This window comes from Christiangramia flava JLT2011 (assembly GCF_001951155.1).
In the GTDB taxonomy this organism is placed as follows: domain Bacteria; phylum Bacteroidota; class Bacteroidia; order Flavobacteriales; family Flavobacteriaceae; genus Christiangramia; species Christiangramia flava.
The window spans coordinates 2,697,132-2,754,802 of the sequence record NZ_CP016359.1 but is presented as its reverse complement, the minus strand read 5'-3'; the positions used below and the strand labels follow the sequence as shown (position 1 = coordinate 2,754,802).

General features: G+C 39.3%; 55 protein-coding genes and 1 tRNA gene (1 of these 56 only partly in view). 10 read left to right on the top strand and 46 right to left on the bottom strand.

Annotation, left to right across the window (positions count from 1 at the left end):
• Window positions 1–5 precede the first annotated feature (5 nt).
• The 13 genes from GRFL_RS12010 to GRFL_RS11950 form a co-directional block, all read right to left on the bottom strand.
• Window positions 6–79: transfer RNA gene (locus GRFL_RS12010), tRNA-Thr, on the bottom strand.
• 102 nt (window positions 80–181) lie between these two features.
• Window positions 182–484, bottom strand: coding sequence for a ribosome hibernation-promoting factor, HPF/YfiA family (hpf, locus tag GRFL_RS12005; protein WP_083644854.1), 303 nt, complete (start codon window positions 482–484; stop codon window positions 182–184).
• A 32-nt stretch (window positions 485–516) separates the two neighbouring features.
• Complete coding sequence (locus GRFL_RS12000; protein ID WP_083644853.1) at window positions 517–1,407, bottom strand: tyrosine-type recombinase/integrase; 891 nt, start codon at window positions 1,405–1,407, stop codon at window positions 517–519.
• 65 nt (window positions 1,408–1,472) lie between these two features.
• Window positions 1,473–2,849 carry an alpha-amylase gene (locus GRFL_RS11995; RefSeq protein WP_083644852.1) on the bottom strand — a complete coding sequence of 459 codons (1,377 nt, stop codon included), beginning with the start codon at window positions 2,847–2,849 and terminating at the stop codon, window positions 1,473–1,475.
• Window positions 2,850–3,024: 175 nt separating this feature from the next.
• Window positions 3,025–3,219: a 30S ribosomal protein S21 gene (gene rpsU, locus GRFL_RS11990; protein WP_083644851.1), complete on the bottom strand. Its 195-nt coding sequence runs from the start codon at window positions 3,217–3,219 to the stop codon at window positions 3,025–3,027.
• A gap of 420 nt (window positions 3,220–3,639) precedes the next feature.
• The gene (locus GRFL_RS11985) at window positions 3,640–4,806 is read right to left on the bottom strand and encodes an acyl-CoA dehydrogenase family protein (RefSeq protein WP_083644850.1); all 1,167 of its coding nucleotides are present in this window, start codon (window positions 4,804–4,806) and stop codon (window positions 3,640–3,642) included.
• Window positions 4,807–4,879: 73 nt separating this feature from the next.
• Entirely contained in the window at window positions 4,880–5,761 is an 882-nt protein-coding gene (locus tag GRFL_RS11980; protein WP_083644849.1) for a ComEA family DNA-binding protein, read from the bottom strand.
• A gap of 12 nt (window positions 5,762–5,773) precedes the next feature.
• Window positions 5,774–7,420, bottom strand: coding sequence for an alanine/glycine:cation symporter family protein (locus tag GRFL_RS11975; protein ID WP_083644848.1), 1,647 nt, complete (start codon window positions 7,418–7,420; stop codon window positions 5,774–5,776).
• A 171-nt stretch (window positions 7,421–7,591) separates the two neighbouring features.
• Window positions 7,592–7,822, bottom strand: coding sequence for a PspC family transcriptional regulator (locus tag GRFL_RS11970; protein WP_083644847.1), 231 nt, complete (start codon window positions 7,820–7,822; stop codon window positions 7,592–7,594).
• Window positions 7,823–7,831: 9 nt separating this feature from the next.
• Complete coding sequence (locus tag GRFL_RS11965; RefSeq protein ID WP_083644846.1) at window positions 7,832–9,118, bottom strand: DUF2851 family protein; 1,287 nt, start codon at window positions 9,116–9,118, stop codon at window positions 7,832–7,834.
• Between the two features lie 48 nt (window positions 9,119–9,166).
• A complete protein-coding gene (locus tag GRFL_RS11960; protein WP_083644845.1) occupies window positions 9,167–9,865 on the bottom strand; it encodes an SGNH/GDSL hydrolase family protein in 699 nt (232 codons plus the stop codon).
• A gap of 85 nt (window positions 9,866–9,950) precedes the next feature.
• Window positions 9,951–10,931: a PLP-dependent cysteine synthase family protein gene (locus GRFL_RS11955; RefSeq protein WP_083644844.1), complete on the bottom strand. Its 981-nt coding sequence runs from the start codon at window positions 10,929–10,931 to the stop codon at window positions 9,951–9,953.
• 67 nt (window positions 10,932–10,998) lie between these two features.
• The gene (locus tag GRFL_RS11950) at window positions 10,999–12,231 is read right to left on the bottom strand and encodes an ABC transporter permease (RefSeq protein ID WP_083644843.1); all 1,233 of its coding nucleotides are present in this window, start codon (window positions 12,229–12,231) and stop codon (window positions 10,999–11,001) included.
• A 6-nt stretch (window positions 12,232–12,237) separates the two neighbouring features.
• Here GRFL_RS11950 and GRFL_RS11945 point away from each other — a divergent pair, with 6 nt between their 5' ends.
• Window positions 12,238–13,467, top strand: coding sequence for an exo-beta-N-acetylmuramidase NamZ family protein (locus GRFL_RS11945; protein ID WP_083644842.1), 1,230 nt, complete (start codon window positions 12,238–12,240; stop codon window positions 13,465–13,467).
• A 161-nt stretch (window positions 13,468–13,628) separates the two neighbouring features.
• Here GRFL_RS11945 and GRFL_RS11940 read toward each other — a convergent pair whose 3' ends face one another.
• Window positions 13,629–14,120, bottom strand: coding sequence for a YkgJ family cysteine cluster protein (locus GRFL_RS11940; RefSeq protein ID WP_083644841.1), 492 nt, complete (start codon window positions 14,118–14,120; stop codon window positions 13,629–13,631).
• On the opposite strand from GRFL_RS11940, the gene GRFL_RS11935 reads away from it, so the two are divergent.
• Window positions 14,120–14,818 (top strand): class I SAM-dependent methyltransferase, encoded by a 699-nt coding sequence (locus tag GRFL_RS11935; RefSeq protein ID WP_083644840.1) that lies wholly within the window; start codon window positions 14,120–14,122, stop codon window positions 14,816–14,818. The genes GRFL_RS11940 and GRFL_RS11935 overlap by 1 nt on opposite strands.
• 43 nt (window positions 14,819–14,861) lie before the next feature.
• Window positions 14,862–15,650 carry a hypothetical protein gene (locus tag GRFL_RS11930; RefSeq protein WP_083644839.1) on the top strand — a complete coding sequence of 263 codons (789 nt, stop codon included), beginning with the start codon at window positions 14,862–14,864 and terminating at the stop codon, window positions 15,648–15,650.
• Here the strand turns inward: GRFL_RS11930 and recQ are convergent.
• Entirely contained in the window at window positions 15,647–17,842 is a 2,196-nt protein-coding gene (gene recQ / locus GRFL_RS11925; RefSeq protein ID WP_083644838.1) for a DNA helicase RecQ, read from the bottom strand. The two genes, GRFL_RS11930 and recQ, sit on opposite strands and share 4 nt — an antisense overlap.
• Window positions 17,843–17,926: 84 nt before the next feature.
• Here recQ and GRFL_RS11920 point away from each other — a divergent pair, with 84 nt between their 5' ends.
• Genes GRFL_RS11920 through GRFL_RS11900 form a run of 5 tightly spaced genes read left to right on the top strand, consistent with a single transcriptional unit; the run spans window position 17,927 to window position 22,710 of the window.
• Window positions 17,927–18,892 carry a KpsF/GutQ family sugar-phosphate isomerase gene (locus GRFL_RS11920; RefSeq protein WP_083644837.1) on the top strand — a complete coding sequence of 322 codons (966 nt, stop codon included), beginning with the start codon at window positions 17,927–17,929 and terminating at the stop codon, window positions 18,890–18,892.
• Window positions 18,892–19,722 (top strand): twin-arginine translocase subunit TatC, encoded by an 831-nt coding sequence (gene tatC, locus GRFL_RS11915; protein WP_083644836.1) that lies wholly within the window; start codon window positions 18,892–18,894, stop codon window positions 19,720–19,722. The genes GRFL_RS11920 and tatC overlap by 1 nt, the downstream gene beginning before the upstream one ends.
• Window positions 19,723–19,732: 10 nt before the next feature.
• Window positions 19,733–20,086, top strand: a complete 354-nt coding sequence (locus GRFL_RS11910) for a carboxymuconolactone decarboxylase family protein (protein ID WP_083644835.1) — start codon at window positions 19,733–19,735, stop codon at window positions 20,084–20,086.
• A 4-nt stretch (window positions 20,087–20,090) separates the two neighbouring features.
• On the top strand, window positions 20,091–20,831 hold the full coding sequence (lptB, locus tag GRFL_RS11905) for an LPS export ABC transporter ATP-binding protein (protein ID WP_083644834.1): 741 nt from the start codon (window positions 20,091–20,093) through the stop codon (window positions 20,829–20,831).
• Between the two features lie 4 nt (window positions 20,832–20,835).
• The gene (locus GRFL_RS11900) at window positions 20,836–22,710 is read left to right on the top strand and encodes an asparagine synthetase B family protein (RefSeq protein ID WP_083644833.1); all 1,875 of its coding nucleotides are present in this window, start codon (window positions 20,836–20,838) and stop codon (window positions 22,708–22,710) included.
• Here GRFL_RS11900 and GRFL_RS11895 read toward each other — a convergent pair.
• The gene (locus tag GRFL_RS11895; RefSeq protein WP_083644832.1) at window positions 22,675–23,415 is read right to left on the bottom strand and encodes a CDP-alcohol phosphatidyltransferase family protein; all 741 of its coding nucleotides are present in this window, start codon (window positions 23,413–23,415) and stop codon (window positions 22,675–22,677) included. The genes GRFL_RS11900 and GRFL_RS11895 overlap by 36 nt on opposite strands.
• A gap of 133 nt (window positions 23,416–23,548) precedes the next feature.
• Here GRFL_RS11895 and lnt point away from each other — a divergent pair, with 133 nt between their 5' ends.
• Complete coding sequence (lnt, locus tag GRFL_RS11890) at window positions 23,549–25,147, top strand: apolipoprotein N-acyltransferase (RefSeq protein WP_083644831.1); 1,599 nt, start codon at window positions 23,549–23,551, stop codon at window positions 25,145–25,147.
• A gap of 1 nt (window position 25,148) precedes the next feature.
• Here the strand turns inward: lnt and GRFL_RS11885 are convergent, their stop codons facing one another.
• From GRFL_RS11885 to GRFL_RS11790, 20 genes are all read right to left on the bottom strand, one after another.
• Window positions 25,149–26,543 (bottom strand): exopolysaccharide biosynthesis polyprenyl glycosylphosphotransferase, encoded by a 1,395-nt coding sequence (locus GRFL_RS11885; protein WP_083644830.1) that lies wholly within the window; start codon window positions 26,541–26,543, stop codon window positions 25,149–25,151.
• Window positions 26,544–26,585: 42 nt separating this feature from the next.
• On the bottom strand, window positions 26,586–27,596 hold the full coding sequence (locus GRFL_RS11880) for a glycosyltransferase family 4 protein (RefSeq protein ID WP_158091632.1): 1,011 nt from the start codon (window positions 27,594–27,596) through the stop codon (window positions 26,586–26,588).
• The gene (locus tag GRFL_RS11875; protein WP_083644828.1) at window positions 27,593–28,609 is read right to left on the bottom strand and encodes a glycosyltransferase family 4 protein; all 1,017 of its coding nucleotides are present in this window, start codon (window positions 28,607–28,609) and stop codon (window positions 27,593–27,595) included. Before GRFL_RS11875 ends, GRFL_RS11880 begins: the two co-directional genes overlap by 4 nt.
• Window positions 28,563–29,930: an O-antigen ligase family protein gene (locus tag GRFL_RS11870; RefSeq protein WP_083644827.1), complete on the bottom strand. Its 1,368-nt coding sequence runs from the start codon at window positions 29,928–29,930 to the stop codon at window positions 28,563–28,565. The genes GRFL_RS11875 and GRFL_RS11870 overlap by 47 nt, the downstream gene beginning before the upstream one ends.
• Complete coding sequence (locus tag GRFL_RS11865; protein WP_083644826.1) at window positions 29,927–30,979, bottom strand: glycosyltransferase; 1,053 nt, start codon at window positions 30,977–30,979, stop codon at window positions 29,927–29,929. The genes GRFL_RS11870 and GRFL_RS11865 overlap by 4 nt, the downstream gene beginning before the upstream one ends.
• Window positions 30,976–32,112, bottom strand: a complete 1,137-nt coding sequence (locus GRFL_RS11860) for a glycosyltransferase family 4 protein (protein WP_083646112.1) — start codon at window positions 32,110–32,112, stop codon at window positions 30,976–30,978. Before GRFL_RS11860 ends, GRFL_RS11865 begins: the two co-directional genes overlap by 4 nt.
• On the bottom strand, window positions 32,109–32,918 hold the full coding sequence (locus GRFL_RS11855; protein WP_083644825.1) for a class I SAM-dependent methyltransferase: 810 nt from the start codon (window positions 32,916–32,918) through the stop codon (window positions 32,109–32,111). The genes GRFL_RS11860 and GRFL_RS11855 overlap by 4 nt, the downstream gene beginning before the upstream one ends.
• Window positions 32,918–33,829, bottom strand: coding sequence for an FkbM family methyltransferase (locus GRFL_RS11850; RefSeq protein WP_083644824.1), 912 nt, complete (start codon window positions 33,827–33,829; stop codon window positions 32,918–32,920). The genes GRFL_RS11855 and GRFL_RS11850 overlap by 1 nt, the downstream gene beginning before the upstream one ends.
• Entirely contained in the window at window positions 33,822–34,883 is a 1,062-nt protein-coding gene (locus GRFL_RS11845) for a glycosyltransferase family 4 protein (RefSeq protein ID WP_083644823.1), read from the bottom strand. Before GRFL_RS11845 ends, GRFL_RS11850 begins: the two co-directional genes overlap by 8 nt.
• 4 nt (window positions 34,884–34,887) lie before the next feature.
• On the bottom strand, window positions 34,888–35,871 hold the full coding sequence (locus GRFL_RS11840; RefSeq protein WP_083644822.1) for a glycosyltransferase family 2 protein: 984 nt from the start codon (window positions 35,869–35,871) through the stop codon (window positions 34,888–34,890).
• A complete protein-coding gene (locus tag GRFL_RS11835) occupies window positions 35,871–37,403 on the bottom strand; it encodes a glycosyltransferase family 2 protein (protein WP_083644821.1) in 1,533 nt (510 codons plus the stop codon). Before GRFL_RS11835 ends, GRFL_RS11840 begins: the two co-directional genes overlap by 1 nt.
• A 211-nt stretch (window positions 37,404–37,614) precedes the next feature.
• Window positions 37,615–38,787 carry a glycosyltransferase family 4 protein gene (locus GRFL_RS11830; protein WP_083644820.1) on the bottom strand — a complete coding sequence of 391 codons (1,173 nt, stop codon included), beginning with the start codon at window positions 38,785–38,787 and terminating at the stop codon, window positions 37,615–37,617.
• Window positions 38,788–38,790: 3 nt separating this feature from the next.
• Entirely contained in the window at window positions 38,791–39,600 is an 810-nt protein-coding gene (locus tag GRFL_RS11825; protein ID WP_083644819.1) for a sulfotransferase, read from the bottom strand.
• A complete protein-coding gene (locus GRFL_RS11820; RefSeq protein ID WP_083644818.1) occupies window positions 39,597–40,985 on the bottom strand; it encodes a UDP-glycosyltransferase in 1,389 nt (462 codons plus the stop codon). The genes GRFL_RS11825 and GRFL_RS11820 overlap by 4 nt, the downstream gene beginning before the upstream one ends.
• 472 nt (window positions 40,986–41,457) lie before the next feature.
• Window positions 41,458–43,167, bottom strand: a complete 1,710-nt coding sequence (asnB, locus tag GRFL_RS11815) for an asparagine synthase (glutamine-hydrolyzing) (RefSeq protein WP_083644817.1) — start codon at window positions 43,165–43,167, stop codon at window positions 41,458–41,460.
• Window positions 43,168–43,169: 2 nt separating this feature from the next.
• Window positions 43,170–43,853 carry an acylneuraminate cytidylyltransferase family protein gene (locus GRFL_RS11810; protein WP_083644816.1) on the bottom strand — a complete coding sequence of 228 codons (684 nt, stop codon included), beginning with the start codon at window positions 43,851–43,853 and terminating at the stop codon, window positions 43,170–43,172.
• Window positions 43,850–44,647 (bottom strand): formyltransferase family protein, encoded by a 798-nt coding sequence (locus GRFL_RS11805; protein WP_158091633.1) that lies wholly within the window; start codon window positions 44,645–44,647, stop codon window positions 43,850–43,852. The genes GRFL_RS11810 and GRFL_RS11805 overlap by 4 nt, the downstream gene beginning before the upstream one ends.
• Entirely contained in the window at window positions 44,619–45,596 is a 978-nt protein-coding gene (locus GRFL_RS11800; RefSeq protein WP_083644814.1) for a polysaccharide deacetylase family protein, read from the bottom strand. The genes GRFL_RS11805 and GRFL_RS11800 overlap by 29 nt, the downstream gene beginning before the upstream one ends.
• A gap of 1 nt (window position 45,597) precedes the next feature.
• The gene (gene neuC, locus GRFL_RS11795; RefSeq protein ID WP_083644813.1) at window positions 45,598–46,758 is read right to left on the bottom strand and encodes a UDP-N-acetylglucosamine 2-epimerase; all 1,161 of its coding nucleotides are present in this window, start codon (window positions 46,756–46,758) and stop codon (window positions 45,598–45,600) included.
• A complete protein-coding gene (locus GRFL_RS11790; protein ID WP_083644812.1) occupies window positions 46,758–47,393 on the bottom strand; it encodes a class I SAM-dependent methyltransferase in 636 nt (211 codons plus the stop codon). Before GRFL_RS11790 ends, neuC begins: the two co-directional genes overlap by 1 nt.
• Window positions 47,394–47,425: 32 nt before the next feature.
• Here GRFL_RS11790 and GRFL_RS11785 point away from each other — a divergent pair, with 32 nt between their 5' ends.
• Window positions 47,426–48,907 carry a hypothetical protein gene (locus tag GRFL_RS11785; protein ID WP_083644811.1) on the top strand — a complete coding sequence of 494 codons (1,482 nt, stop codon included), beginning with the start codon at window positions 47,426–47,428 and terminating at the stop codon, window positions 48,905–48,907.
• On the opposite strand, the gene GRFL_RS11780 is transcribed toward GRFL_RS11785, so the two are convergent.
• The 10 genes from GRFL_RS11780 to GRFL_RS11730 all read right to left on the bottom strand — a co-directional run.
• Window positions 48,908–49,903 carry an N-acetylneuraminate synthase family protein gene (locus tag GRFL_RS11780; RefSeq protein ID WP_083644810.1) on the bottom strand — a complete coding sequence of 332 codons (996 nt, stop codon included), beginning with the start codon at window positions 49,901–49,903 and terminating at the stop codon, window positions 48,908–48,910.
• A 136-nt stretch (window positions 49,904–50,039) separates the two neighbouring features.
• On the bottom strand, window positions 50,040–51,125 hold the full coding sequence (locus GRFL_RS11775) for a glycosyltransferase family 2 protein (RefSeq protein WP_083644809.1): 1,086 nt from the start codon (window positions 51,123–51,125) through the stop codon (window positions 50,040–50,042).
• Window positions 51,126–51,983, bottom strand: a complete 858-nt coding sequence (locus tag GRFL_RS11770; RefSeq protein ID WP_341475750.1) for a glycosyltransferase — start codon at window positions 51,981–51,983, stop codon at window positions 51,126–51,128.
• A 299-nt stretch (window positions 51,984–52,282) separates the two neighbouring features.
• A complete protein-coding gene (locus GRFL_RS11765; RefSeq protein ID WP_083644808.1) occupies window positions 52,283–53,509 on the bottom strand; it encodes a glycosyltransferase family protein in 1,227 nt (408 codons plus the stop codon).
• Between the two features lie 3 nt (window positions 53,510–53,512).
• A complete protein-coding gene (wecB, locus tag GRFL_RS11760; RefSeq protein ID WP_083644807.1) occupies window positions 53,513–54,622 on the bottom strand; it encodes a non-hydrolyzing UDP-N-acetylglucosamine 2-epimerase in 1,110 nt (369 codons plus the stop codon).
• Complete coding sequence (locus GRFL_RS11755; RefSeq protein ID WP_083644806.1) at window positions 54,616–55,545, bottom strand: glycosyltransferase family 2 protein; 930 nt, start codon at window positions 55,543–55,545, stop codon at window positions 54,616–54,618. The genes wecB and GRFL_RS11755 overlap by 7 nt, the downstream gene beginning before the upstream one ends.
• A gap of 13 nt (window positions 55,546–55,558) precedes the next feature.
• Window positions 55,559–56,407, bottom strand: a complete 849-nt coding sequence (locus tag GRFL_RS11750) for a glycosyltransferase family 2 protein (RefSeq protein ID WP_083644805.1) — start codon at window positions 56,405–56,407, stop codon at window positions 55,559–55,561.
• Complete coding sequence (locus GRFL_RS11745) at window positions 56,373–56,690, bottom strand: hypothetical protein (protein ID WP_083644804.1); 318 nt, start codon at window positions 56,688–56,690, stop codon at window positions 56,373–56,375. Before GRFL_RS11745 ends, GRFL_RS11750 begins: the two co-directional genes overlap by 35 nt.
• 47 nt (window positions 56,691–56,737) lie before the next feature.
• The gene (locus tag GRFL_RS11740) at window positions 56,738–57,043 is read right to left on the bottom strand and encodes a hypothetical protein (RefSeq protein WP_139839241.1); all 306 of its coding nucleotides are present in this window, start codon (window positions 57,041–57,043) and stop codon (window positions 56,738–56,740) included.
• Window positions 57,044–57,467: 424 nt separating this feature from the next.
• Window positions 57,468–57,671, bottom strand: the 3' end of a protein-coding gene (locus GRFL_RS11730; RefSeq protein ID WP_083644801.1) for a hypothetical protein. 840 nt of this gene lie beyond the right edge of the window; 204 of the gene's 1,044 nt are visible here — the last part of the coding sequence; the start codon falls outside the window, past its right edge — the gene reads right to left on this strand; its stop codon occupies window positions 57,468–57,470.

Sequence of the window (57,671 nt, the reverse complement as noted above, 5' to 3'; positions counted from 1 at the left end):
TCAAGAGCCGATGGAGGGACTCGAACCCACGACCTGCTGATTACAAATCAGCTGCTCTAGCCAGCTGAGCTACATCGGCTTTTTACGCTACTTTTTCAGCATAAAAAAGTCCGCTATTTCTAACGGACTGCAAATGTATATAAATTATTTCTTTATCGAAAAATAATTCTTAAAAAATTTATCAGGCATGCGTACTCAATTTTTCCTTTCGTTTGATGAGCTGTCGCTGCAGGGAGTTAACACACTCATCCACGCACTCTTCAAACTTTTTACAGGTTTTCTTTACCATCAGATCCCCGCCAGGAATGCTCAGTAGGATTTCAGTAATCTTGTTCTCTTTGGCACTGGTATTTTGAACTTTGAGATAAACATCAGCAAAAATAACCTTGTCGTAGAAATGCTCCAGTTTATCGAGTTTCTTTTGTGTAAAGTCAATCAGTTTTTGGTCAGCATTGAAATTTACAGATTGCACGTTCACTTTCATGTCCAGTAGAATTAAATTAAACATTAGGTTTGTTAGTTCTTATTGTTCCTGGGATGCGCAGCTTCATGAATTTTGCTCAACTCGGCGATGCTGTTGTGAGTGTAGATTTGAGTCGCCGCCAGGCTGGAATGACCCAGCAGCTCTTTCACCGCGTTGAGATTGGCTCCCTGGTTCAATAAATGCGTGGCAAATGAATGCCGCAGGATATGCGGACTCTTCTTCAGTTTACCAGACACCTTACTAAAATAACTATTAATAATTCTATAAACAAGGCTTTCGTATATTTTCGCGCCCTTTTCCGTTAAAAAAAGGTAGCCGTCACTCTGGCTATTTTCAACCTCTTTGCGGGCATCCAAGTATTTCTGTGCGCTTGGCGTGAGGGATTTCAGCAGCGGTATATAGCGTTCTTTATTTCGCTTTCCAAGCACTTTAATAGTTTCAGCTGTCAGGTCCAGATTGGCCAGTTTCAAATTGATAAGTTCTGCACGACGCATTCCTGTTGAATACAATAGCTCAATTAGAAAACGGTCACGAAGCCCACTGAAACTGTCCTCCTCCAACAATTCCATCACCTCTACCACTTCATCCTGCGAGAAAGGAACCTGAATTTTTCGCGAAGTTTTAAGAGCTTTGTGTTTCGCCATCGGAGAATACTCTAAATTCCCTGTTTTCAACTGGAATTTATAAAAAGCCTTCAAAGATGATAGCTTCCTGTTGATGCTTCGGTTTGAAATGTTTCTTTCTGAAAGGGAAACGATCCAGCTGCGAATCTGCGGATAACTTACCTGTAACAGTTCTTCCTGTTCATATTCTGAAATAATGAATTGCTGAAATTCTTCCAGGTCCCTGGAATAGGCCTGAATGGTATGCCGGGAATAATTCTTTTCTACAGAAAGGTAATCGATGAATTCAGAAAAAAGCATAAAGAAACTGTTGTCACCCAAAGTTAATAAACTTTGAGTAGCAACAGTCCTTTGATGTCATCTGATTACTTAGTTGACCAGATAGTATAGGATTTCGCCGGGACTTCCAGCTTAACCCAACCATCTCCTTGTGTGATTGGTTCCCAGCCAGAATTACCTGTATAATCCTTAATTACCTGCCCATACCAATTTGTTGAAACCCAACGTTCCTGCCTTGAGCTACTATTATTAATATATACGATTAAACCTGGTGCTCCATTCCTTTTAGCAATATACTCATCATTATCGGCATGCAAGATACTGGTAGAGCCACCAGCTTTATTATTATGAATCCAGATCAGGTTATTTAATTTGTCTTTATCAAGCCATTCCTCATAATCTTGATAAAAAACGGTTGGATATCCTTCGTGGGTCATAATATAGGCATATGCCAGCATTTTTCCATTATAGATCTCGTCTGTATCATGATTTGCCACAAAGGTTACAGCCCGCATAGGACTTCTCTTCCACAGCATGTCTTCCTGAAGCTTTGTAAGATCGTTTCCTTCAAAAGCATCTCTCATTCTATAATAACAGGCGAAATCAAAAGCGGAAGCCCCAGAGTTATTAACCCACCATTCTAAGGTGGCAGCATTTCCGTCCCAGTATTCTCCAACAGCGAAGCCACCTACTTCCGATATCCAGGAATTAACCACCCACGGTGAAAACCCTTTGACATAATCAAAGCGCCAGCCATCAAATCCCATAGTATTCTTATAATATTTGGCTACGGAATTTGACTTATTCCACAGCCAGTCCTGAACGTAGGTTTTATCATGACACAAATCGGGAAATCCGCCAAATGCTCCTGAATCATTGCTGTGATAGTCATTTGGATGAAAATCAGTAGCAGAGCGATAGAACATACCGGAAGCCGGATCATAATCGGTATACGTGCTTCCGCCGGTGTAAGGATTATTTTCAGAAGCTCCTCCACTATTATGATTGATCACAATATCTGCAATCACACTTAGGTTATTAGCATGAGCAATGCTTATAAGCGATTGTAGCTCCGATTTGGATCCAAACCGGGTCTCCGTTGAACCCATTTGATTATAATTTCCAAAATCGAAATAATCAAAAGGATCATACCCCATAGAGAAAGCACCATTTTGTGCCTTTGAAGCAGGAGGCAGCCAGATCGCATCAATACCGGCACTACTCCAGGCAGGTAATTTGGCCTTTACAGTGTTCCACCAGTTCCCACCGGCAGGAACATCCCAGTAAAAGGCCTGCATCATCACTTTTGATCCAACCGCGGCTTTCCCAGGCTGGCTTTTTGAAACTTTGGACTCGGGCAAATTGGCGAGTTCAGACTCAGAAGGTGTTTTTAATTCTTCCTTTTGGCAAGCACTAAGCAGTACAATAAACAAAAGGATTAAAAGGTGTTTAGGTTTATTCATAATAATTTGATTTGGTTTCCCATCAAATTATGAATATTTCGTAATTCTAGCAGTACAAATTTAAGAATAAGATAAACGAAAACGATTTCGTGTTTATAACTTTTAGAAATATTAAAAATAGAGCATAAAAAAAGCCATCAAAAATTGATGGCTTATAATTCATAACTTACAGCTACTAGATATCTTCCTGATCTCTAAGATGCTGAATATATTGCGCTTTTTGAATCTGAGATCTTCTCTCTACAGATGGTTTTGTAAAATGCTGACGATCTCTAAGCTGACGCATAGTTCCGGTTTTATCGAACTTACGCTTGAAACGCTTTAGCGCTCTATCTATATTTTCTCCGTCTTTAACTGGTATAATTAACATAGTGTCATCACCTCCTTTCTTTTGGAATCGGCTGCAAAGATAATTCAAATCTTACCTTTGGCAAGAAAAAGAATTCTTTTTTTTTAGCTTTTCTTCTTTTTAGGCGTTTTTCAGATTATACAGCAAATTATTTAGCAGCGGGCTTGTACTCCTTTTTATCAATTACCATTTTGGCGAATGGAAAACCATTTTCGCCAAAATTATTTTGCAGCGGGCTTGTACTCCTTTTTTATCAATTACCATTTTGGCGAATGGAAAACCATTTTCGCCAAAATTATTTTGCAGCGGGCTTATACTCCTTTTTATCTATCACCATTTTGGCGAATGAAAAACCATTTTCGCCAAAATTATTTCGCAGCGGGCTTATACTCCTTTTTATCAATTACCATTTTGGCGAATGGAAAACCATTTTCGCCAAAATTATTTCGCAGCGGGCTTATACTCCTTTTTATCTATCACCATTTTGGCGATAATTTCTTTCAAAATTTCAGAAGTACCGCCTCCAATTGGCCCGAGCCTGCTATCCCTGAACATTCTTGCCATCGGGTAATCTTCCATATATCCGTAACCCCCAAGCAGCTGCAAACATTTGTAGATCACTTCATCAGCAATCTTGGTTGCCAAAAGTTTGGACATGCTGGCCTCTTTTACAACATATTCACCGTCATTTAATCGCTGTACGATCGAATAATTAAATTCCTTTACCATTTCGATCTCACTAGCCATCTCGGCAACGCTATGTCTCAAAGCCTGAAACTTGTCCAGACTTTTTCCGAAGGCCTCGCGTTCCTTCATATATCCCAGGGCGTACTCTAAAGCATATTCTGCTCTGGCATGAGCATTTACTCCCATGATTAGGCGCTCTAGGGCAAAATGCTGCATGATATAATTAAAACCTTTCCCTTCTTCTCCCATCAGGTATGCTGCAGGCACTTTTACGTTATCAAAGGCAAGTTCCGCAGTATCAGAAGCCCTCCATCCAAGCTTATTTAATTTATTTGCTGAAATTCCACCAAATTCCTTATCAACCAGAAAAATGCTCATTCCTTTATTACCTTTTTCAGGATCTGTCTTGGCAGCCACAACATAGAAATCGGCATACACGCCATTGGTAATAAAAGTTTTGGAACCGTTCAAAATATAATGATCTCCATCTTTGATAGCGGTGGTTTTCATCCCGGCCACATCAGACCCGCCAAAGGGCTCAGAAATACATAAACAGCCAATTTTAGACCCTTCAATTGCCGGACTAAGATATTTCTCCTTCAAATCATCGCTGGCTTCAGCTTTCAGGTGAGTCATGGCAAGGTAAGCATGTGCCCACATTGCCGCTGCAAATCCGCCGGAGTTGATCTTTTGTAATTCTTCCAGAAAAATGGTGGTATAGAAAAGATCAAGATCCATCCCTCCAAATTTCTCTGGCTGGTACAGGCCAAAATAGCCCATTTCTCCAAATTTCTCCCAGATGAATCGCTCAATGGTTCCCTCATTTTCCCATTTTTCAATATGCGGAACCACTTCTTTTTGTAAAAAATCTTTAAAACTCTTCCGGAAAAGCTCGTGCTCTTCAGTAAAATATCTGCTCATCAATGTTTTGTTTGCTAATTAAAACAGAATTCGTCCTGTATTATTCTGAATAATGACCAAATTCTAACAGAAATTAGTCTTTGGCCAAATATAATTTAATTCTGTCGATTTTTTCGGAAGGAAAGCCCGGGATTTTTGTCAGTTCTTCAATACTGGAGATACCTTCGTGCAGTTTGCGGTAATTGATGATCTCTCGAGCCAGTTTCTCATCAATATAAGGTATACTGAGTAGATCGTCCAAACCGGCCGTATCCAGATCTACCAGTTCAAATGCCGGCATCGTCTTCACCTGAAACCGGGAAGTGATCTTCTGAACGACTTCCGGCTGAAGGCCGTAGACATCATTTAGCTGGATAGCTGAACGAAAACCACCTATACGGTACCGGTATTTGACAATTCTTTCAGAAAGCACCTTCCCTATTCCCTGCACCACCTGTAGATCTTCCGCGGTAGCCGAATTCAGGTCCACAAGTTCCACTGTCGAGGCCGCACTTTTTTCAGAAGCTGAAGCTGAAAACTTTCGAGAGGTTTTAGTTGTAACCCAATCAGGAAAACGCAAATAAGGCCTGATCTTTTGAAAACTGGAATCTTCCAGCCCGGCTACCTGTTGAAATTCTTCTGCGGAATTGATCCATTTCCCGGTTTGGCGAAAGGTTTTTACCCGATCGATTTCCTCCAGGCTCATGCCCAGCTCATAACCTTTAAAATCAGTAAGGTAATTGGGATTAAAAGGAAAGATGGTATCCTTCCGGAAATTCTGCCTGGCCTCTTTGAGAGAGTCAAGCTTTTGCTGGTAAGCAATAATTTCGGGAGTTTCTGTAGGAATTTCTTCCGAAGACCAGGGAAAAAAACTAAAGAAAAGAATCGCTACCTGCAGCAAAACGATCAATCCGACTAAAATGAAAATCCCATTTCGCTGACCTTTAGTGAGAGCAAAATGGGATCTCCAATTCATATTTTGAGTAGTTTACAACTTATTATAGTCGGTCGCTCCCTCTTCGAGCGCCTCCTCTTTCTTGTTGATCGCATTCATATATTTTCTCAGCTCCTTCTTAATAACCGGAGTTAGTAAGATCACCCCTATGATATTAGGAACCACCATCGCGAAGATCATCGCATCGGAGAAGTTGATTACTGAACCCAGGCTGATAGACGCACCAACCACTACGAAAATCAGGAACAAGATTTTATAAACAAGATCAGTCACTTTTCCTTTTCCGAAAAGGTATTTCCAACCCTGCATTCCATAGTAAGACCAGGAGATCATGGTTGAAAAGGCAAATAGGATCACCGCGATTGTCAAAACGATAGAGAAATGAGGAATTACCGTATCAAAAGCAGTGGCGGTAAGCTCCACCCCTTCGGTAATCTCATTTCCGTATTCCAGAAATCCTTCATGGAAGTTGGTAATAACAATAACCAGCGCAGTCATGGTACAAATCACAACAGTGTCAACAAATGGCTCTAATAGCGCAACGATCCCTTCACTCGCAGGATATTTTGTACGTACCGCGGAGTGGGCAATTGCAGCAGATCCAACTCCAGCTTCGTTAGAGAAGGCACCTCTACGAATACCCTGAATCATTACACCCACAAGACCACCGGCAATTCCAAGGCCTGAGAAAGCACCTTCGAAAATCAAACCGAAAGCATCATCAATATACATCCAGTTGGCACCAAGAATGATCAAGGCAGCCAGTACGTAGATCCCTGCCATGAAAGGAACGATCTTTTCTGTAACTGAAGCAATTCTTTTAATCCCACCAATGATCACAACAGCAACAAGAATTGCCATCACGATACCGAAGTAAAAACCGGCATTTCCGCCTTCAAGGTTTAGTAATTGGGTAAACTGTGCAGCAGCCTGATTGGCCTGGAACATATTTCCACCACCAAATGAACCACCAATCACGAAAATAGAGAAAACTACAGCCAGTACTTTACCAAGACCTGCCATATTCTTTTCACCAAGACCTTTTTTAAGGTAATACATTGGGCCACCGTATACAGTTCCGTCAGGACCTACATCGCGATATTTTACACCCAGCGTACATTCAGCAAATTTTGACGCCATTCCAAGTAGGCCGGCAACCACCATCCAGAACGTAGCCCCTGGACCACCAATAGATAATGCTACTGCCACACCGGCAATGTTACCCAAACCTACCGTAGCAGAAAGGGCCGCTGTTAATGCCTGAAAGTGAGAAACCTCACCATCGGCACTATCATCACGAATGGTTTCTATAATATTTTCTCCTTCATTGGGAGTAGGATCGGCGTAAAGCGTATCAGCGCCGTGTTTTTCGATATCTTCATATTTACCCTGCACTACTTTTATAGCCGTCCAGAATCCGGTAAAATTGATCAGTTTAAAATAAATCGTGAAGTATAATGCGCCTCCTACTAAAACAATAAGCACCCATGGGATCTGGAAAGATTCGCTGAATGGAATTTCGTAGAAAATGAAATCTACGAACCAGCTTGTATAATTTGAAAAAATCGTGTCGATCTTCTCAGAGATTGTTGCTTCATCAGCCGATTGTGCAAAGGTTAGTAAGGGTAAGAACAATCCAATAATTGAAAACAATTTTTCTTTGGAAATAATCTTCTGCATCTGTTTGTTTTGTTTTGATTTTTAAGACCCGGCAATATGCAAAAAAACTTAAGGTTTTCAAAAAAGAAATTGCATTTCCTTAAGAAAATCTTAATACGGATTTATAGGGCTTTTCAAAAAGATTTAGGGATAAACCAGTAATATTTCCGAAAATTAAGAAAAACCTTCAGTTTACAGGTCAAATACGGAGGTTCTTTTGGTATATACTAAATCCTTTAATTTAAGCCAGAAAGCCAGGATAAGGTACATGATAAAACCGGCTCCCATGGTAAAAAACGACGCGTAGATAAAAAACAATCGTACGCTTTTCGCCCTCATTCCCAGCTTATCAGCCAATCTCGAGGACACATAGAAACCATGACGTTCCAGGTAATAGCGAATATTATGAATTGCCGAAGCCATAGTACAAATTTAATGATATTCCCGTGAACGCATTAACAATTTATTCCCAAGCGCACACTTCAAACACCTGTTTTGGTCGCAATAATGCTTTTTTAATTGAATGACCGCCTGTGAATGAGTCGCATTCTTTACCGTTCCCGGTCGAAGATTTTCAAAGTTCTCCACGATGCTGTTCTTTTCCTTCGGTAGTTGCGCCAGAATGGATAATATAAGATCAGCCTGTTCTTCTCCCCGGTATTTTGACCAGGCAAATTGGAAAGGCAAGAAAAGATTCAAAACCAGCAGGTTTTTAAAATCCCGACTGAGTTTTTTATTTTTTGATCGATGGCTAGTTCCGAAGGAGTAATGTTGCTGCCAGTATTCCGGCAGTGATAAATCTAATAACTCATAGTATTCTGAAAGCCCTTCAGCTTTCAATACTCCGGAAAATAGCTGCGTGTTTTCTGAATAAAGCGCGGCGATCTGAGCCAGCCTGATCGTGGGAAAATTATCTGGTCGCAACCGGAAAAATACCGGTTTTTGAATCGTTTCTTCTGAAAACTGAAATTTATGTTTCAGAAATTCAAAGCGCTGCTGAAGACTTTCCGCATAACAATCCTTTGGATTTTCCAGCAATCCCGACATTCCCAGAAGAAAAGATTCCAGATCATCCTGATTTGCAGCAATCTTCCTTATAGTAGTAAAAGGAACCTGATTCGCAATACTCTGAAATGCCTCTCCGTTGACATTCAAACCGAAAGCTTTCAAAAGGTATTGGAAGAAAACTGCATCCCAATTACCAGACTGTTTGCGCAAATTTCTTTCGATCCCTGCCGAATGGTCTTCCAGTCGTTCAAAATAAACCCGCTCCAGCCAGTGTTCCAATTCAAAATCTGAAAAACCCGAAAAATCATTTTCGCAATTGATAAACCGGTGCGGCGTTTCCAGCAAGTTGGCATAATTTTCCAGAATTTCAGGAACAACCAGGTTTTTCAATTCTAAAACAGGAATTATAGACTGGTCTTTCCGAAACACGTCACAATCATGCTCCCAGACTACATGCAGGATCACATTGTCATAAGCCGAATCCTGTTCATGAAAATGCTCATACCAATGCGAAGATTTCAGGTGCATTTCCACATTACCGGCCCAAAGTTGACCGGCAATTTCCAGCCTGGCGTTAAAAAAATCGGGACCTGAAAGTTCATTTCTGTATCCTGTATGCTCAATGCGTAATTCCTCTCCTGAAGCTGTTCTAAGCTCGGTATTCGCAAATTTCTGAAAGCCCCAGAGATAATAAAGAAAATCTTCCGGCATAGCTCAAATGTATCAAAATAAACAGCTGAAAATGCGGGAGATATAGAATTATTTCGGTAATTTCTCGGCTACCTGATTGGCGAATAAATCTACCCATTGGCTATACATAAGACCGCTGGGGTGAAGGCCATCTGGCGCGACCAGGTCTGGATTGTTCTGAGCTTCCTGGGAGATCGGGGTAATATTGAAATATTCCACACCAAACTCTTCAGCAACTCTTTTAAAAACGGCATTGAATTCCTCCAGTTCGGCACTGATCTCTTCCTGGTGTGCAGACCCAAAAGGCGTATAGCCATAATCGGGGATGCTCACTGCGAAAACGCCGGCTTCCATTCTCTTGGAATGATTGATCGCCTTCCGGAAAACCTGACGCAGTTCTTCTTCATATTCTGTGATGGAGCGCCCCTGATACTGGTTATTTACACCAATTAAAACGGAAACCAGGTCAAAATCACGTTGTACATCCAGTTCATTTTCGATACCATTCAGTAAATTCCGGGTGGTCCAACCGGTTTTGGCAATGATCTTTGGTGCCGCCATATTGAAATTCTGCTGGCGCAAACGCGCTGCCAGCTGTACCGGCCACCTTTCAGAAGGCTCCACACTTTCCCCAATGGTGTAACTATCGCCAAGAGCGAGATAGCTGAATTTAGGATCTTCCACGGTGTTATCTGGCGGAGTCGTGTTGGAGGTGGAACTGCACGAAAGGCTTATAGAAAGTAAAACCAAGAGGTATAGATGCTTCATAATCAAAATTTGTACTGAAATGTAGCTTTTTTAAACCTCCTGGAAAACCTTTCCGAGCACTTTAGATTTTAATTAGCATTAGCGGCTACTCGATATACCCCATTTTTTTCATCCACTCGTCGTTATACATCTTGCCCACATATCTGCTCCCGTGATCATGAAACAGGACGACTACCACATCATCTTTGGTAAAATGTTCTTTTAACTGAAGAATCCCTTTTGCGGCCGCACCTGCGCTATTTCCTAAAAAGAAACCCTCTTCTTTTGCCAGTTTCTGAGTGTAGATAGCTGCATCTTTATCAGTCACTTTGGTAAAACCATCAATAATACTGAAGTCTACATTCTTCGGAAGGATGTCTTCTCCAATTCCTTCGGTAACGTAAGGATAGATTTCCTTCTCATCGAAAATTCCAGTTTCATGGTATTTCTTAAAAACAGAACCGTAAGTATCGATTCCCCAAACCTTGATTTTCGGGTTCTTTTCCTTCAGGTACCTACCAACTCCTGAAATAGTTCCGCCGGTGCCCACCCCTACCACGAAATGGGTGATTTTTCCATCGGTTTGTTCCCAGATTTCCGGTCCGGTGGTTTCGTAGTGCGCCTGGGAATTTGATAAATTATCATATTGATTCACGTACCACGAGTTAGGGGTTTCCTCAGCCAGCCTTTTCGAAGTGGAATAATAACTTTGAGGATCATCTGGCGCCACATCAGTTGGACAAACGATCACCTCGCTTCCAACTGCCTTCAGAATATCCATTTTCTCCTTACTCTGCTTGTCACTCATCACACAAATCATCTTGTATCCCTTGACGATTGCAACGAGCGCCAGGCCCATCCCGGTATTCCCTGAAGTTCCCTCGATAATGGTTCCGCCGGGCTTCAAGAGGCCATTCTTTTCAGCATCTTCCACCATTTTCAATGCCATCCGGTCTTTAACCGAATTACCCGGGTTGAAAGTTTCATATTTTGCCAGTACCAGCGCCTCTATTTCACGGGTCACGGTATTCATTTTCACCAATGGCGTTTGACCAATGGTGCCTAATATATTTTCTGCGTAGTTCATTAGATGTTTTTGAGAATGTAAAGGTAAAAAATATCAATTTCCTCTTACCGGGTTTACAAATTCCGGTTTAATCGAACTTGATTGCCTTCACCGGAGAAATTCGGGAAATGATGATGGAAGGTACCAGCAACATTAGCATACAAAGCAGTAAAGTCCCGATGTTTACGAACAGAATATAGTCCCAGTTCAGGTAAATTGGCACTTCGGTCACGTAATAGGTTCGCGGATCCAGCGGTACGAGCTTGAAATACTTCTGAGCCAGTAATAACCCGAGACCAATCAGGTTCCCCCAAAAAAGGCCCAGAATTATCAAATAGCCTGCGTTAAATAAGAATATTTTCCGAATACTCCAGTCTGCCGCACCTAAAGCCTTAAAAATCCCGATCATCTGGGTACGTTCCAGAATAAGTACCAGCAGCGCGGTGATCATATTGATACCCGCCACCAGGATCATGATCCCGATGATCAAGGCTATATTAAAATCGAATAACGAAAGCCATTCGAATATGGAATAGTATTTCTGGCTGATGGTCTGGGTATCCAAAAGCGAACTGGTATTTTCATAGATTTCGTTTCCTTTCTGATCAATTTCGTCAAAGTTATCCACGAAAACTTCGAAGGCACCAACCTGGTTATCGTCCCACTTATTAATACGCTGGATGTGCCTTATATCAGCTATCACGTATAATTCATCAAATTCCTGAAAACCGGAATCATAAATTCCTGCTACCCGGAAACCGCGCTGCAAAGGGCGATCACTGTCTGAGCGCATGAAAAACGTATTGATACGATCTCCAAGCTTCAGATTTAGCCTATTCGCGAGATATTCTGAAATGAGGACCTCATCGTTCAGTTTTCCGGAGAAATCAGGAATTTCCCCTTGCACGATAAAATCTTTGAAATAATTCCAGTCATAATCCTCGCCGACACCCTTTACTACCACACCTTCAAAATCGGTTTCTGTACGAATGACCGCAAATTTGGTTGCTACTGCCTGCACATGCCTGATCCCGGAAACCGACTGAAATTCAGGATAAAAATCCTGTTCTTTCGAAACCGGCATCAGCGTCACCTTTGAATTGTTATTATCGAAACTGGAAATACTGATGTGCCCATTGAAAGCCGCGATCTTGTCGCGAATCTTTTCCTGCAAACCGAGACCTGTCGCGAACGAAACCAACATCATCACCACCCCGATCGCAATAGCTGTGATCGCGATTTTTATGATAGGAGCAGAAATACTACTTTTATACTTTTTAGTACTAATTAGCCGTTTAACGACGAAATACTCGAAATTCAATAGTCTATGATTAAGAGATTGCCCAAAATTACATTTTTATTCTTTCTTTTCGCGATGCTTTCCTGTGCGAATACCAGCAAAGAAAACAAAAATAACGAGGAAGCCCAGCTTCAAACCAAACCTGAGACTTCTGAAAAAATTGTGCTGGCTGCAGAAAAACTGGAGGAATACCTGCCATTTTTAAAAGACAGGAATGTGGCAATCGTGGGTAATCAGACTTCGGTGATACCGAATCAAAATGGAGCATACGTGCATCTGGTGGATACGCTTTTGAGCAGAAATATCAGGATCCAGAAAGTTTTTGCTCCGGAACATGGTTTTCGAGGGGAAGCCGATGCGGGCGAAAAAGTTTCTGATGGGATCGATGAAAAGACCAATCTCCCCATTATCTCCCTTTACGGAAAACACAAAAAACCAACTTCCGAGGACCTGGAAGGAATCGATGTCCTGGTTTTTGATATTCAGGATGTAGGCGCGAGATTTTATACCTACCTATCCACGCTGCATTATATCATGGAAGCGGCTGCTGAAAATTCTAAAAAAGTCCTGGTTCTGGACCGCCCGAACCCGAATGGAAATTATGTTGACGGGCCTGTGATGGAACCTGAAAATACCAGTTTTGTCGGGCTACACCCGGTCCCGATCGTTTACGGAATGAGCATTGGCGAGTACGCCCAAATGATCAATGGTGAAAAATGGCTGGAAAACGGACTCGCCTGTGACCTCGAGGTGATCAAACTTGGAAATTATGATCACGAGAAATCTTATCATTTGCCGGTAAAACCTTCCCCGAATTTGCCTAACGATCAGTCCATCAACCTCTATCCTAGCCTTTGTTTTTTCGAAGGAACTACTGTAAACGCGGGGAGGGGAACTAATAAGCAGTTTCAGGTTTTCGGTTCACCATATCTAAACCAGGAGAAATATGCCTATTCTTATACACCACAGCCTATGCCCGGGGCGGCTTACCCGAAACATTCCGGTGAAAAATGCTACGGAATGGATCTTACGACAGCACCAGGCCTGGAGCGTATCGAATTAAAATGGCTGATCCATGCGTACGAGAATACTTCAGATAAAACTGCTTTTTTCAACAATTTCTTTCCGAAGCTGGCGGGAACGAATGACCTGCAGCAGCAGATAGAAAATGGTGTTTCCGAAGAAGATATCCGGAAAAGCTGGGAGCCCGGGCTTCAGAGGTTCAAAAATATCAGGAAAAAATACCTGTTATATTAAATCGCTTCCAGTGTTTACGCTTTTTCAAAGTATCAATAGGAATTAGAGGATTACTGCAAGGCTGTGTTCCAGAAATCTTGAGACTTATCCTGGAATAAACGCAGTATTGAGAAACGAAAAAAGAATAGCATTTCGGGGGTTCAGTACTTCATCATCGTTCTTTAAGGCAAATTCGCCCTCATTTTTTCCACGATATTGAAAGCGGCGGGACAAATGGCGGTATTCTTCAGGGTGATATTGGCAATTTTATGGAAATCTTTTCGGTCGGTATGCGGGTATTCGCGACAGGCCTTTGGTCGTACTTCGTATACCATGCAGTAATTATCGGCTCCCAGGAACGGGCAGGGCAAATTCTGCAAAACATAATCCTTGTCTTCATCGATGCGAAGGTAAGAATCAATGAATTCACCTGGCTTCATGCGGAAGTGCTTGCTCAGGCGCTCAATGTCTTTTTGGGTAAATAAGGGACCGGTTGTCTTGCAACAATTTGCACATTCCAGGCAGTTAGTTTGCTGGAACTCCTCCTCGTGCAATTCCTGCATCACGGCATCGAGGTTTTTAGGCGGCTTTTTTTTCAGCCTGGCGAAGAACTTTTTATGCTGCTTCTTCATACCTTTGGCCTTCTCTGGCAACTGTTTCAAAATTTCTTCCATTGAGCAAAAATAAGGATATATTCGGTGAGGCCGCAAAAGCCTACTATTTTAACGAAGACCAAACCCCTATTACGGTAAAGTCTCCAGATTTTGATGATGATACTATCCCGGTAGCCTATTTATTCCGCGATTATGCTGAAATGCCTGTCCTGGAACAGGCAGCACTGGAAATGTGCGAAGGAACTGTTCTCGATGTGGGATGTAGTGTGGGAAGCCACTCGCTGTATCTTCAGAAAAAAGGGCTGGAGGTTACGGGAATTGATATTTCTGAAGCTTCTGTTGAAATTGCTAAAAAAAGAGGATTTTCCCAGGCGCAAGTTCAGGATTTCTATAAAATTGAAAACGGCCGGTTTGATACCTTGTTGTTCCTAATGAATGGCAGCGGAATCATTGGCAGAACAGAAAACCTTCCGAAGTTCTTTCAGCAATGTCGAAAACTGCTGAATGAAAACGGTAAAATCCTGATGGATTCTTCAGACCTTATTTTCCTGTTGGATGAAGAACCAGAAATTTTCGAAGAGTACTACGGCGAAATGCAGTTCCAGATATCCTGGAAAGACCATTCATCTGAAGCATTTGACTGGCTCTACATCGACCCTGAAACCTTAAAAAAAGCCGCGGAAGACAATAATTTTCAATGTACCATCGTAAAAGAAGGTGAACATTACGATTATCTCGCAGAGTTGAGACCGCTCTAACCAATTGAAATTTATATTTTTGCAAGTGCTCTAAAAGAAGTTCATGAAAAATTACAGAAAACTACTCATCCTCTTTTTTTCCATAAGTATCCTGATTTCCTGTTCTAAAGAAGACAATCCTGATGGCTCCGGTGGAACGCCAACTGTGGATAAATCAGCAAACCTGAAGTCTCTGGGATCATCGGCCAGCGACCTCTTGAGCGACAGCAAATTTACTTCCATGTATATTGAAATGGTTTTTGTTGACGGTTTTCGACCTACAGATGAGGCCATTCAGAATTTCAAGAGTTTTTTACAGGAACGCACGTATAAGCCAGACGGCATTGAGATCAATCTTCGTTCTGTAAGCACTTCAGGGAATGCTCCTTTTGATATTGATGAGATCGTGGATATTGAAAAGGAAGAGCGTACTTCCTACAATGCCGGTGACGAAATTGCTGTTTGGATCTATTTTGCCGATGGCAGTAATGAGAAAGACAGCGATGACAAATTTGTTTTAGGTTCAGCTTTTAGAAATACTTCGATGGTCATCTATGAAAAAACCATCAGGGATTTTGCTTCCAAAGCTGGTGCGCCTTCCCGTGCTATCATTGAAACAGCGACCTTAAACCATGAATTTGGTCATTTGTTTGGACTGGTAAATCTTGGCACGGCCCCTACAAGTGATCACGAAGACTCCGGAAACGACGGGCATTGCAAAGTGGATGGCTGCCTTATGCGGGCATCAATTGAATTTGGAAGCAGCGCGATAGATGTGATCAATGGCGGAACGGGAGTTCCAACATTAAAAGAAGCCTGTATCGATGATTTAAGATCGGTTGGAGGGCGCTAATTAGCGACTTCACTAATGAACTTGATACGGAAAAGTCGCAGTTCTTCATCTTCATAATCACCATCGAACTCTTCCATAGCTTCATCGATTTTATCGGTTTCTGCCTCGAGGAAGTATTCATGCAGCTCTTCCTGCTGGTCTTCATCAAGGATCTCATCGATATAATAATTGATGTTCAGCTTGGTGCCACTATACACAATGGCCTCCATTTCCTTAATGAATTCCGGCATTTCCATACCTTTTGCCGAAGCGATATCAGGTAAAGGCAATTTTCGATCTACACTCTGGATGATGAATAATTTGAGTCCGCTATTGGCTCCAGTAGATTTCACCACCAGGTCATCTGGGCGCGTGATATCATTATCTTCCACATACCGGGAGATAAGATCTACAAAGTCCTGACCGTATTTTTTGGCCTTTCCTTCTCCTACCCCGTGAATATTGCTCAGTTCCTCGATACTCGTAGGATATTTCAATGCCATATCTTCGATAGAGGGATCCTGGAAGATAACGAAAGGCGGCAATTCTTTTCGCTTGGCCACTTTTTTCCGAAGCTCTTTCAGCATTTTCACCAGCTGAGCGTCTACCGCCGCGGGGGCTTTTGATGAAGCAGCCGAGTCTTCTGTACTATCATCAAAAATATGATCCTCAGTCATCTGGAAAGAAACTGGCTTTTTCAAAAATTTCTCCCCTTCCGGAGTTAATTTGATGACTCCGTAGGTTTCAATATCCTTCCGAAGAAATCCAGCAACCAGCGCCTGTCTCACTAAAGCCATCCAGTATTTGCCTTCTTGGTTCTTCCCGGCGCCAAAGAGCGCGTGCTCATCGGTTTTATGAGAAAGAATCAGCGCGTTGCTTTTACCAATCAGCGTTTTAACAACTTCCTTGGCTTTATAAAGTTCTTTGGTCTCTTTTACCACCTTCAGCAGCAATTCCAGATCTCTGCCGGCTTCATGTTTCTTTTTGGGATTTCTGACGTTGTCATCCATCGCAGCACCTTCTCCCTGAACATCATCGAAATCTTCTCCAAAATAATGCAGGATGAACTTTCTCCTGGAAACCGAAGTTTCGGCATACGCCACCACTTCCTGAAGCAAAGCATGCCCGATCTCCTGTTCGGCAACCGGTTTACCGCTCATGAATTTTTCCAGTTTTTCAATGTCTTTATAGGAATAAAACGCGAGACAGTGACCTTCTCCTCCATCACGACCGGCTCTTCCGGTTTCCTGGTAATAACTTTCGATACTTTTCGGAATATCATGATGGATCACAAAACGAACATCTGGCTTGTCAATTCCCATCCCGAACGCGATGGTTGCAACCACCACATCGATATCTTCCATCAGGAACATATCCTGGTGTTTGCTTCTGGTTTTGGCATCAAGCCCGGCATGGTAAGGAACGGCTTTGACACCATTTACCTGAAGGGTCTGAGCCAATTCTTCCACTTTTTTCCTGCTCAGGCAGTAAATGATCCCGGATTTCCCGTCATTTTGTTTCACAAACCGGATAATGTCGGCATCGACATTTTTGGTTTTCGGGCGAACTTCGTAATACAGATTAGGCCTGTTGAAACTTGCCTTGAAAGTATTGGCATTTGGAATTCCCAGGTTTTTAAGGATGTCTTCCTGAACTTTGGGAGTTGCCGTAGCCGTAAGCGCGATAACTGGTATATTATCGCCAATTCGTTTCATAATTTGCCTCAAATTGCGGTATTCCGGTCTAAAATCATGCCCCCATTCACTAATACAATGGGCTTCATCTACCGCGAGGAAAGAAATTTGCTGCTCCCTGAGAAAATCTACATAATCTTCTTTGGTCAGCGATTCCGGCGCAACGTACAATAACTTGCAAACGCCGTTACTGATATCGTCTTTTACCTGTTTGACTTCGGTCTTATTCAGGGAGGAATTCAATACGTGTGCGACACCCTGTTCCGAGGAAATGCCTCGAATGGCATCCACCTGGTTTTTCATCAGGGCAATTAGGGGAGATACTACGATGGCAGTGCCGTCTGAAATCAAAGCGGGAAGCTGGTAACATAAAGATTTACCACCTCCGGTAGGCATTATTACAAAAGTATCCTCACCATGAACTATGCTTTTTACAACCTGTTCCTGAAGACCTTTGAACTGACTGAATCCAAAGTAACGCTTCAGTTCTTTGTGCAAATCAATTTCGGTCAAACCCATTAAATTGTGTTACAATTTTACATACATTTGCATTACTAAATATACATATTTCTTTAGTACCTGCAATCGATAATTGAATCTAATTTGAAACTTAGCGACCAAATCATTTCTTCTGCAAAAGAAACAATTTCCAATGAGGCGCAAGCCATTTCCAACTTAAAAAACTTTATCGACTCCGATTTCGTAAGTACCGTAGAGACTATTTACAATTCTCAGGGTCGCGTTGTTGTAACCGGAATCGGTAAAAGTGCCATAATAGCCAACAAAATTGTTGCCACACTTAACAGCACTGGCACACCGGCTATATTTATGCACGCGGCAGATGCCATTCACGGCGACCTGGGGATCGTTCAGGAAAACGATGTGGTAATCTGTATTTCCAAGAGCGGAAATAGTCCGGAAATCAAGGTTTTGGTACCTCTTATTAAAAATTTCAACAATAAATTGATCGCACTCACGGCAAATAAAGATTCATTTTTAGGAAAAGAGGCCGATCATATTCTTAATTGTTATATTGAGAAAGAAGCTTGCCCGAACAACCTGGCCCCTACCACCAGCACTACTGCGCAAATGGTGGTTGGCGATGCTTTGGCGATCTGCCTGTTGGACCTGAAAGGCTTTACGAGTAAGGATTTTGCCAAATACCATCCAGGGGGGACATTGGGCAAAAAGCTGTACCTGCGTGTAAGCGATATTGCCGGGCAGAATATGATGCCACAGGTTTCCCCGGAAACTGATATCGCTTCGGCTATTGTGGAAATTTCAGAAAAAATGCTGGGAGTGACCGCAGTGATCGAAAATGAACAAATAATTGGGATTATTACTGATGGTGATATCCGGAGAATGCTGAAGAATCATCAGAACATCGGGGAACTGAAGGCGCGGGACATTATGAGCGCCAGTCCCAAGACCATTGATGAGGACGAGCTCGCTGTAGAAGCGCTGGATCTTTTAGAAAAAAATAAAATTTCGCAGCTACTGGCCGTGAAAGAAGGAAAATATAAAGGTGTGGTACATATCCACAACTTAATCAGAGAAGGAATTTTATAATGAAACAACTACCTCCACAGGAAGTCGAAGGCGGCGAAATGTCGTTTTTAGACCATCTGGAAGAATTGAGATGGCATATTATCAGAGCGGTTCTGGCGATCGTGATCGCTGCGACGGTTGCATTTATACTGAAAAGCTTCATTTTTGATGTGCTGCTTTTCGGTCCTAGTCACCCCGATTTCTTTTCCTACCGAATTCTTTGTAAGATGTCTGGTTTCTTCGGCATTGAAGGTGGTTTTTGTGACCAGGAAATGCCTTTCCGAATTCAGAGTAGGACCATGGGCGGGCAATTTTCCGCGCATGTCTGGACTTCAATAACCGCAGGTTTTATCATTGCCTTCCCGTTTGTGATCTACGAATTCTGGAAATTCGTTGCTCCGGCCATGCATACTCATGAAAAGAAATACGCCAGAGGTTTTATCTTCGTCACGTCTTTCCTGTTCTTTTTAGGAGTTTTATTCGGGTATTATATCGTGACGCCTTTATCCATTAATTTTCTTGGAAAATACCAGGTAAGCGACATGGTTTTTAACGATTTTGACCTAAGCAGCTATATCAGCCTGGTAAGGGCTTCCGTTTTAGCCAGTGGTCTCATTTTCGAATTACCAATTCTGATATATTTTCTCACGAAGGTGGGGGTTGTCACGCCCCAATTCTTAAAAACATACAGGAAATATGCTCTAGTGGTCGTATTGGTTGTTTCAGCAATTATTACTCCGCCAGATATCGTAAGCCAGATCATTGTGGCGATTCCGGTATTGATTCTTTACGAGGTAAGTATCATCATTTCCTCGATCATGTATAAAAGAGAACAGAAAAAAGTTAAATAACAATATTGCTATGATAAATAAAGTTGATGAATTCAACTCTTACCGGGCTATGATGAATGATAAAATCATGGCTGAAAACAACAAGGTTTTAAAGAGGATTTTTAACTTAGACACGAATGCCTTTGCGGAAGGTGCTCTGGATAAAAAAACCAAAGAACTTCTGGGCCTTGTGGCCTCACTGGTACTTCGTTGTGATGACTGCGTGAAATATCATCTGGAATCCAGTCACGAACAAGGAGTGGAAAGGGCTCAGATCATGGAAACCTTAAGTATTGGCACTTTAATTGGAGGAACCATCGTAATTCCTCATTTAAGACGCGCATTTGAATATTGGGAAGCTTTAGAAGAAACTGAAGAAAAATAGCAGTATGAAATTACGAGCAGATCAACTGGTCAAAACCTACAAAGGAAGAGATGTAGTGAAAGGTATTTCCCTGGAAGTGAGCCAGGGAGAAATCGTGGGTCTGCTTGGTCCTAATGGTGCGGGTAAAACTACTTCATTCTATATGATCGTAGGGCTTATAAAGCCAAACAGTGGAAATATTATCCTCGACAAGATCAATATCACCAAATATCCGATGTATAAAAGAGCTCAAAATGGAATTGGCTATCTGGCTCAGGAAGCTTCGGTTTTTAGAAAATTGAGCATTGAGGATAATATTATGAGCGTCCTGGAGCTCACGACACTCTCCAAAAAAGAACGCGAAATGAAAATGGAATCGCTCATCGAAGAATTCGGATTAAATCATATTCGCAAAAACCGCGGAGACCTGCTAAGTGGTGGGGAGCGACGAAGAACCGAAATCGCCCGCGCTTTGGCGACCGATCCAAATTTCATCCTTCTGGACGAACCGTTCGCCGGTGTAGACCCTGTTGCGGTGGAAGATATTCAGCGTATTGTGGCCCAGTTGAAAAACAAAAATATTGGAATACTGATCACAGACCACAACGTACAGGAAACCCTTGCTATTACCGATAGAACGTATTTAATGTTTGAGGGTAGCATTCTAAAGCATGGTATTCCGGAAGAACTCGCAGAAGACGAAATGGTTCGGAAAGTATATCTGGGCCAGAACTTTGAATTAAGAAAGAAGAAATTGTTTACCTGATTCTATGAATTTCATCTACTCTACCACCGTTCTGGATGCATCAAAAGTAGATGACTTTAAAAATCTTTCTTACCACCAACTGACTTCTGGATTTCTTTTAATTAATGATCCTTCCAGAATCTTTGAAGATCGAGAAACTTTTTCAGTTATTGATGGATACCTTCATGACGAAGATGTAAAAGATTCTTATGAAAGCTCCCTAAAGGCTTCTCAATCTGCCTACCATTTTTGGCCTTTACCCGAAAACATAACGGGAAGTTTTTCAGGATTTACCATTCACCATGAGCAATCCGAAATTGCGATTTTCACCGATCTTACCAACGTTTATCCATTATACTATTTTCAGAAAGAGGAAAATTTTGCAATCTCGAACAACCTTATCCTTTTAGGTCGATTGTTCCAAATTGAAAACGACCCTGCGGGTATCATGCAAAGGGCAATCGGTCCAAATTTCGAAAATATTGGCTCCAGAACCATTCTAAAAAATTGCAAGGCTATTTTACCCGGAGAAAAAATAGTATTCCAAAACCCCTCGGGAATTATCACCAACAAAGAATATGATGATACGCTCTACCAAGAGATAGGATCTGTTAGCAGATCTGAGAAGGATATCAATCGATACTGGAACCAGTATAAAAAAGAAGTCTCACTGTGTACTCAGATTTCAGAAAATGTCAACATCGCTCTCAGTGGCGGAATGGATAGCCGCATTGCCCTAGGAGCAATTCAGAACAAAAAGATTCATGCCTACACTTTTGGTAATCCTAAAAATTATGAATCAAAAGTGGCAGGAAAACTTGCTAAAATTAAAGGCGCCAGGTATTCCTGTTTTCAGGATTTGGAACTTTTCTTTCCGCAAAAAAGAGTTCTACAAAACTTCGTAAAAGAAACTGAATCAGTCAAGCTTAACTCCTGGTTAGAAATCCTCACTAATGTCACCCAGGCTTCAAAGGAACCTCTATTATTAGGGGAACTGTGTGAAGGTCTGCCAGCAAGAAATATTAAAATTTTTAATTCCGAAGCTTTCAGAAAAAAGAGCTTCTTTTCACACTATATTCGAAAAGAAAACTTTCCATTGACACCGGCCACAGATGAAAATTTTCAACAGTGGAAAAAGATCAAACAGCAGAAATTACTGGGCTGGTTCGATGATAATTGGTTTAAAAAATTACGCTATTCAGAATATAAACAAGAGATTTTCGAAGCGACTAAAAAAGATATTGAGGAAATTTTTACACGTATAGAAAATCATCACTTACCCTATCTAGAATTGTTCGACGAGCTATTTTCTTGGTACACCTTCACCCGGAAAGAGCTTTCTAAGCAAGTGTTGATCTGCAATGAGCATTTCTACGCCTTCAGTCCCGGAATGTCGACCAAATTACTCAGGCTTACCAGTTACATTCATCCTAACGACCGGCTTTATTACCGTTTCGCAAACCAACTATTCAAAAATACTCCTGAACTAAAAAAGCTCGGGCAGGTTCCTACAAGTCAGTTTCCGGGAATTCCGCTTTCCACCCCAGATTTTTTGAAAATTCCATGGTGGGGAATTCGATCTAAAATAGATGATCTATTGACCAAAAAACTGATGAGTTCCAAGAGTAAAACCGGAAGAGCGAAATTTTTCAAGGGTATGAACTGGGCAGACATATACTTTCAGCCAGAAGTTTCTGATAATATGCAGGATTATTATTCGAAAAATGCGCTAACCGATGAATACGCAGAGACATTCCAGAACCTGGTTGAGAAAAGGAAAGATATGAAAGCCTGGCCTTTCGCAAATATGGACATTATGAGCGGCGTTCAGCTAAATCTTCAATTAAATTTAATATCCGAGAAATTAGACCCTACTCCTATTTTGAAAAACAGAAAGTAAAACGTACAGCAGGATGATCGCGGGGATTGCCAAAAACTTTAAGAGTATGATAAGCACCAGGCAGGCAATCAAAAAGAAATAACGCATCTTGTTCTTCGCAAATGCCCAGTCAGAAAATTTCAGGGCGAACAATGGTAATTCCGCATTCAACAAATAGCAGCTTAAGACTGTAAGCCCCATTAACACCCAGATATTCAAAACCAGGGCAGAAATCCATGGTGACGGCTGAAAGGTCAGGATCAACGGTAAGCTCAGGATTAAGAGGGTATTTGCCGGAGTTGGCAACCCGATGAATGAATCGGTTTGACGATCGTCTACATTGAATTTGGCCAGGCGCAAAGCTGAAGCAAGGGTAATGAACAGGCCAATTAATGCCACAGGCTCAAAAGGAAATTCCATACCGCTAAAGGTCCAGTCCCTGCCGGTTTCTCCACTGTTCAGTAAAGCCCTGCTCATCAACTGATACATCACAATTCCCGGCACAACACCACTAGTCACCACATCGGCCAGCGAATCTAATTGAAGGCCAACATCACTTTTAACATTTAAGCTCCTGGCTGCCAATCCGTCAAAAAAATCAAAGAATATCCCAGCGGCAACAAAAACCGCTGCCATCACCAGGTTTCCCTTTACAGCGAACAAGATGGCAATACAGCCGCTTAACAAATTCAGTAGCGTTATAAAGTTCGGAATGTGCTTTTTCAATTCTGAAGATTTTTCAATTTGAACACTAATCTAAGCTTTTGCCTGCAATTTCCTCTAAAATTATTGTTAGAGTAGCTGCCTTATTGCTGTCGAATCCTTCAAACTTCCCTATTTTTGAGTAGAATTGCATTCCATGAGAAATTTTTTATACGCTGTATCGAGCGGCCTCTTACTAGCAGTTTCGTGGCCAACTTACGGTTTTCCACTACTTATTTTTTTCGCTTTCATCCCATTGCTCTTAGCAGAATTCAGGATTAGGAATTTTTCAAAAAAGCATGGAAAACTCAAGGTTTTCGGGGTTGCTTACTCCAGTTTTTTTATCTGGAATCTCGTTACCACATATTGGATCTATTTTTCCACACCTTTCGGCGGGGCTTTCGCCATCCTGGTCAATTCACTCCTGATGAGCTTTGCTTTCCTCATGTATCATATCGTGGCAAAACGCACGGGTTTTGGGGCTGCAGCAACCTTTCTTACCTGTATCTGGATGGTTTTTGAGCAAATTCACCTAAACTGGGATTTTTCCTGGCCCTGGCTCAACCTCGGAAATGTTTTTTCAGAATATATCAGCTGGGTGCAGTGGTACGATATAACTGGTACTTTTGGCGGCACCCTGTGGATCTGGTTGGTAAATTTAACTATTTTCCGAAGCATCCTGCTTTATCATGAATTTCAGGAAAAGCCAATTATTTTCAGAGGGATTCTGAAACTAGTGCTCTTAATTCTTGTCCCTATCGGAATTTCCTTACTGAAATATTACAAGTATGAGGAGCCAAAAGAAAAAATCAATGTGCTGATCCTGCAACCAAACATCAATCCGTACACCGAAAAATACAATACAACCGATTCCAGAATTGGCCAATTATTGCTGAAACTCACGAAAGACCATATCACCGATTCCACCGACCTGGTCCTCGCTCCGGAAACGGTTTTTGCAGATGGTACGCGACTTACCAATTTCAACAGGTCTGAAGCGGTATACTTTGGAAGCCAGATCAGCAAACTTGCGTCCAAACCTTCATTTTTAGGTGGAATTTCTTTGTACGATCGATTCGCAGACCCTTCAAAGGTTCAGAAGCAATCCAACCAGATTGGTCCAATGGACTGGTATGATGATTATAATTCCGCGTTTTTTGTTCAAAATAACCAGGATTCGATTCCAATTTACAACAAATCGAAACTGGTGGTAGGAGTTGAAAATTTCCCTTATCAGGATATTTTAAAACCTCTGCTGGGAGATATTATGATCGACCTTGGCGGAACTGTGGCTATGAAAACCACTCAGCCAGATCGTGAGGTTTTTTACCTCAAAGATAGCCTCGCTACTGCACCAATCATTTGCTATGAGTCGGTTTACGGCGAATACGTGACAAATTATGTGAAAAATGGAGCTGATTTTTTAAGCATTATCACCAATGATGCCTGGTGGGGCGATACCCAGGGCCACAGGCAGCATTTGAGCTACGCCCGGCTTCGTGCTGTTGAAAGTCATAAATATGTTGCCCGAAGCGCTAATACGGGGATTTCGGCAATCATAAACGGTCGTGGAGATGTCATTTCCGAATTGGGTTATGAAAAAACTGGAGTGGTTACAGGGCAAATTGGAATCAATCCGGAATTGACCTTTTACGATAGGTACGGGAATTACCTATCTCGAATTGCCAGCTTTCTGGCCATTTTCATTTTTCTGTTCGCGATCATAAAATATCACCGGAATCGCCCGGGAATTTAATCTACTGGCCTCGGAAAAATATGACGGTACTAAGCGTTTTCAAGATGATGTTGAGATCGAGAAATACGCCACGATGTTTGATATAATACAAATCATACTGAAGTTTTTCGAGGCTGTCATCAAAGCTATCGCCATAATTGGCCATTACCTGAGCCCAACCTGTTAGCCCGGGTTTTACCACGTGCCGCGTATCATAAAAAGGAATCATTTCTGACAATTCTTTGACAAAAACTGGTCTTTCTGGCCGTGGACCTATGAGACTCATATCGCCCATCAAAACATTGTAAAACTGGGGAATTTCATCTATTCGAGACCGTCGAAGAAATCTTCCGAAGCGGGTGACCCGAAAATCATCTTTTTGAGCAAATTGAGGACCTTCAGATTCTGCATCTTTGATCATTGTACGCAGTTTCACAATTTTAAATACTTCCCCGTATTTCCCTACGCGCTCCTGAAAATAAAATAGTTTTCCCCGATTTGCCACCAGATTCCCAATAACGACAATCGGGATGAAAAAGACCCCGAAAATAATTCCGAAGATAGAAACGATAATATCGATAATACGGAAAATAAAGATGTAGAACTTATTCTGGTTGCTTCGGCTAAACGGAAAATACTTATAGAAATCCTTATCCACGTTCTGAACCGGGATACGATGTGTGATTTCTTCATAAACCTGCGTATAATCACGTATCGGGAAACCGGCTTTCAGCAGGTCGCTTAATTTATTATAAAGGCTGAGCATAAGGCCCTTTTGGTAGGCACTCGCCACTACGATCTCATTGATATGATGCTTTTTAATGGCTTCATCAAACTCCTCAATTTCAAACCGAATCAGGTCCTCTTTATCCAGCTTCGTCTTAATACTGTAATCGGTATTGATATAACCCACCACCACGTAATTGGGATCAGACTTCTGAAGAGCCTGCGCTATCAATTTAATATCAAAAGAATCTCCCACGACCAGCACTCTTTTGTAAAACCGCGGAGATGAAATGAGACTGACGTACAAAGACCTCCATAACAGCAATGCTCCTAAAATGGATAGATAGAAAAAGATGATTTGGAGTCGGTTTTCTGGTAAGCTGGGCGTAAAAAATGGCGTGAGAATATAAAATAGCACGACCAGGCTGGTCGTTAAAATGATATTTTTCACGACGGTATCAAACCGATCAGCCTTCTGAAGATCGTAAAGTTCAAATACATTGGCGAAAAAATTCAGGTAAACCACCAACACGAAGGTCCACACCCAGTTATCACCATTTATGCGGAAGTAATCAAACTGAAATATCACCCCCACCACGGCTAGCGTCAATAACACAGCGACAGCATCAAACAACCGAAGCAGGAGTTTTCGCTCGGATACCTCAAAGTGGAAAAGGGGTTTCTGCGACATGGCTGGCTGATTTCGAAAGGCTCGGGGATAAATATAGAATAATTACCCAAGTAATTCCAACCAAAACCCTTTCACTTTTTGCCAAGAATAGTGCTCGGCGGTATGCCGACCATTTTGCACTAAGGTGCTATACTGGTTTTCATCCTGAAAAATTTTTATCACCTGCCCGGCCATTTTTTCAGCATCTCCGGAAATGACCAGTAAACCATTCTCTCCATTTTCGATAAGATACGGCAACCCGCCAACATTGGTAGAAATCACCGGTAAACCTAAGGCCATCGCTTCCAGAACACTAACCGGCATGTTATCTATCCTGCTGGTGTTCAAAAAAACATTGCATTCGCGCGTTAACTGTAGCCAGCTTTCACGGGACAATTTTCCCGGTAGTTCTATAGAGAGATTTTCTTTTTGGACAATTGCCTGAATTCGCCGTAAACTTCCGTCTTTATCTGGGCCAAGCATTTTCATGGTCACATCTGGAAATTTTTTCTGAACAATTTTAAAAACCTCAAGGGCCATTACAGGATTATAGGTTTCATCAAAGGCACGAAGCCATAGAATATGCGGAATTTCAGAAAAGCGTGAAGAAAAATGATAATTTTCAAGTTCCAGGGAATTAGGGATCATTTTCAGATTTTGAAAATTGAAATCTTGAAAATTTTTAAAGAGGTATTCCGAAGGCGCAACGAGACGATGAGCTTTTCGGAAAATCTTTAATACAGCCGGAGAAGATTGGGAAAATCGAGTTGGAAGATTGCCCCCATGCAACAGAAAAATTACAGGAATTCGCAAAAAATAGGCTATTTTTCCGCAGGTCACCGCATACCAAAAATTGGAAGTACTGTACGTATCGATAATGATAAAATCCACCCAATTCTTTAATCGGAAAATGGCAAAAATCATTTCGAGAAGGCGTAAAAATTTGTTCGGATTACTGGAAACCACTTTTATACTGAATCCTTCTTTTCGGAGTTTGCCGGGAAGAACGTCAGCACTGGTAGGAGTTTTTCCTGATTTTTCCAGCCGGTTACCTATGTACAAAATGTTTTTCACAAGGCAAGAAGCCTGTTCCACTGTTCGCGAACCTGTTTCCAATCAAATGCATCTACTTTTTCCCGCGCTGCCCGGGCAAGCCTGGCGGCTTCTTTTTGATCCTGTAGTAATTTTACTATTTCCCTTGCCATAGTTTCCGGATCCTCTTCCGGGACAAGAATCCCGTCCTTACCATTTTCAATAAGTTGAGGCATTCCGCCAACATTGGTGCTAATAACAGGCAATCCCAGGCTCATGGCTTCGATCACACTTATAGGTGTATTGTCGATGGAGGTGGTATTGATAAAAAAATCATAGTTCCTGCTCAGTTTTGCCCACTGTTTTTTCTTCAGTTTTCCTGTAAATTTAACATCGAGATGATGCTTTTTTGCCAGTTTCTTACAAGCCACCATACTGCCGTCTTTTTCCGGCCCCACCATGCACATACTGGCCTGCGGAAAATCTTTCTGAATGATTTGCAAAACCTGCAAAGCCATCATAGGGTTATAACGTTTTTGAAAACGCCTTACCCATAACAAGCGTGGGCTGAATTGCGTACGTTCCTCAAACGGATAATTTTCAGAATTGATCGAATTCGGAATAATTTGCGTATTCTGAAACCCATATTGCTGAAAAATATCGAATAAATAATGAGAAGGAGCGACATTCATTTTCGCATTTCCGAAAAGGCTTCTGCTCAATTTTCGTGAATTTTCCAGTCTTTCCGGTAAGTTACCGCCATGAAGAATGGGGATATACTCCAGTTTCAGAAGGGAACAAGCTTGACCAACGAGATAGGCATAGTAAAAATTCATGGCGCCATAAGTATCGATCAAAACGATATCGGTGCTTTTCTTATATCGAGCGATCAATGCCAGCATTTCAGCCAATCTTAAAGCTTTATTGTTCCTGGTGGAAGCTGTACGAACCGTATAGCCTTCCTTACGCAGCATTTTACTGAAAAATGAAATATAAGTAGCGGTAAAACTATTGACTTGCAAGTCGTTTCCTATGTACAGGATTCTTTTTTTCATCTACGATATATAATAATGCAAGTCCATATACGAAAGCTGGTTGGGCAATTCTCATCGCCGAATGGTTAATCGTCAAAAACCAGAACGCTACAAAAGCGAGAAAATAGTAATTATTTTGAAACTTGAACCAAAAAACTATCGGTACAAATATAAGGATACATAATGCAACTATCCCAAGAATTCCATGTTCAGAAAGCAAACGACTGATTTCATTATGGGTATTAATTCCTATTCCTAAATGTTCTTTTCTATACTCCCTCCCTTTTCCTACCCCAATACCGGTAATAGGATGATGATAAAATGCCGTAAGTTCAGTTTCTATAATTTCAACTCTTCCGGTGGTAATATCTTCTTTTAACTCTCCTGCAGCATTTCTGTTAGTATAACGATTAAAAATTAAACCTGAAGTCTTCATGGATGAAAAGAACCATACCACAAGAAATAGTGCTCCCATAGCAAATATTCGAATATTGGTACCTTCAATTCGTTTGGCATCTTGCTTGTAATAAAAAAAGATTAAAAAACATACTACACAAACAATCGCGGTAAGCACTCCTCCTCTTGAAAATGTAATTAAGGCTCGATACCCCATCATAATCAGAAGTAGCATATCTATAGTATTAATAAGTCGATCCCTAATGGAAAACAAGCGTGTACATAATAAAAATACTCCCAACCCTAAGACACTGGATATTTGATTGGGTCCAAATCCTCCAGTAGCAGCGTAGTTCCCTGAAAGACTAATCCGAACATCATCCATGCTTGGAGTGTAAAAATACAGGTACATCATTTGTGCGACTAAAGGCATTAACATCATTAACAATACTCGTTGGAAATCTTCCCTTTTGATCTTCTTATAATAACAATAAAGAGCTGAAACTCCTAGACATACAGGACCACTAATATTAAAAGCCACAAGTTTTCTGAAGTCTCCATCGTAACTAATGGTCATAGATGCCACCACTACCCCGGGAAATAACATTAAGAGATAAAGCCAGTAAGGAACCGTTTTGGAAGAAGCTCCCTTAAAGAACATCCCAATAAGCAAAAAAAGAATGACTGCATATTTTCCCGTTTCATAGAAAACTACAGCACTGGTCTGTCTAAAAAAGACCTCTCCTCCGGCTATGTAGGCAGCAGCCATGAGTGCTTCGTTCCCTTTATTTTTTCGGTCGATGATCACAAACAGGAAAGAAGCCATGATTCCCATCAATATAATCTTAGCTAGACTTGGGAAGAGATAGATCACAAATCCATACCCGATATGCAGTAACAGCATACGGATATAGAACTGGTTATTGATGTAATTGAAATCTTTCAAAACTTCGGGATAAAATTTAGATATTCATCTAAAACACTCGCTTCCGAATATAATTCTTTTATTCGTTTCTTTAAGAGCTGGGCATCATTCTTCCTGGCTTCAGAATTCTGCAGATAGACACTTATAGCTTTTGATAATGCAATGCTATTATTAGCTGGCACTAATTTAGCAAGATCATTCATCATATTTTTCACCTCACCCACCTCTGTACTCACCACGGCAATACCGGCAAGTCCATATTCTATTAATGCTACCGGAAGACCTTCCGATCGGGAAGAAAGAACTCCGATGTCTGCAGATTTTAAATAGGGAATTACTGAAGCTACCTCTCCATAGTAATACACCTGCTCTCGTTTTTCAAATTCCCTTTTAAGCATTTCTGAATAGGCATCCCGGTAATCGCATCCAAATAAATGCAGGGAGACCGAAAATCTTTCATTGAGCTGGTCAAATGCTTTTAGAAGATTCAAATGATCTTTTTGCAATCTTAAATTAGCAACCGTGATTAACTTATATTCCTCATTCCCCCTTAAATTCTTTGCACCTGTCTCTTCTTCCAGAACAAAATTTGGAAGAAAGACAAGTTCTTTTTTAAACTGAAGTCTGTTTTTGCTCCATTCTTTCAAAGCTTGGTTAACACAGATGATCCCGTCAAAACATCCTGAAAGTGCCTTAAGTGCTCTAACAGGACGCTCCTTCAGGAATTCACTATTTCCATAGTGATCATGCCAGATCAGCTTAAAATCGCTTCCGCTTATTTTACATAGCACGGCAAAGAACCACGAAGTTCCATGGGCATGAACAATATCTATTTTATTTTTTTTAAGAATATTCTTAAATCGCCAGAGAGCTTTTAGATCGAAAGTGTTTTTCTTCTCAAGAAAATAAAAACCAGGATCATTACTTATCCCCTCAGCTAACAAACCTTTCTCTCTCGTCACTACTAAAAGAGAATTCTCGGTATGCTTTTTAAGAACCTTAAAATAATTTATGGCCATTCTTTCCGCTCCTCCGGGATTTAAAGTATCTATAAGCTGAAGTATATTCATAGTAGCTTATGAATTTCATTTCTGAATTTCTCCAAGGTATATTTCTGGCTCCATTCCTGTGCTTTTTTCGACATCAGTTTCATTTCCTTCCCGTCTTTGAGTAACTCACTTATTTTATTACTCGTGTTGAGAACAATATCCTCTTTATAAAAAGATCTGTAGGAAGTAGAAGGAATAAGGATCCCGCGTAAACCTCTCCCGAGCATCCAAGGCACACAGGAAATTTCGGTTCCAATCGGAATACATCCAAAGAACATACCTTCGGCAAGTGCTTTAGGCCAGCCTTCACTCTTTGATGGCAAAATACAGAAATGTGCCTCTTTATAAGCTTCTATTAAAGTCTCTTGGGACTGGTTCCCATGTAATTTAATGACCTCCTCCAGATCATTATTTTCAATATAACCTGTAATCTTAATCCTTTCTGGTCCGTCTCCATACATACCCAGGCTCACTTCAAATCCGCTTTTATAAAGATTATGAATTATTTCAGCTGCCAAAAGTGGACGTTTCCCTTCTACTAAACTGCCACAAAAAAGAAATCTGAAGGGTGGTTTGAAATGTTTTTCCTCCAGTATTTTTTCCGATTCAGAAAAACTGGCCGTAAAAAATGGAATGATATTCTTACTTTGATTTCCCCAATTTCCATAGACCAGAACTTTTGCATTTCTAGTGAGAAAAGTATTCGAAAGCCACCATTTTTGAAAACGATAACTTAAAGGCTGTTCGCTTTCTGGATCCCAGTTGCCGGCATATTTTATGGTCTTTGGCTTCTTTGGAAATAAAGAAGAAACGAGCAAAGCAAGCATCCCCACATTCCCGGGGCAGCGCAAATGAATATGATCTGTATTCTTCATTCCCCTAAAACAACTCTGCAGCACAAAAAAACTTTTTCTAAGATTCTGAAAAAATGGATTTTCTTTATAATGTAAATTGGGAATATTTTTGAACTGAATATCTGAATGATGATAGGCAGTATCAATCTTTTCTGGCTTTTTTTCAGTAAAAGGGGCTATGATGTGTATTTCATCAAACTCTGAGATCCAATAGTTCATTTCCCTCACGTAAGGCCCATAAGAATAGATGAGTCCTTCGTAAAAATAATGTTCGGCATGAGTGAATACCGAAAATCTCATTTTTCTGATCTTTTTTCCATGAATAAACTTACCTGCATACACTCTAAAAAACGCTTTCTTGACCGTTGTGATTTTTCCCAGTCTTCCTCATGCCATTTTTTTCCTATTCTGATTCTTTTTTCTTCAGACATAGGTAAGAAATTCATCCAAAAGAACCACTTCGATTGTCCAAGAGTTCCTCGTCTATCCAGGATATTAAAAGCTTTTTCGAATTTTCTAATAGTTTTTTCTGTAAACGGCCATTCCCAGTCTTTGTCACTCTGAAAGGGTCGGTAAAGGCTTCTTAAAAGCCATACCGGTTTACTTGTTGTAGTTGGATCATAACTGACAATCTTCCCATTTTTAGCAAGTTTGCTATCTAAGACTGAAATCAATTCATCCACATCTTTAAAATGATGCAGCACGGCATAGGCATAGATCAGGTCAAAATCTTTTTCTTTAAATTCTTCAGAAAGAAAATCCACCGCATAGGCATTGGCTGTAGTAATATTTTTAAGTCGGGAGTTCAAATGATCAATAGCGGGTTCACTAAGATCGATTCCTATATATTCTGAAGAATTCTGGGCAAGATACATGCTCAATGAATTTCCTTGAAAACAGCCTAGGTCAAGTACTTTTTTATCTTTTACATCTCCAATCCACTCATAATGTTGCTGCACTACGACCTTCTCAATCCCTACCGACTTACGGAATTTTGTAAGAATGCCGTTTCGTAGTGAGTACCAGATTTTAGTTGCAAAATTCTTTTCAAAAGTTTGATAGAATTCTTTCTGTCGTTTATTGATATTTTCTTGATCTAAATTCACTAAAAAATAAATTTTTTAAAAAAAGGATTGAATGCATTCATCCATAATAACCGGGAAAACTTTCGAAACAAGAACTCTTTGGTATTCGGAATTGCTATCCAATTTACATGAGTTTGTTTTTTAAAATTTTCGATATTTAGTTTTTTTAGATTTAGTGCAGAAATTTGTCTGTATACATATTCCTTTTTGTCAAAAAATGCGACAAGTTCTTCCAATCCTTCATCTGCTCTTTCTTTCATTAAAGATGGATTTACCTCTAAAATAATAACCGGCTGAAACTCATTAATTATTTCTGAAGCTCCTTTTAATACTTTTAGTTCAAAACCTTCAACATCGATAACCATCCCCGCGCAGCTTCCTAATCTATCTTTGAAAAAATCATCAAGCTTTATGAGTTTCAAGTTCATATCTCCTGAATGTTTTGAAAAGTAACCCGTACCTGAGTTGGAAGCTTCAGAAACTTTGAACTCTAGATTCTCTTCCTTATCTGAAACACCGAGTTGAAAAATCTTAAGATTTACAAGATTATTTATATCCTTTGTCTCTTTCAATTTTAAAAAATTTTTTGGTTCGGGTTCAAAAGCAAAAACACCCTTTTCAAAAAACTTGGAATAGGAAAGTGTCTCCGTGCCTATATTGGCTCCTATTTCCAGACAGACTCCATCAAATATTTGAGATACGGCTTTCATTAAAACTATATTTCTCCATTCAAAATACCCATGAAAATAGAATTGGGCAGCTATAAAATCATTCGAATTTCCAAAAAGCTTGGTATTGTTTATAGATTTTGAAAGGAAAGTAAAAGACTCCTTTTGTAAATCAGCAGTAGGATAGAGCTTATTTTGAATCCGATGAGACAAAATAGGAGGTAAAAAGTAACATATATTTTTAACCTGAGATTTGTTAAGCATCTGTTAGTTCCATGAAGTTTTCTACAATCTTACATAATTCAAATTTATCTTTGAATGTATCAAAAGTATTTGCAGCCATTTCTTTTCTCTGTCTGGGATTATCCAAAAGTTTTAATAATTTTTCACTTAATTCAATATAATTACCAGGCTGAAATAAATAACCACTAATTCCATCTTCGATAATTTCTGCAACACCTGTAGTATCAGATCCTATAACTGGTGTCGCCACTGAAAAGCTTTCGATAACCACATAACAAAATGCTTCAAAATAAGAAGGAACAACACAAACATATGCTTTTGCCAGTTCCTCTATAAATTTATTTTTTGAAGTAAAACCTTTAAAATTTAAATGATTTAAGACACTTAAATCTTTAGCCATTTTAGTAAACTTTTGAATCTCTTGCGGTCCTCCCCCAAGAACTTCAACCTTCAATTGAGGATACTTTAGAATTACCTTGGGAAGTGCTTTAATTAGTACTTCAAATCCTTTGGCTGGATGCAGTCTCCCTACAAATATTAGTTTTAGAGGGTCTATATCGCCTTTAATAATTTTAGGTTCTATGACGGCATTCGGTAAAATAGATATTTTTTTCTCTTTTAAATTATAATGTTTTGAAATATCCTCTTTTGCTGCTGCTGAGGTTGTCACAATTTTAGTCGCGAGTTTATATATCATACTCTTTCGCCATAAATTGAACTTATTTTCGGTAATATGAGCCGAAGAATGGGTGTGATACCAGCTGATTCTCTTCTTTATACCAAACAAAAAACCCGTAAGTAAAAAAAAGTTAACAGCGGCAAAATTAGAGATCATCATAAAAGGCTTGTACTTATAAACCAGCCTTCCTATAAAAAATAGATCTTTTAGCTTTGTAGGCCTTTTAGAAGGCCATTCCATAGTTTCAATTTGCGGATCAAGTGGTAATGAATGTTTTTCGGTTTGATAAGATATGATTATAACCTTATAATCTTGTGCTAGTCGATTAGATATAGCGGTAAAAAATTCAGCGACTGAAGAATCTTTTAAAGTAAAGGCAATGAATACTGTTTTCATTTTTTTATTTTAAAAATCCGCTAAGTCTTCCTTTAAAATCTCGAAATCCGGCTTTATCGCCCTGCAGATAATTGATTAACCTTATAAAAGCTAGTAAGAATGAAATTTTATACCATTTTAGTCTCGCTTTAAAACTTGGCTTAGGATATTTTAGCTTCCAGACGTATTTTCCATTTTTCACCACCATCTGTCCGTATTTATAATGATTCGGCCTGCCAGATTCCACATGAAGGTGTTTTACTCTTGCTCCAGTATTTAGGTAAAGTTTACCATAGTTAGACGCTCTTAGACAAAAATCCATATCCTCATAAAGCCCATACCCTTCAAAATAGGGTGAAAATCCTAGCTTGTCAAAAATTTTCTTTTTATAGGAGGAAACTCCACCCATAAAATATTCTACTTCATAAATTTTGTTTGATGGAGGCAAAAATCCCGTCGAAAAACCATGGGAGAATTCAGGCATAAACCCTGGCGGTTTATCTGATAATAACCCTAGTCTTTTTCGTAGCACATTTCGCTGCCCCAATTTGCGAACATAACCGTCAATCACAAATTCATCATACGCTGGTTGATACTCTTTTGGTACAGTTTTCCATGCTGTTTCATCCTCTATCCAGCCTCCTACCGCAATCGCCTCCGGTATTAATTGATAAGTCTGGATCAGCTGCTGAAAATAATCGGGTTTCAGTACGATATCATCATCCAGGAAACAGATTATAGCAACCTCACTGCTCTTTTTTATTCCATAATTTCGTTGTTTGGTAAGGCCTCTGTCCTCTTCCTCCACTCTGAAATATTTCAGGTTTTTATACGAATGCTCCTCCAGCATTATTTCGGTTTCTTTACTATACGATCCGTCTATGATTAGAATTTCATCCGGGTACAAACGCTGTTCTTGTACCGAGTCAAGTAAGCGCTTCAGACTGGTATCCCTCTCATAGGTACAAATGATCAGGCTAAAGCTAAGGTCATCGGTTAATTTTTTCATTAAGCTCTGCTTTTCTGAAGTTCCTCGTAAAGCTTTTCACTAAGCTTCCAGCGTCTCTGCATGACACCAAAATAACGAATAGGATTTTTAATCTTCTGATTCCTGTAATATTTAAGAAAAAGAGAAGCCTTATAACCTTTTTGCATAATGCTGTTATAAGACGATTTCACCAGGTACATCATCGTAGGGGAAGGTTTCGGTTTTTCCTTTTCCTGATCTTGCTTTTGCATGACTTCTCGAAAGCCGCCTCTGGCCGCCTTCAAATGGATAAAGCTAAGTTCTGGATGGTAAATAATATCACATCCTTTAGCTCTTAGTTGTAATCCAAAATCGATATCTTCCCCGAAACCCTTTTCCAGGAATTCTGAAAATCGACATTGGAGGGCATACTCCGATTTCACAATCGAGGTTCCCGAACCAAATGCTCCCCACTGCTTTATTTTATGGAAAACTGTTTTCTGTCCGGGTTGAAGGCAATTCAGATTGAGACAGCCCACATCCAGCCTTTTTATCTCTCTTAGACTTCTTTCCAGCAGATCCCTTTCCAGTTCGATGTCATCATCAGCAAAAAAAATATATTCAGACCTGACCGATTGCATGGCCAGGTTTCTGGCATGACAGGCTCCTGTTTTGTGTACAAAATGATGAACAATTGGAAAAGGCCATTGCCTATTTAAAAAATCGAGTTGTGATTTTGAATTTGGATCTGGATCCTGCTCCACAATGATCACCTTCTTGGGAAGGTGACTTTGCTCACTAAGATCGTTTAAAAGATTTTGCACATGCCCGGCTCGGAACAGTGTTGGAATGATTACATCGATACTGTTAGAAAAATCAAAATTATTTTTTCGCTGAATATCCTCAATAGGAAGATGCACTCTTTTTTTTAAATAAGACTTCCTTTTAAAACCTCGCAACATAGAAACTACAGGTAGCCTTTTTTCATACTTCCACATACAGAAAAATAAGACCCAAAGCCATTCTTTTTTGTAATACTGTCCCACAAAACTAAATAACTCCCTGTCTCCCCCCTTAAACTTAAGTTTTTTGATTTGTCTTTTCTCTGCAAGGCCTGGGTTGGAATAACAAAAAAGACTATTCTGCTGGCCGGTTTTGCCAATAGAGTTTAATAGATACCCGAAATCGATAATTTCTCGAAATACCTCCTTAAATTGTAGAACAGTTTTCCCGAATATACCTCCAATATCTGTACTCATTCTCCAGGTCGGATACTTTACGTCATACCTTGGATTCAAAAACGGCAGCTGATCAATATAACCGATCTGGTCAGGAATATATTGGCTTTTCACCGCATAGCTGGTCATGATTAGCTCGTGTTCAAAGCACTTTTCAAAATTATTTGCCAACTCAGTATGGATATCCTGATCTTTCCAGATGAGTAGTTCCTGAGGAAAATGTTCAGCAAGCTCCCAGAAAGCCCCGGTTAGAGAATCACTTTTTAATAGCAAAACCTTATCATCCATGGTAGCTTTAATAAATTTCCTGGCATTGCTATGAAGCAGAATGATCATTCTGAAACGGCTTTGGTCAAATGTACTATTTTTTAGCTATACTACTATCCACAATCACCCTCACCATTCACTCTTCACCATTCACCATTCACTACCATAAATAAACTCCAAAGCCATACTAAGTGCCGTCGGATTGTTGTCACTGTGAGGAAACATAGTGACCGAATCAGTCTCTTCATCCCAATATGAATCAGAAATTTGAATCTCCAGTTCAAACCTCTGAACTCTGAACTCTGAACTCTAACTTACCGCTTATAACTTTTCGATAAAACTTAATATTCTTCTCCACTACCACTTCCGTTGAGAATTTCTCAATGACTCTTTTCCTCGCTGCTTTTCCCATTTTCTCAGATAGTTTATTATCTGTTAATAGTTGCAAGATCTTTTCCGCGTATAAATGATGATTTTTAGGGTCTACGGTAAATCCGGTCTCGCCGTTGACCATCACCTCCGGAGCCCATCCAATATCAGAAGTAACCAGCGCTTTCTCCATAGCCATGGCCTCCAGCCAGGTCATGGGCAGCGCTTCGGCAAAGCTTGGTAGCACTACCACGCTTGCCTTTTCGATTTCTTTTCGCACCATCGCATAATCCAGTGATCCAACATACTCAAACCTCTTGGCCGCTTCTTTAGAGAGCTTTTGTTTAAATAGTTCTAGCGTTGATACCCGCTCAAAAACATCTACAACATCTCTTCCCGCGAATATGAGTTTCGCCTCTTTCTGCTGCTCTACTACGTCATTAAAGATCGCTGCCAGTTCGAGAACGCCTTTTTTACGTATAAGCGTTCCGAAATAAAGGATTCGGTTGGAATCAGACCTGTTTTCTGGCGGTTTAAAATTTTCTATGGAAATACTATTTGGAATGACCTCATAGTTTCGCTCGAGATTAAAAATTTCCATGGTTTTTCTACCCGTATAATCACTTACAGCCAGAATACTATCAGCTCTTTTCATAGCATCTCGCTCAAAGAACCGGTTTTTGAATTTTTGCTTGCGGTTTTCCAGGGCACAGAAGTAAGCATCGGTACCATTCATGCGGATCACCAGGGGTATATCCAGTTTCATAAACGCGGTAATTCCTGTCCAGTCTGGAGCTTCGATCAAATCGATTTGATTATTTTTGACGATTTCACCGATCCGCCTTTCAAGATATTTTCGATACAGGTACCAGCCTGTGACCTTGTATTTCTGTTGTTGGATAAAATAAAACTGAATATCATTTTCTCTTAGATGCTTTTCGATCTCCTGCCCGTATAGAATAATGCTCACCTGCACACCTTTTGCAACCAAAGCCTCAGCCATATTCTGAATGCTGGTTCCCAGTCCGCCGGAAGCCGTACAAAATTGATTAGGATATTCAGGGGTGAGATAAGCTATATGCATAGGCTATATGTAGTTAAATTTTTTGCGCAATTTTCTACTCCCGAGCTTAACACCCACTCGGGTTAAATACGGATGGCCTTTTCTCTTAACCGGATCGAAAGCTTTAGTCTTAGGTTTTTGTTCCCAGATATGACTAGCGCCGGTTTCTTCTGTAAAAGAGGAGTTGATTACCTCGATGGAGCTAATTTCTTTTTTGATATCATTAATTTCCTTGTCGCATCCGAAAAGGTCTTTCAACTCTTCCAGATTACTTTTTTTCAACTCTACCAGATCTTCATATCGTAATACTATTTTATCTTCTAAATCAGGTAAATTTTCCAAAACATAATTACTGAGTTTCCTACTATAGTAAAAAGGATAGACCCCCAATAAGACCCCCATTTTCTTGACCTTATCCCTCAATCCTTTTTTGTTAAACCGCATTCCCTTGAGCAATGAATTAAAAACGCTTGCAGGATCCCTTAAAAGAATTATATGTATATCGTTAGGAAATATACGGGATAACTGATCTACACCTAAAAAAGAAGTGTTTTTGATCATCACATATTCTGAATTAGACTTTTCAAGAATACGTTCTCTCAGATCCTTTATAAATAAATGCTCCAGAAACTTTTTATCTGTTTCAAAAAAAACCTGTTTGTCATAGATACTAAAGAACTCTCTAAGTATAGTGGATAATCTGGTTTCACTTTTATTGTGAATCAAAACCTGATGCCCGGTAAAAACTTTTAAGGCTTCTGATACAAAATTATGTCCTGTCCTTGGTAAATAAGAATTTAGAAAAATAATTTTTTGTTCTTCCTGCTTTCTCATCTGAGAGATTTTATTTTATCGCAAATTTGCTCCGAAGCTTTTTCGCAAAGATTAAGATTTATAATATTAAACCACTGTAGCGTATTTTGAAGAACAACTTTGGTTTCTCCTTTAAATATATGCTGAATGGCTTCAATTATACCTGTTTTGGAATTGATCCAATAAACCGATGCTCTATTTTCCATAGACCTGAAATGTATATAATCATAGATCTCACGAACATCTTTTTTTAAGTTATTAACTTCAGGAACATAATTAATATAGGCACAGGGCTTCTTCCGCGCGGCAAAATCAAAAACCATAGACGAGGCGATATTGATGACCATGAAACTGTGTTCGATGATATTCGTTTGCAGGATCATATCTTCCCTGGTGGGCATCACCGCATCCCAGCTGTTATGGCCTCCGCTCCATTCGGGATCAATTGCCGTAATTTCATCTAAATATTCCTTTAATACTTTATCATACCGACTTGAAAAATCTACCGGACACCTTCTGAATATGATCCCAAGATTTTCTCCTTTTCTATTCAGATTTCGAACTGCTTCTGCCACGTCTCTTAAAAAAACTTCATCATGCGGAGAGGTAGTCAAATCATCTCCTGAAAAACACAGGTATTCTTTTTCGGTATCCAGTCCATACTTCTTGAAAAATACTTCCTTTTCGAGTAGGACCTCCTCTTTACAATGGATCTCAAATTGGGGGGTACCGGTAATTTTCACCTGCTCTTCCTTTAGGTAAGGATAATACCTTAGCAATTCGTTCTTCATATGATCGCTCCATACAAAGTAAAAGTCGGTTTCGATTACCTTGGTCGCCTTCGGCAGATTATCCCAGGAGAAAATAAAGCCCGCTGTAGTAATCCCCAGATCCTTTGCTGCCCTAACTGGTGCTATCGCGTTTACAGGTCGCTGGTTGGCACAAAATACCAGGTCTGGCTTTTCCCTCTTCAGTACTTTTATACATTCCTTATAATAGGCTGATTTCCTTTCGGAATTTTGCATCCTCTCTCGCAGCACCCTCAATCCTTTTTCCCCGGTGTAGGTATCACTTAAACGGGAAACAATAAGATTTTTAAGCTTGTTCTTCCAGCCCTCGGTAGATGCGGGAAACTTATATTTTTCGTAAACCGCATCATTGAATTTATCACGAAAATGATTGAGCTCTGAAATGATCTTGGCCCTTTTGTATACATCGGTGATCGCCCTTGGCTTTGGCCTTAATTTTATTTCCTTTTCGCCGTCAGCTTTAATATTATAAGGGGTTGCATTCCAGTACACGATCTCCAATCCTGCTTGTTTTGCTTTCTTTGGAAAATCGGTGAATAGAAAATTCCGAAGGCTAACGCCATCGGGAATGATAGCAAGGACTTTTTTCTGCTCCAAGGTAATTACATGATTATTTGGGCTAAGATAAAAATTTAGAGAACTTAAAGAGCTTACACCATAAGCCAATCCCGAATTTTCTCGTCAGGCTAAGACCGTCATAGAACCTTTCTTTTTTGCAAGTATAATGCGTTACCAGCGTCAAGAATTTTTAACGCCTGTCCTGAGTAATACCTAAGTACCCTGGAGAAAATTTAGCTTTCCAAACGACTCCTCAAACTAAATTTACGCAAGACACGCTTATTTCGACTCTCCTTTAAATAAAGAAAAACTTATAATAAATAGGTCAAGTAAAATCTGGTTGCATGAAGGCTAATCTTATTAAACCATACACCTGTCACCCTGAACGGAGTCGAAGGAACAAACTCTGAATTAAAAACACTCAACACAACTCACTAATCACTACTCACTATTCACTATTCACCACTCACTACTCACTACTCACTACTCACTACTCACTATTCACTTCTCACTATTCACCACTAACCACTAAACTACAATTAACCCACTGCCAGATATAAAAACTATTCTCCTGTTTTCCGTTCTTATAAGCTTCCCATTCCGTCCTAAGAACCTTGGCATCAAACCACTCGGAAAATTCAGAATTAAGTAGTTTCTCTATTTGCTGGTCAACAAAAATCCTGAGTTCATTTCCCAGCCACTCGCGCTGCGGGGTCTGCAAAGCTCTTTTAGGTGCTTCCGCGATCTCGAAAGGCACATAATCTTTCACCAGCTCCCGTAAAAGATGTTTATGCACATTACCTTTTATTTTCATGCTGTCGGGCAGGGAAAAAGCCAGCTCCACCAGTCGGTAATCCAGGAAAGGTTCTCTCAGTTCTGTGGAATAGGCCATCGATATCCGGTCGTTAAAACGCAGTGCTCTTGGAAGCTTCGTATAAAAAATATCCCGGTATTGTTTGTTCTGAATTCCTGAAGAAAATGGTGTAGGATATTGGGGTTTTTCCGACAGTCTTTTAAAATCTTGACTCAATACATTAAGGCGGAAAGGAGATTCATTTTTGCTTCCCTGAATTAGTGTATTATTGGTATGGCTGTAATAGTCATATCCTGCCCATTGTTCATCCATTCCTTGCCCGTCAAGTAAAACTTTGATAACCTGCTCAGAAGCTTTTTTAAATATTTTGGAATAGGCCAGGGTGGGTATCCCGCCGAAAGGCTCATCCTGGAAAATAGTTGTTGTGTGTGATAATTCAGGAACCTCTTCTAAACTCAATTTTATCTTTTCAAGTGGGTTCCCTGTTTTTTGGATCATCTTTTCCACCCAGGGCAATTCATCATATCGCTTATCCCCTGTATAAAAGGTATAGGCCTTGATATTATGGTTTGGGTGCAAATGATTCACCAGTGCCAACAAAAGGGAACTGTCCACTCCCCCGCTCAGGTTAAAGCCAACTTCAACATCAGCTCTAAATCGTAGTTTTATGGAGTCTTCAAGTAATTCTAGATATTTTCTTTTAACCTCCGACTCTGAGCCGTAATCAGATGACCTTTCTTTTATTCGTTCTTCAAAATTATACCATTGATATTTTTGAATTTTTCCCGACTTATATTCCAGAAAATACCCTGCCGGTAGTTGAAAAATATCCTTATAAAAGGTTGTATCCCGGCTTCCGTAACTACCATAACAGAAATAGTTTGCCCAGGTTTTTTCATCAGGAAGTTTTTTAGCTACTTTATGAATAGCTTTTATTTCACTGGCGAAAATCAGCTTTTTTCCCGCCTGGTGATAATAGAAGGGCTTCACCCCGAACCGGTCTCTGGCAGCAAACAATTCTTTTTTTTCTTTATCCCAAATGGCGAAAGCAAACATTCCGTTCAGCTTTTCTAGGCAGTCTTTTCCGAAGACGATATAGGTTGCCAGCAGAACTTCGGTATCAGAACTGGTTTTAAAATCGTACCTGCCGCCGATCTCAGCTTTTAATTCTTTATAATTATAAATTTCCCCATTAAAAATTAGCTGATATCTGCCGCTGGTATCGCTGAATGGTTGATTTGCTTCCTTGGAAAGATCAATGATCGAAAGCCGGTTATGCCCCAAAAGACACTTCCCGTTATGATATATCCCGGAAGCATCTGGCCCCCGGTGCCTGATACTTTTAAGCATTTTCCTGAGATCCTCTATATTGTATCTGCTACCTATTATTCCCGCGATCCCACACATAGTTAAGGTTTTAGCATCTTTTCAGCCTTTTCCCAGTCCTCAGGTGTATCGATATTCACATAGGCATCCCTGGTAGTTTCCACAAAACCTATTTTATCTCCGAGTAATGAACCTTGTAAAATAACTTCACTACGGGTAACATACACTGCTCCATCACGGTGATAGGCCTTAGGTAAGTCCTGCCTTCGAGAAATAGGTGTACTTTCACCCGTCGCGATCTTCAAATGTCCTGCTTTTTCTTCAAAGGCCCAGTGTGGGTTAAAATCTGCAGGAATTTCCCGTACACTGATCACAGAATCAAAACCTCCCATATCTAATTTTTGAATCGCTTCATCAATAAGGTCGTTTTTTCGAAAGGGCGTGGTGGGCTGAAGCAGGCAGACCGCATCAAAATCTTCACCATTAGCCATAAAGAATTCCAGTGTGTGTCTAATTACGGCCAGACTGGGAGTATCATCATTTGCTAATTCATCCGGTCTTTTAAATGGTACCTCTGCTCCTTCTGACTTGGCTATTTCTATAATACTTTCATCGTCTGAACTCAATACCAGTCGGGAAAGCAATTTTGCCTCTTTTCCCGAAGCAATGGTATAGGCTATCAGCGGCTTTCCATGGAGTTCCTTGATATTCTTTCCTGGAATTCCTTTGCTTCCTCCCCTTGCAGTGATGAGTCCGAGTACTTTCATTCGTTTAGATTTGAGATAATAGGAAATTCGGCATCGATCTTTTCTTTATTTTTCAAATAATCCGCTATCATGCCTCCTTCAATATTTTGATAGGCTTTCCTAAGCTTTTCCGTTGTCAGATCGATAATTCTACAAATTTTTCCGGAATTTTCCTTTCTGACCAATTTTATTTTTCCCGATTGGTACTTTTCAAGTACTTTTGGCAATATTTCTCCCGCCTGCCTGATTACTTTGTTTCCTATCTCATGTAAATCATCCTTCTCTTCCAATCTCGGCCTTAATTGGTGCAGAATTCTTCCGGCATCAACTTCTTCGCTTGCCAGGTGAATAGTAGCTCCAACAAATTCAGGTCTTCCGTCTATTAGCGGAAAAAGATTCGTGGCTGAACCCTTATACCAGGGTGAAAGCCCGAGATGAAGGTTGATGAAACGATTCCGAAAGGTCTGTAGCAAATCGGCTTTAATAATGGAAACGCCAAAAAGGATAATATAACCGGGAGAAAGATCCTTTAAGATTTTTAATGTCAGCTCTGAGTTGATCTCTCCATGGGAAACCTTCAGTTGCAAAATCTTTGAGGGGAAACCTTCTTTTCCGAAGAACTCGATTTCCGAATTTTCCCTCCTTTGAAAATGTGCTTCTTGAAAGGCAGCATCTTCCTCGTTTAAAGCTGATGTATCTGAAATTTTATGGGACTTTTCTTCTGTAATGATAAGCTGTAAATGGGTCTGTTCCTCCAGACATCTTGCCATGTACTTATGCCTGTAACTATTGCTGGTTAGAAGTACCGTTTTCATATAGATGCCATTTAGAGTATTCGGGATTCTCAAAAAGATTTTCCTTCTGAAAGATATTCGCTTTTCCGCCCGGTAGGTCATTACAGTCGTAACGCCCCAGCAGGAAAGGATTTTCCTTTGGATCTATGTTTACAGCTCTTTCCATACTGAAAGCCAGTTCAAAGCCTGTTTCAGCTAAAGTTATGGAAAGATTTTTACAGGCATCGAAAGAACCATACGGATAACTGAAGGTTTTTGCTTTTTCCCCAAATCGGCTAACAAAAAATTCCTGACTTTTTTCCAGGTCATATTTGGCCTGCTTCTGGCTTAGCATTCCCAGGGGATCGTGGCGGTGACCATGTGAACCCAGGCTTCCCTGCTCCCACAACTCAGCTAGTTGTTCTTCTCTCATATAAAGTTCAGTAGCTGTTTCGTATTCGTCAAAATATTTTTCAAAAAGCGGATTGATGATTTTTTTTAATTCTGATATGCCAAGTCTGAAGTTCAGCAGATATTTAAGCCGGGCGACCTCTCCCTCATCATAATTATAATGGTTAACCGCTTTATTCCTCTCCTCATCGGTGAGCTGAATCGTCGATTCCTTTTCAATTTTTTTCTGGAGTTCTGCTGGAGCGATTTTTGATCTTAGAAGATGGATTTGATGCACCAGGGAGACTTTTTGCTCGGCGAAATTGGAAGTATTTACAAAACAGATGAAAGGGATTTTCATTTCATCAAGTATGGGCTTCGCCAGCTTGAATTGTTCTTTCAGCCCGTCATCAAAGCTGATCAGGATTGCCTTTTCATCTTTAGGAATTCCATTTAATATATCTTCCTGCGAGACAAACTTTCCATATTTTGCAAGCTCCTTTAACTGATTTCTGAATTGACCGGGAGTTACCCCAAAAATGCTTGGATAAGCAGCTTTAAAATCTTTTCTTATATAATGAAAATTACCGACTGCCAGCATGTTAGTATTGGATGCTTTTATGCGATCTTAATTCAATTTTTGCGAGTATATCGGCTATTCTTTTTCCGGAATCTCCTTTTCCGTAAATCGTGGAAGAAGCAAAAGAACCACTTTCTGCCAATTCATTGATTTTTGAAAGGATTTCTTTTCGATCATAACCACTGTGGATAACATTCTCTGCTTTTAGCCTGCGATGCTGACGACTTCCTATGTCTATTGCTGGAACTCCAAGATAACTGCATTCCCTGATTCCGGCGCTGGAGTTCCCGATGATCATTTTCGAATGCCTCAGCAGCCTTAAAAAATCCAGGGAATCCATGTTCTTAAAGAAATGAATATTTTCCGGGTTCTGTTGTTCCCTAAAAGTTCGAATTCCGTTGGAAGTACCATCAGAGCCTGCATCTACATTCGGCCAGAACCAGAAAGCCGGAATTCCGGAATCTCTCACCGCATACAGTGTTTCCATTATATGCTCCCGGGCTTTTTCATATTCCGAAGTAACGGGGTGTTGCATCACTACCAGGTACCCATCTTTCCAGTTAATATTTTTCCCGACTCCGCCGTATTTTTCAAGTGGGTCAAAATTGAGTTTTTCTTCATCTTCAATCTCACTCGCCAGGTCGATAGATGGGCATCCGGTATTTATAACCATTTCAGGGTCTTCCCCCAGCCTGATTACACGTTCCCTGGCTTCCTCATTAGAAACCAGATGAATATCGGCCAGCTTTGTATTGGCATGTCTTACTTTCTCGTCTATGCTGCCTGTAACTTCGCCACCCTGAATATGTACTAAAGGAATGTTCTGATATGCTGCTGCTATTGAAGTAGCAATGGTTTCAAAACGATCGGCGATGGTAATAACCGCATCGGGCTGCAGGTTATAGAAAACATTTGTAAGCTCCATTAATCCAATTCCGGTTGTTTTAGCCATAGTCGTAGGATTTTCCCCTTCCAGTACCATATAAACCTTCGCCGCAGCCTCAAAACCATCTTTCCTGATAAAATCTGCAGCATTTCCATATCGGTCAAGTAAAGCTGAACCGGCAATTACCAGTTGCAATTCCAGTTCAGAGTGTTCTTCGATTGCCTGTAATGCCGACCTGATCCTGCTGTAAGAAGGCCGGGCGGTAATGACAACACAGATTTTTCTTTTATTAATCATCAAATAAATTTTCTAAGCTGAAAATGAATTTTGGAGGCCATTTTCAATTTAAGCCATTCCACTTTTTGTTTAAGATCGGGATTAGTAAATATAATTTTCAAACCTCCTTGAAAATTATATTTAGGCCGATTAGAGTATATATTATTTCTTTTACTGGTAATCGAATGTACAAATTTTGAGTGTGAAAAGAGATTTGTAATAATTTCAGTTTGATCGCGTCGGTCACCTTCAATAACTATTATACATCTATTCTTCATATTTTTTTTAAGACTGGCGAGAGCCTCTTCCTTTCCATCTATTATGATAAAATCGAATTTAAGTTCTTCAGGTAAAGATTGAATGTCGGGATATAAATGCAAAGAATTATATTTTTCTCCCATATTCAACGGTAATTGTTCTAGACAAAAAGCATTCGATTCAGTGCCATAGACCTTGAGATTAGAGCTATAATGTGTTCTTAGAATTGAGTCTGAAATTGTACCAATTCCAACTCCTGCCTCCAGGATAGTTTTTGGCTCGAATTTTTCAATCAAACTTAAAATTTTATAAAGCGCATATTCACTGGCGATAAACTGGCTTCCCTCTGCCACTGAGAATTTTCGATATTGTCTTTCTACAATATTTTTAATGCTCATTTTTAAGTATTATTGAAAAAGATTTGTACTGTTTGTTCAGAGAACATAAAAATAAAATTCCTGTTTATATAATTGCAGCAATAGCGGCGATTATTACGTATTTATTGTCATCTAACTATAATCTGGGCTTCTCTCCTGATTCTGTTACTTATTTCGAAACAGCTAACAGTTTGATTTCCGGAAAAGGATTTACTGATCTGAATGGTCATTTCGTAAACCACTGGCCTCCTGGTTATCCTTTTTTTATCATGATAATTTCATGGGCTATTGGAATACCTACAATATTGGCTGGTACCATTGGGAATGTTTTTATTGTTTTTTCCACCATTCTTATTTTATTCGAAATTTTTGACAGCTATAAAATCCCACCTCCAATTTCTTATTTTCTCCTGTTTCTATTCATACTGTCTCCATTTTTTTCTATATATCTCTGGTTTTTATCGGAAGGATTGTTCATTTTCCTCTTTCTTCTCTCTTTGCTCATTTTCACAAAATGGAAGAGCAGTCACTCGGTTTTATATCTATCATTAAGTGCTTTGATTCTAGGTATATCGGCACTTGTAAGATATGCTGGTATTGGTTTTTTTATTGGGTATTTGGTTTACCTGTTGCTTAATGGAAATTATAAATTTATTAAAACCACGATTTCTAATTTATTTGTTTTTATTATTTCTTTTCTTTTACCTCTTGTACCATGGCTTTTCTATGCCAGGTTGAATGGAAAGGCTTCACATGACAGGAAGTTTGACTTCGAAATTATACCTGCGACCAAATTTCAGGAAATTCTTCTTAGCATAGGTAGCTGGATTTTCGGTAATTTATATGGGCTGTTTTTTTTAAGCTTTTCAATTTTAGTACTTGCAGTTCTTTATAAAAGTAAATTAAAATTTTCTGTTGTCCTTAAGTTAAATCTTTACCTGGAAAATAAATGGAGACTCCCATTGATTCTGGGAATCATGTACCTTTTATTTATTCTATTTTCTGCTTCTTTTTTAGATCATGCCATTCCCTTATCCAACCGCATTTTTAGTCCGGTTTATCCTTTTTTTCTTTTGTTATTTGGCTCCTTACTAACTTACCTCCATAATAAGGTTTCTTTTAAACTGGCTTACATCCTTCCATTTCTGGTAATGATATCTTATTCATTTCGAAATATTCCCATATATATTCACCATTATAAGGAGGGATCAGGATTCACCTCTCAAAAATTTCAAAACTCAGCCTTGCTCAATTATGTGCAAAAAAACTTGGAAGACAAAACCCTATACACAAATGACCTCTTTCTTTTGAAAATTTTCACCAAAAATCAGAATATAATACAACTTCCGGTTACTGGAAATTCTTCTGGACTAGAGAAAATCAAACCTCAGCTTAGAAAGAGACAGGTGGTTATCATCTATTTTGAATTAATAGACTGGCGAAATTATATGGTAGGTAAAAAGGAAATATTAAAAACCTTTGATAATGTTGAAATAAGAAGGTTCAAAGATGGTTTCGTACTGTTAAATAACTAATTATTCCAAATCACCTTCTTTAAGGAATTCCCACTGGTTTTTTGTGACAATTAATTTTTTTCCAATACAATCTTTAAAGTCTGAAGCTGGAACACCCTTATTCCTGGGCTTTTTTGCTTCTAAATCCTGAAAACTTAAAATATGACCTACAGGTAGATCCTTATTTACTGCCAGAGACTTTTCGAAAATATCTTTTAGTTCACTAAAGTTGAAATTATCGCTTTTATCTACCGGATGCTCAAGAGCTTCGGAGATATTCCTTACCGCCTTTACCAGTTCTTTTATTTCACCAATCTCTAAAGAAGAGGAAGCATCCGGCCCAAAACTTTGTCGACTGAAAACCGCGTGAAATTCCAAAATCTCAGCTCCTAGAGCCGTAGCCGCGATACAAGTCTCAGTTTTAGCTGAGTGATCAGAAAAACCTATAGTTACTCCATACCTTTCCTTCAATTCTTGGATTACATTCAGACCATAATTTTCAGACTTTGTAGGATATGATGTGGTACACTGAAGTATAGAAAATTCAATTCCTTTACTATTAAGAAAACTTATGCTTTTGTCCAATTCTTCAAAGGAACTCATCCCTGAAGAGAGGATGACCGGTTTCCCGGTCCTGGCGATCTTTTCCAGTAAAAGTAAATTATTCACTTCTCCTGAACCTATTTTATATCTCTTTACTTTAAGCTCTTCGAGAAGATCTACCGCGGCATTGCTGAAAGGAGAGGCCAGAAATTCCACTCCCTTTTCCTCGCATCTCGATTTCAGGACTCTCCATTGTTCATGGCTAAACTCCATCCGTTTCCAGTAATCGAATCGAGTCTTATCCTGTTGAGAAAACTTAACTCTAAAAGGTTCATGAATACTACTTTCCGCCTCGGCGATATGTACCTGGAATTTTACAGCATCCACCTCAACCTCAGCAAGGGCATCTATATAGGCGAGAGCCATTCCCAGACTTCCATCATGTGCCTGACCAACCTCTGCAATAACAAACATATTTCCTTTTTTAATTAAAAAGAGCCCTCCTTTTAAGGGGGTGGCGGGCTACATGTGCCTGAGCAATCTCAGCAATAATAAACATATCTCTTTCTTTTAATTTAATAAATACTCCCCTTTTAGAGGAGTTAGGGGTTTAAAGTTGTATTCTAAAATCTATGCTTTTAAGATCTTCTGCAATTTTAAAAGAATAGTTGGCATTCCTGTATTCAAATACTATTTTTTTAAGAAGCATATCATTTACTTCTTTCATTGAAATATAGGTTTGAGTTTCTTTCTTCAAAAGCTTTTTCACTTGATGCTTGAATGAAGAATAATAGGGATCTTCCTCAAAAACTGCACAGATCACTCCTTTTTCAGCCGGCATAATCTCATGAAGAAAATGTTCCACCTGAGCACGAATGTTTTTGATGCGGTAAGTTTTAGCAGGGGTTTTCAGCAAATTACTATCTTCCTTACTGATGATCTTACCCATGTCAGGCTGCCTTTTGGGCCTGATTACTTCCAGCTGATTGTTCATAAAGTAATGTTGCTCATTGACTCGCATGATGTCTTTCACCCTTGGTTTTTGAGTAATGATTTTATCCTCCGATCCCTGAAAACTTTCATGCCAGAAATGATAAAATAGTTTATCCGGATATTTTTTTCTTTTATAGCCCGCACGTTCAATGCGGTCAAACAGGTCTACATCTTCCGCACCATAAAAATGAAAGAATTCATCATAGCCACCCACTTCGGTAAAAGCTTTTTTAGGAGCGAGTATCATCCCGTTAACCTCTCCCTTTCTTTTAATTTCAAGATTCTTGATTTTATTCCTTTTAACCACTTCTGCCGATTCCTCTTTGGAAAGATAGTTTAGGCTAAAAAGACCAAAACTATTTTGACCAGAAAAATCTTCAAGCTTTTTGGTAGTTAAAGGATGAAATAGAAGGTCCACATCAGCTATAAATATAAATGGAGTGGATGCCTTAAGAATCCCATAGTTTAAAGCTTTGCTTTTATTCCATAATAGCTGGGGCACTTCTAGGGCGAATAACTGAACAAAAGTATAATTTTTAAACAGCTCTTTTAATTCTACTAAAAGTTCATATTTACTTCCGTAATCCACGAAGATGACCTTAAAATTTTGATCAGTCTGTTTGGATAGAGAGTCAAGCGTCAACCTGATCCTTTCCAAGTCCCGGTCTCGGTTAGCATATATGATGGTAATTTCTGGATACATTTATGAGCCCGATGTTTCTAATTCCTCTTCTACTAATTTATACTTTTTAAGAACTTCATCTTTAATTCTTTCTCTATCAAGTCCGGGTCTTAAATTTTCGTTGTTAAATTTTATAGCTTTTTCTATATCTATTTCATTCTCTAAGACCTTTTCCAGTACATTCCGAATATGTTTAGGTTCTTCAGGATTATTAATAAGCAAGCCGTTCAGGCCATCAGTGATTATTTCTTGAGTAGCTCCTCCGGGATTTGATTGAATGGGAAAGACTTCCATAACTATAGCTTCAAGTAAGGTATTGGGCATTCCATCTGAAAGGCTGTTGCCTATAAAAATTCTGGCACGTCCCATTAGCTTCATCACTTCCCGATGAGAAACTTTTCCGAGTACTTTAAAGTTTTTCCAGGTATTTATTTCTGAATTCCTAACGAAATGAAACACTTCCTCATCAGCCCCGAAAACTACTATATCAAATTCTCTTAACTTTTCTTTTAATGGCAGGAAGGCCTTCAGCACCTCAATAGCCCTTCCATGTAATCCCTGATAGCCTTTCACTAGAATTATGTTCCTTTCATCGAATTCTTTAAGATAAGATTCCAGAGATTGAAGGTCATATCCTCCACCGCCCGGAAAATTACCGAGGTAAGTTCCTTTAAAGCCGTTTTCTATAGCAATCTGATGGTCCCTTTTACAATCGGTAAACAAATAATCCACTTTAGGTAATACTCTTCGAATATCCTCCAGATAACCTTCCTGTTTACTGTAATAAAAAAGATCGCTTCCCCAGGTAGAAAGTATCCATTTAATATCTGGAAATTTATCCAATACCGGCAACACGGGAGCAGCAGCAAGATAGATCACAAAACTGTGAATAACATCAGGCTTAATCTCTTTTATTCTTTTTTCTAAAACTTTCTGAAAACTTCTTTCATTTACTTTATTGATTAGTCTGTTAAATCCGGGATGATTTTTTTTTAGAAAATACCTTCCGGGAAAATCCCACTTATAACGCCAGCCGGTAATTTGCTGTGCAAAATCTATTTTTTCAACCTCTGTGTTAGAATCAAAAACATCCAGCCAGTAGATCTCGTGGCCAGAACCCTTTAACTGCTCGGTCCAGTTAAAGAAATGTGGGGCGAATATGGATACCATTAAGATTTTCATAGGTTCTCTATCACTTCTTTCAGATGAGTAGAAGACAAATAGCTCCCAATTTTACTATAATCCATTCTATTTTCATCTTGCTTCCATTTAAGATAAAGATCTTCCAGCAGAATAGCGATATGTTCAGTATCATCAATTTCTGAGTAATAAGGATAATCTTCTCCTAGCAATCGTCTGGCTTCACTTTTAGGAGGTCCCAGTAATAGTATAGGTTTTCCGGCTGCTATACAATGTGGAAATTTTCCGGGTAAAAAAGGACTGAATTCTGCTTTGGCTTCTATGATGATATTTATAGCGGCTTTATCCTGTAACCAGAGTACCTCATTGAACGGGTGACTTTCGCAAAAGACCTCAATTCTCGTCTCATCTTTAGCCTCTTTTTCAAGATATTCCTTATAATGAGGTGCTGGCCCTATATGGATCAGTTTCACTCTTGCATCCGGCTTTTTAGATACAAACTTTTTAAATCCATCGATAAGGCCATTAGGTTGTCTGGCCTGTAAAAAATTCCCGGCATGAAGTACTATGAATTCCGAAGGATCGATCTTCACCTTTTCAGATGGAGTTTTTTCTATTTCTTTGTTCAACTGGTGAGGAATGACGATCCCCTTTTCCAGGTAAGCCTGATAATGGGACCCCATCCATTCCTTGAGGTAAAGAGAAGGAAAAGCAGCATACTTACATTTATTTGCAATTTCCTCCATAAATCGCTGCTTCAATTTATACCCGGGTTCTCTCCAGGTATAGGGTTTTGGATACCAGTGCATGGGATAAGGATCATGAATGTATGCGATCCATTTCGAATGCCATTCAGGTAAATTAAGTAAGGCATGGTGGGGCCTGAAGCTTCCTCCCTGACTTAGCGTAAGGACCCAGTCAGGATCAAAGTTCTTTTCTTTTTTTAGTGCCGTTATTATACTATTCCGGTCATTTTGAAGTGTAAACGAGAAACCCTTCTTCTTCTCAATTTTAGGGTTAATACTAAGTTTAAGGAAATAACGTAAATACCTTTCTGCTCTGCTCAGAAAAAATAAAAGACTTTTTCGGTTTTCAGGGATCGTGACACTTTCTGCTCCTTCAATCTCCACTTCTTTTCTGGAATAATGACATACTTTAACCAGATAACCTGCCTTGATAAGGTTTTTTATTAAAGCCATATTCGCCTTAGCACCACTGCTGTTATCGATATCTGTAGATTCGGCTATTACCAGTATACGTTTCATCAATTACTCCTTAACGCCAAGGTTTTCTATAATGATTTTCACAATTCTCTTGGCTGCTTTACCATCGCCGTAAGGATTATTAAAGGATGCTTTACTTTTGGAAGCCTTTAATAACAATGAAACTTCTTTAATAATTTTTTCCTTGCTGGTTCCAACCAATATAGAAAGACCGGCCTCTACTCCTTCCATCCTCTCCGAAAAATCTCGTGTGACCAGCACTTTTTTTCCAAAGGCAGGAGCCTCCTCCTGAATACCACCTGAGTCTGAGATAATAAATTCACAGTTCTTCAGTAAATATAACATCGTAGGATAGCTAACTGGATTTATCAGGTGAATATTCTCAATATTTTCTAACTTTTTATAAACATGATTTTTCACATATGGATTAAGATGCACGGGATAAATAATATCTATTTTTTCAGTTTTTGTTATTTGAATTAGAGCTTCACAAATTAGCTCAAAACCTTTTCCAAAACTTTCTCTCCGGTGTCCTGTCACCAAAATAAACCTCTTTGGAAGAATACCTGTTTCAGAAATAATTTCTGATTCATCAATATTCTGAAGTTTTAAAATTCCTAAACTTACCGCATCTACAATAGTATTGCCTGTCATATAAATATCATTTTTAGGAATATTCTCCAGTAAAAGATTATCTCTGGCTTTTATAGTGGGAGCAAAATGATAATCGGTGAGTCTTGCCGTAATCTGCCTATTTATTTCCTCAGGAAAAGGAGAAAGGGAATTAAAGGTTCGAAGTCCCGCCTCTACATGAGCAACCTTAATTTTCCTGTGAAAAGCTGCCCATGCTGCCATCACTGAAGTGGTTGTATCTCCATGGACTATTAGCAAATCCGGCTTAACTTTTGAGAGAACGTTATCTATGGAAATTAGTATTTTGCCGCTGAGTGTATTTAATGACTGATCTGCTCTCATAAGATCCAGATCATAATCGGGAACTATTTCAAAAAACTTAAGGACCTGATCCAGCATTTCGCGATGTTGCGCAGTCACACAAACTTTGCAATCTAATTGCTGTCTTTTAAGCTCATAAATGAGAGGGGCCATTTTTATGGCTTCAGGCCTTGTACCGAAACAAACTAATATTTTCAAGATGCTGCAATTCTGGATTTAATTCGAAAGAGAGGTTTAATAACAGGGTAAAAATAAAAACCTAATTTAAACTTAACTTTTTTCAGTACACCTGGATTTGTATATTTAAAAAGTTCATTTACAATTCCATAATCTTTCAGCTGAAAGCCTTTACGTATAAAAAATTTCTCTAAATCAACCCCTAAAGCCTGATAGTCATAAAGGTTTTTAATCATGACCTTGGAAGCATCAATCATAGAGTCTACTTCTCTTTCTTTTCCTTTATTAAAATTACCGGTATTAGACGCAGTATGCTTTCTGTTAAAATATAGCATTTCCGAGATACTGATTCCCTGATATCCTTTTAATAAAATACGCCCATAGCATTCCCATTCTTCAGCATAATGAAGCTCTTCATTAAACCTGACGTCTTCAAAACATTTTCTTTTAAACATAACAGTACAGGAAGCCATAGGTTTAGCTCCAGTAATGAAACCGGTTAGGTCTTTTATAGTATAGTCTGTAACAGTAATTTCAGACTTATCTATTTTTTGAAAACTTGGTTCTCTCTGATAAAATGGTGTTTTTTGATAATTACAAAAATCTTTTCCGGTCCTTTTTAGAAAACACAAACAGGTTTCCAGATTTTCAGGGTGTACGAGATCATCATCATCAAAAAAAATAATATAGTCACCTTTTGCTAAATCTAGCCCCATATTACGGGATCCAGAGAGGCCTTTTTTAAAATTATGTTTTCTTTTATAATATTTAAACCTGGAGTCTTTATTTTGCCATTTGTGAAGAATCTCTGGAGTCCTATCAGTACTTCCGTCATCAACAATAATACATTCCCAGTCATTTTGACTTTGCTTTTTAATGCAGGCCAACATATTCTCGATAAGATGTGATCGGTTAAAGGTGGCAATAATGATAGAAATTAAAGGCATTTAACTTAATGGTTTAATTTTTCTTCATTTTACGAAAAGGTGCCAGTAGAAAATTCCCGATCCGGTAATCTAAAGAATCTTCCCTTTTCTTTTTTTCATAATCTGAATGCTCTAGTCGTTTAAATAAATGATCTATCAACTCCTTAAAATGATTTCGGTAAAGCTCCGGATGTTTTAATATAATATACCTGAATTTTTCAGCCTTTATATGCTTAATCTGACTTGTAGTTGAATTAGTTCTTAATCTGTAATGAAATAGGACATCCTTCAACACTTTTGCGTATCCACCGTTTAAAAGTATTCTAAGATAAAATTCCCAATCTTCAAATCCCCAGATCTCTCTATTTTCGTCATAACCTCCGCATTTAAGCCAGTCTGTTTTTCTAAACATGGCACTACCCATAGCACTATTAGAAAACAGAAAATTTTCAAGACTTCCTCCCTGTGGCTTAAAAATATCTATAGTCCCATTTTCATTAAACCTCCTTGAATAACAGGTGACAATTTTAATATCTATATTACCTTCCATTAATTCCACGGCTCTTGAACAAAATGAAGGTTCAAAATAATCGTCACTATCCCAGTTAAGAATATATTCACCTGAGCTTTGCTTTATTCCATTATTCCTAGCTACGCTTTGCCCACTATTCTGTTGTGATAAAATGGTATCAGTGTGCTCCATAAGCCTTTCAATAAGCGACGTAGTTTCCTTATTGCTTCCATCATTAACCAAAATTATTTCTTTATTTTTATAATCCTGCTTGTATGCCATTTCTACTGCTTTTTCAACAAACAGATCATTATAGCAGGCGATTATAATCGAAACCTTAGGTATATTTATTTCCTGATTTCCCTCTTTCATATTGCTGAAGACTTATCCATTCTCCCTGGATGAATATTTTATCAAGTTTTCTATTGGTAACGATGTTTACTATCGCTTGAGGTGAAAGATACGAGTTATAATATAATTTTATATTTTCTCGATATTCTGTTAGTCTGTCTTCATTTAAATAAAACAGGATTTTAATTTTTCCATCTAGTTCTTCTAAGTTTTTAAAGAAAACAGCATTTACTCCATCCTCAAGGGATGGATAGAGATATTTTGCATAAGTATCCTGAATAACGGGAATACAACCAGATGCCATGGCTTCTGTAAGGTTATGTGAGTTAGGAACAAGAATCCCTGGAAGCGCTAAAAAAAAAAACTACTTAAAACTTCTTTCAATTTATTTCCAGAAATACCAAAATTTTCAGATGTATTGATCAGAACTATTTTATTATCAAGGTTTCCATTTATAAAGGACTGTAACTTGTCTATATTCTGGATAGGTATATACCTATCATCATTTTTTAAATAATTAAAAACACGCAATCTACTTAGCACATTAAAAAACCGGGATTTTTCTATTTGACCATACTCTTTTTTATCCACATCCCCGGCCATAAATAGGCTTCTTTTTCTATTTTCGTTATTTTTAAATATAAAATTATCTTTCATCCGGTATCTAACCGGATATTCGCACATGGGTACGTGAAAACAATTTTCTTGAAATCTATCATTGAAAAAAGAAGTGTAATAATCATTACTTAATTGCGCATCAATAAATATTGCCTTTGAATCTTTCGGCTTTCCAAACCTAATCCATCACTCATTTAAAAGCCATTTTTTAAAAAGAGCTTCACCCGTTTTCCCCTTGCTTAACTCAAGAATAATTTTTTTATCCTTTGGAATATAAACAGTATAATCCTGGAGATCAAAGAGCTTTAAGAACCCATGTAAATATCTATTTGGATAAACTTCAGAAACATCAAAGAATATCTTATGTTCTTTCGGTTTATTTAGGCCGACCTTAAACAAATCATTTGATATTTTATATCAAAAAGTAAATCTTTTATCGTTTCTTTTAATACCCTATTAATCTTCACGATACCAGGTTTTCAAAAATTTGATCCAGTTTTTTTGATAGTACAGAAGGGCTAAACTCTTCTAGCATACTATCATTAGGATAATAACCAGACTCCTGCAATTTCCGTCCTTCTTCTATTGCTTTTACAACATCATCAATAGAATCAGGATTAAAGATTGGCATTCCCATATTTATTAAATGCTCTTCAATATTTCCGGT

What these genes read in the sequence shown, in the direction of transcription:
- GRFL_RS11745 (WP_083644804.1), bottom strand. Translation starts at nt 56,690, where the DNA reads ATGGCATCTGGTTGTATTCCCGTTATTCAGGATACTTATGCAAAATAT.
- GRFL_RS11910 (WP_083644835.1), top strand. Translation starts at nt 19,733, where the DNA reads ATGATAAATAAAGTTGATGAATTCAACTCTTACCGGGCTATGATGAAT.
- GRFL_RS11750 (WP_083644805.1), bottom strand. Translation starts at nt 56,407, where the DNA reads ATGAAAGAGGGAAATCAGGAAATAAATATACCTAAGGTTTCGATTATA.
- GRFL_RS11875 (WP_083644828.1), bottom strand. Translation starts at nt 28,609, where the DNA reads ATGAAAAAAAGAATCCTGTACATAGGAAACGACTTGCAAGTCAATAGT.
- GRFL_RS11755 (WP_083644806.1), bottom strand. Translation starts at nt 55,545, where the DNA reads ATGCCTTTAATTTCTATCATTATTGCCACCTTTAACCGATCACATCTT.
- GRFL_RS11985 (WP_083644850.1), bottom strand. Translation starts at nt 4,806, where the DNA reads ATGAGCAGATATTTTACTGAAGAGCACGAGCTTTTCCGGAAGAGTTTT.
- GRFL_RS11900 (WP_083644833.1), top strand. Translation starts at nt 20,836, where the DNA reads ATGAATTTCATCTACTCTACCACCGTTCTGGATGCATCAAAAGTAGAT.
- GRFL_RS11740 (WP_139839241.1), bottom strand. Translation starts at nt 57,043, where the DNA reads ATGAAAGATAATTTTATATTTAAAAATAACGAAAATAGAAAAAGAAGC.
- GRFL_RS11835 (WP_083644821.1), bottom strand. Translation starts at nt 37,403, where the DNA reads ATGATCATTCTGCTTCATAGCAATGCCAGGAAATTTATTAAAGCTACC.
- GRFL_RS11805 (WP_158091633.1), bottom strand. Translation starts at nt 44,647, where the DNA reads ATGAAAACGGTACTTCTAACCAGCAATAGTTACAGGCATAAGTACATG.
- GRFL_RS11970 (WP_083644847.1), bottom strand. Translation starts at nt 7,822, where the DNA reads ATGGCTTCGGCAATTCATAATATTCGCTATTACCTGGAACGTCATGGT.
- GRFL_RS11800 (WP_083644814.1), bottom strand. Translation starts at nt 45,596, where the DNA reads ATGCTGGCAGTCGGTAATTTTCATTATATAAGAAAAGATTTTAAAGCT.
- GRFL_RS11775 (WP_083644809.1), bottom strand. Translation starts at nt 51,125, where the DNA reads ATGTATCCAGAAATTACCATCATATATGCTAACCGAGACCGGGACTTG.
- GRFL_RS11955 (WP_083644844.1), bottom strand. Translation starts at nt 10,931, where the DNA reads ATGAACTACGCAGAAAATATATTAGGCACCATTGGTCAAACGCCATTG.
- GRFL_RS12000 (WP_083644853.1), bottom strand. Translation starts at nt 1,407, where the DNA reads ATGCTTTTTTCTGAATTCATCGATTACCTTTCTGTAGAAAAGAATTAT.
- GRFL_RS11945 (WP_083644842.1), top strand. Translation starts at nt 12,238, where the DNA reads ATGATTAAGAGATTGCCCAAAATTACATTTTTATTCTTTCTTTTCGCG.
- GRFL_RS11860 (WP_083646112.1), bottom strand. Translation starts at nt 32,112, where the DNA reads ATGAGATTTTCGGTATTCACTCATGCCGAACATTATTTTTACGAAGGA.
- GRFL_RS11865 (WP_083644826.1), bottom strand. Translation starts at nt 30,979, where the DNA reads ATGAATATACTTCAGCTTATAGATACTTTAAATCCCGGAGGAGCGGAA.
- GRFL_RS11995 (WP_083644852.1), bottom strand. Translation starts at nt 2,849, where the DNA reads ATGAATAAACCTAAACACCTTTTAATCCTTTTGTTTATTGTACTGCTT.
- tatC (WP_083644836.1), top strand. Translation starts at nt 18,892, where the DNA reads ATGAAACAACTACCTCCACAGGAAGTCGAAGGCGGCGAAATGTCGTTT.
- GRFL_RS11965 (WP_083644846.1), bottom strand. Translation starts at nt 9,118, where the DNA reads ATGCCGGAAGATTTTCTTTATTATCTCTGGGGCTTTCAGAAATTTGCG.
- hpf (WP_083644854.1), bottom strand. Translation starts at nt 484, where the DNA reads ATGAAAGTGAACGTGCAATCTGTAAATTTCAATGCTGACCAAAAACTG.
- GRFL_RS11780 (WP_083644810.1), bottom strand. Translation starts at nt 49,903, where the DNA reads ATGTTTGTTATTGCAGAGGTTGGTCAGGCACATGATGGAAGTCTGGGA.
- GRFL_RS11765 (WP_083644808.1), bottom strand. Translation starts at nt 53,509, where the DNA reads ATGAAACGTATACTGGTAATAGCCGAATCTACAGATATCGATAACAGC.
- GRFL_RS11790 (WP_083644812.1), bottom strand. Translation starts at nt 47,393, where the DNA reads ATGAGCATTAAAAATATTGTAGAAAGACAATATCGAAAATTCTCAGTG.
- GRFL_RS11885 (WP_083644830.1), bottom strand. Translation starts at nt 26,543, where the DNA reads ATGTCGCAGAAACCCCTTTTCCACTTTGAGGTATCCGAGCGAAAACTC.
- lnt (WP_083644831.1), top strand. Translation starts at nt 23,549, where the DNA reads ATGAGAAATTTTTTATACGCTGTATCGAGCGGCCTCTTACTAGCAGTT.
- GRFL_RS11825 (WP_083644819.1), bottom strand. Translation starts at nt 39,600, where the DNA reads ATGAGAAAGCAGGAAGAACAAAAAATTATTTTTCTAAATTCTTATTTA.
- lptB (WP_083644834.1), top strand. Translation starts at nt 20,091, where the DNA reads ATGAAATTACGAGCAGATCAACTGGTCAAAACCTACAAAGGAAGAGAT.
- neuC (WP_083644813.1), bottom strand. Translation starts at nt 46,758, where the DNA reads ATGATTAATAAAAGAAAAATCTGTGTTGTCATTACCGCCCGGCCTTCT.
- GRFL_RS11845 (WP_083644823.1), bottom strand. Translation starts at nt 34,883, where the DNA reads ATGAAAACAGTATTCATTGCCTTTACTTTAAAAGATTCTTCAGTCGCT.
- GRFL_RS11940 (WP_083644841.1), bottom strand. Translation starts at nt 14,120, where the DNA reads ATGGAAGAAATTTTGAAACAGTTGCCAGAGAAGGCCAAAGGTATGAAG.
- GRFL_RS11960 (WP_083644845.1), bottom strand. Translation starts at nt 9,865, where the DNA reads ATGAAGCATCTATACCTCTTGGTTTTACTTTCTATAAGCCTTTCGTGC.
- GRFL_RS11975 (WP_083644848.1), bottom strand. Translation starts at nt 7,420, where the DNA reads ATGCAGAAGATTATTTCCAAAGAAAAATTGTTTTCAATTATTGGATTG.
- recQ (WP_083644838.1), bottom strand. Translation starts at nt 17,842, where the DNA reads ATGGGTTTGACCGAAATTGATTTGCACAAAGAACTGAAGCGTTACTTT.
- GRFL_RS11840 (WP_083644822.1), bottom strand. Translation starts at nt 35,871, where the DNA reads ATGAAAAAATTAACCGATGACCTTAGCTTTAGCCTGATCATTTGTACC.
- rpsU (WP_083644851.1), bottom strand. Translation starts at nt 3,219, where the DNA reads ATGTTAATTATACCAGTTAAAGACGGAGAAAATATAGATAGAGCGCTA.
- GRFL_RS11830 (WP_083644820.1), bottom strand. Translation starts at nt 38,787, where the DNA reads ATGCATATAGCTTATCTCACCCCTGAATATCCTAATCAATTTTGTACG.
- asnB (WP_083644817.1), bottom strand. Translation starts at nt 43,167, where the DNA reads ATGTGTGGGATCGCGGGAATAATAGGTAGCAGATACAATATAGAGGAT.
- GRFL_RS11980 (WP_083644849.1), bottom strand. Translation starts at nt 5,761, where the DNA reads ATGAATTGGAGATCCCATTTTGCTCTCACTAAAGGTCAGCGAAATGGG.
- GRFL_RS11810 (WP_083644816.1), bottom strand. Translation starts at nt 43,853, where the DNA reads ATGAAAGTACTCGGACTCATCACTGCAAGGGGAGGAAGCAAAGGAATT.
- GRFL_RS11850 (WP_083644824.1), bottom strand. Translation starts at nt 33,829, where the DNA reads ATGCTTAACAAATCTCAGGTTAAAAATATATGTTACTTTTTACCTCCT.
- GRFL_RS11930 (WP_083644839.1), top strand. Translation starts at nt 14,862, where the DNA reads ATGAAAAATTACAGAAAACTACTCATCCTCTTTTTTTCCATAAGTATC.